The sequence below is a fragment of the Streptosporangium sp. H13245 genome, from assembly GCF_055690525.1.
The window spans coordinates 113910-170987 of sequence record NZ_JBSZKT010000012.1 but is presented as its reverse complement, the minus strand read 5'-3'; the positions used below and the strand labels follow the sequence as shown (position 1 = coordinate 170987).

Below are 57078 nucleotides of genomic sequence, written 5' to 3'. Positions count from 1 at the left end.
GTCGCGCCGCCCGGTTCCATGGCCGGGCTGGGCGACTCGATCACCCGCGGATTCAACGCCTGCGGCTGGTTCGCCGACTGCACCGCCCGGTCGTGGTCGACGGGATCGAGCACCTCGGTCGACAGCCACCGCAACCGGATCAGGGCGCAGAACCCCGATCTCGTCGCCCACAACGACGCCCGGTCGGGCGCCAAGATCATCGACCTCGCCGGGCAGGCGAGGACCGCGGCCTCCCAGGGCGTCGACTACGTGACGATCCTCATGGGCGCCAACGACGCGTGCGCCTCCTCGGAGTCGTCGATGACCTCGGTCGCCGACTTCGAGACCCGCTTCCGGGCGGCGATGGGGGAACTGGCGGCCGGGATCCCGCAGGCGTCGATCTTCGTCGCCAGCATCCCCGACCTCAAGCGCCTGTGGTTCGTCGGCAAGGACAGCTCCTCGGCCCGCGCGGCCTGGGCCGCCTTCAACATCTGCCAGTCGATGCTGGCCGCCCCCCGCTCGACCGCCTCCGGGGACGAGGCACGCCGTGACCGGGTCAGGCAGCGGGTCGCCGATTTCAACGGCGTGCTCGCCCGGGTCTGCGCGGAGTACACCACCTGCAGGTACGACGGTGACGCCGTGTTCGCCCACCCCTTCACGCTCGGGCAGCTCAGCACCTGGGACTACTTCCACCCCAACACCTCCGGGCAACAGGTCCTCGCCGAGGTCACCTACCAGGCCAGCCAGGCCGGTCTGCCCGCGATGTCCGACCTGTAGCCAACCTTCCCGACCCGTCAGAGAGGACACGACCCGCCCGTACGACGCAGGCGCCTTCGAGCGCCGGGCGGCACGAAAACCACCGGCCCCGGTTGACCGGCGGATGCTACCTTGATCGCATGAACGCGTCCGCTCGTCAGGCGATGATGTCCCGCTCACGGGGCCGCTGACGCTGCACGGATGATCTTTCCGAGGCCCTGTGACGGGGCCTCGGCGTGTGTCACCGGTCGGAGCCCCGCTTCTTCCGGAGGTTCCGATGACCGCACCGCACACCTACGTCACCACGACGATTCCCTACGTCAACGCCCGCCCCCACCTGGGATTCGCGATGGAGCTCGTCCACGCCGACGTGCTGGCCAGATTCCACCGGCGGCGGGGCGACCGGGTCCGGTTCCAGACCGGAACCGACGACAACTCACTGAAGAACGTGCTGGCCGCCGAGACCGCCGGTGTCGCCGTCCAGGAGTTCGTCGACCGCAACGCCGAGGCGTTCGTCGCGCTGCGCGAGCCGCTGGCGCTGTCGGCCGACGACGTCATCCGCACCAGCCGCGACCCCCGCCACCGCGTCGGGGTGGAGCGGTTCTGGCGGGCCTGCGCCGACGCCGGCGACCTCTACCGCAAACACTACGAAGGTCTCTACTGCGTCGGGTGCGAGCAGTTCCTCACACCGGCCGAACTCCCCGGCGGCCGCTGCCCCGACCACGGCACCGAGCCCCAGCGGGTCGCCGAGGAGAACTGGTTCTTCCGCCTTTCCCGCTACTCCGGCCGCCTGTACGAGCTCATCTCCAGCGGGCGCCTGCGCGTCGAACCCGTCGAACGCCGCAACGAGGTGCTCGGCTTCATCGCGGGCGGCCTGGAGGACTTCTCCATCTCCCGGTCGACCACCCGCGCCCGAGGCTGGGGCATCCCCGTCCCCGGGGATCCCGGCCAGGTCATCTACGTGTGGTGGGACGCGCTCGGCAACTACATCACCGCTCTGGACTACGGCACCGGCGGTGAGAACCACCGCCGGTGGTGGACCGGTGCCGAGCGCCGCGTCCACCTGGTCGGCAAGGGAGTACTGCGCTTTCACGCCGTCTACTGGCCGGCGATGCTGCTGTCGGCCGGAGAACCGCCGCCCACCGACATCGTGGTGCACGGCTACCTGACCGCCGACGGCCGCAAGATCAGTAAATCCGGCGGGACCACGGCCGACCCGGCCGTCCTGGCCGAGCGGTACGGCACCGACGCCGTCCGCTGGTGGCTGCTTCGCGACGTGCCCCGCGGCGGGGACACCGACTTCACCGTCGAGCGGCTCGTCACCCGGACCAACGACGAGCTCGCCAACGGCCTGGGCAATCTCGTCAACCGGGTCGTCGCCATGATCCACCGCTACCGCGGCGGGCACGTCCCCGGGACCGGCGGCGACGCGCCCGGGTCGGAAGGCCTGCGGACGGCCTGCCGCGAGGCACCCGGTCTTGTCGACGCGGCCCTGACCGATGTCGACTTCCGCCGGGCCACTGCGGCGGTCTGGGCCATCGTCGACGAGGCCAACCGCTACATCAACCACATCCGGCCCTGGGAACTGGCCAGGGCCGAACGCGACGGCGAGCCCACCGCCGCGTCCCGGCTCGACGCCGTTCTCTCCGTACTCGTCCAGGCGTGCGGGACACTGGGCGACCAACTGACGCCCTTCCTGCCCGGCACCGCCGCCCGTATCACCCGGCAGTGCACGGCGCGGGACGGCGAACTTCCCGAGCCCACCCCGCTCTTCCGCAGGATCACCGCCCCGGAGCCGCCGTCCGTGTCCCCGGCACGACACGACACCCCGGAAACCGGCGGACGGCTCGCCCGGTGAACATCCCCCGCGCCGTCACCGCCGCCGTCACCGCGGCCGTTCTCGTCCGGCCCGCGCGTCAGGCGGGCTTCGGCGCGGGGACGGTCGCACCGGGGTCCGGCTTCCCGGTCTCCGATTTCCCGGTGTCGGGTTTCCCGGTGTCCGGCTTCTCGGTCTCCGGCTCCTGGGGCGGGTCGCTGAGCTGTTCGCGGAGATAGTTCCATCCCACGGCGATCAGGGCGGCGACCGGTACGGCGAGCAGGCTGCCCACGATGCCCGCCAGGCTGCCGCCCAGCGTCACCGCCAGCAGGATCACCGCCGCGTGCAGGCCCAGGCCACGGCTCTGCACCATGGGCTGGAACACGTTTCCCTCAAGCTGCTGCACGGCGACGATGATGGCGAGCACGATCAACGCGTCCGTCGGGCCGTTCGACACCAGCGCGATGAGGACCGCGACGAAGCCCGCGAACAGGGCTCCGATGATGGGGATGAACGCCGAGACGAAGGTCAGGACGGCCAGCGGCAGAACCAGCGGCACGCCCACGATCCACAGGCCGAGTCCGATGAAGACGGCGTCGAGCAGGCCCACGAACGCCTGGGAGAGGACGAACGAGCCGAGCGTGTCCCAGCCGCGCCTGGCCACGGCCGGAACGTCCGTGGCCAGACGGCCGGGCAGCTGACGGGTCAGCCAGGGCAGGAACCGCGGGCCGTCCTTGAGGAAGAAGAACATGAGGAAGAGCGCCAGGACGGTGGTGATCAGGCCGTTGACCACGGTGCCCACCCCGCTGAGGGTGGCGGTGACGATGCTGCCGACGCTGTCCTGGATGCGGGTGACCGCGCTGTCGAACGCGGTACTGACCTGGTCGGCGCCGATGTTCAGCGGCGGCCCGGAGGCCCAGTCACGCAGGTGCTGGATCCCCTTGACCACACCGGCGGTCAGCTCGCCCGCCTGGGACGCCACCGGGACGGCGATCAGCACCACGATGCCGGCGCCGACCAGCAGGAAGAGCGCGGTCACGGCCGAGGCGGCCAGGGTGGGATGCCATCCGTGCCGGCGCAGGAAGCGGGTCACCGGCCAGGTCAGGGTGGTGAGGAGCAGGGCGATCACGAGTGGCCAGATGACGGACCACATCCGGCCCAGGATCCACAGGCTTACCGCGGCCATCAGCACGACGAGCAGCATCTCCAGGGAGATGCGCGCCGACGTGCGCAGCGCGGTTCGGGTCTTCGTAGCGTTCAGCGTGGCAGGCACGAGAACACCCTAGACATCTCCAATCAGGCCCGCATCAACCGGGCGTCACACCGGACGGACCGGGCGTAGGCGCGCATGGGAACGACGCTCGCGGCCCCGACGGCGCCACAGGTGACCGACCGGGCCGCCGGGAACGGGGACAGCCCGCCCAAGCGTCCACACGGAGCCGGGGACCGCGACAACGCGGGCCGCCGAAAGCGGGGACACCCCGTTCAGGAGCGGAGCCGGGGCCGGAGACCGCGACACGCGAACCGCCGGGAGCGAAGACAACCCGCTCAGACGTCCGCGCCGGGGCCGGAGCCGGGCCAGGGACCACGACACGCGGGCCACCGGGAACCGGGGACAGCCCGCTCAAGCGTCCACACGAGGCCGGAGCGGACCGCCACCGGGAGCGGAGACGACCCGTTCAGGCGTCCGCACGGGGCCGGGGACCGCCGCCGGGAACGGGGACTACCCGCTCAGGCGGCCGGATCGTCAGGGCGCGGGCGTGACACCCGGCGCCGTCGCCCTCACCCCTTGCCAATGCATCCCTTTCTATAGCTATCATCGCCCTATGGCGATTAAAGATGATGCGGGCCGGTGTGTGAACGCCGACATCGCCGCGGGTGTCTCCCCCGCGGCGGCGCTGTTTCACTCCCTGTCCGACGAGACGCGGCTGCGCATCGTGGCCCGGCTGGCCCGGGGCGAGGCGCGGGTGGTGGACCTGACCGGCGAGCTGGGACTGGCCCAGTCCACCGTCTCCAAACACCTGGCCTGCCTGCGCGGCTGCGGGCTGGTCGACTACCGGGCCGAAGGACGCCAGTCGTTCTACGCGCTGACCCGGCCGGAACTGATGGACCTGCTGGCCTCGGCCGAACAGCTCCTGTCCGCCACCGGCCACACGGTCAGCCTGTGCCCGACGCCCGGCCCCGCGGGGCAGGGGGTGCCATCATGACGGCACCGGGCACGCCCGGCCTCAGGCCCGCCGCCGACCGGCGCGAGACGCTGCGGCGCCGGATCCGGCTGCTGGTCACCGCGACGATCGCCTACAACGTGATCGAGGCCGCGGTGGCCATCACCGCGGGCGCCGCCGCCTCCTCCGTCGCCCTGATCGGCTTCGGCCTGGACTCGATCGTCGAGGTGGCCTCGGCCGCCGCGGTCGCCTGGCAGTTCTCCGGCGCCGACCACGAAACCCGCGAGAGGACCGCTCTGCGGATCATCGCGCTGTCGTTCTTCGCGCTGGCCGCCTACGTCACCTTCGACGCCGTACGCGCCCTGCTCGGCACCGGCGAGCCCGGCCACTCCACTCCCGGCCTGGTCCTGGCCGCGCTCAGCCTGGTGATCATGCCGTTCCTGTCGGCGGCCCAGCGGCGCGCGGGCCGCGAGCTCGGCTCGGCCTCGACGGTGGCCGACTCCAAGCAGACGCTGCTGTGCACCTACCTGTCGGCCGTACTGCTGACCGGCCTCGCGCTCAACAGCCTGTTCGGCTGGTCGTGGGCCGACCCGGTCGCCGCACTCGTGATCGCCACGGTGGCGGTCAAGGAGGGCCGCGAGGCCTGGCGCGGGAACGCCTGCTGCGCCCCGCACCCGCTCGCCGCCGACGTCTCGACCTCCACACCCGCCGCCGCACCGGCCCCGGCTTCGGGCGGATGCGCCGACGGCTGCTGCTCCACCGGCCACCGGGGCGCCCGATGACCGGCCTCCGGCTACCGGCCGGAGGGGGGAACGCGGGAGTCGCACGGCGGACCCTCCGGATACCGGGCGCCTCCCAGTGATCTTGGGATCGCCCCCGCGTACCGGCCCCGAGTCGCGACGGCCGTCACCCTCACGGAAGCGTCCCCCCGCACATCACTTGAGCGGGTCGTGCCCCCAGTTCATGAGCGAGTAGCGCCAGGGAGTCTCCTGGACGTCCCCGGACGGGCGCTGCGCCAGGTGGCGGTGGACGTACCCGACCACCTTGCGCATGTGGGCGTAGTCGTCCTGCCCCAGGCCGTCTTTCCGCTTCCGCAGGATCTCGGCGATCCGGTGGCCGGACCGGTGCCCCGTCGACTCCCCGCCGTCCGGCCGGTCCCCCACGCTCCTGGACTCCTCCGTCTTCAGCCAGCGCTCCAGCTCCGCGGCCGTCATGTTGACCGCCCGGTCGAAGTCCGCGGCGATCCGCTCGCCGTCGTCAGTCACGACGGTCCTTCCGGCGCAGCGCCGACGGCTTGTGCACGGCGGTCTTGCCGCTCTTGTCGCTGCGTACGACGTACCGAGGATCGTCAGCCGAGGCGTCCACGGTGTGTCCTCCCACCTCGGTTCGCTCCGTGATCTTCTTCTCGACCTTGCCGGAGGCCGACGAGCCGTGGCTCTTCCACGTGACGTCATCGCCCACGCCGAGGTCGTCCCGCTTGCGCTTGTCAGTCATGACCTGCAGATACCCCGTACCGCTTGAAAACTCGCCGCGGGGTGCCCCACCGGACCGGATCCCCCTCAACGATCGACGGGACGTCCCGGTTTCCGGGCCCGTGTTTGCCCGGCGGTTACCCGCCGCTTGCCGCTCCGGCGCTGCACGAGGACCGGCCGGGGGTGTCACCGGGGCTCCCCGCCGGGTTCACTCTCCTGATTCACGGTTCCCGACATCGGGCGGCCGAGCAGGCCGGTGGCGACGGTCGCGATGTGCGGGGCCAGGTCGGCGGCCCGCGCGTCGGCCAGGGCGGGGGTGCCCACGACCGAGCGCAGGATGCCGATGCCGACCATCCAGGCGCTGAGCAGCTCGGCCCGCAGCTCGGCGTCCTCGCCCTCGGCCAGGTCCCGCAGGGTGTTGACGTAGGTGCCGCAGACCTCCTCGCGGATGCGCAGGCGGGCGTCCTCGTGGGCCGAGGAGCGCAGCATGGCGACCAGGGGGTGTTCGCCGCCGTACTTCGTCCAGTCGTGGTCGACGACCGTGCGCACCATGCGGGCGACCAGCTCCTCCGGGGGGCCTTCGAGCAGGTCGGCGGGGAGGTCGTCGGCGGCGGTGGCCTCGTCGAAGAGCCGCTTCTTGGACCCGAAGTAACGGAAGATGAGGGTGGCGTCGACGCCGGAGTCCCTGGCGACGTCGCGGACGCTGGTGGCGTCGTAGCCCTCGCGAGCGAAGCGCAGCCTGGCGGCCTCCAGCAGTCGCGCCCGGGTGGCCTCCCTGTCCCTCTTCCGCACCGCGGACTCCCTCACTTAGTCATCGATCGTTGACATTCTACGCGGGGGTCGTGCTACCTTCCTTCAAGTCAGCGTTCGATGACTTATGAGGTGAAATATGGGGACATATGTCGTGGCGGGCGGAACACGCGGCATGGGCCGGGGGCTCGCCCTGCACTTCCTGCGCCGGGGCGACCGGGTGACGGTCGTGGGCAGCGACCCGGCCGGGGGGCGGCGCCTCCTCGACGAGGCCGCCGGGCTGGGCGCCGCGGAACGGGCCGCCTTCCTGCGGGCCGACCTGACCTCGGTGGCGGAGAACGCACGAGTGATCAGGGAGATCACGGCGCGGCACGACACGCTGGACGGCCTGATCTCCACCGCGATCCGTCACTTCCCGCGGCGGGTGGAGACTCCCGACGGCTACGAGGCCACCTTCGCCCTGTACTACGTCAGCCGCTTCCTGCTCGCCCACGGCCTGACCGGCCTGCTGGAGCGCGGCGAGAACCCGATGATCGTGAACGTCTGCGGCGTCGGCGTCACCAAGGGCCGCGTCCACTGGGACGACCTGTCACTCAGGCAGGGCTACGGCGGCATCAAGGCCATGCTGCAGGGCGGACGCGCCACCGACCTCCTGGGCGTCGCGTACGCCGCCAACCATCCCGACGCCCGCACCCGCTACCTGCTGCACCACCCCGGTTTCACCGACAGCGGCACCGACCACCTCGGGCAACCGACCAAGACCGTCATCAAACTACTGGCCAGGCTCGCCGCCCAGCCGGTCGAGAAGGCCATCGCGCCGATCATCGAGCTGATGGACGACCCGCCGGGCAGGGGCGGCCTGCTCGCCTACGACCGCCGCCGCCCGCTCGACCCCTCCCTGCCCTCCCTCGACCCGGCCGCCGCCCAGCGCCTGTACGACCTGACCGGCCACCTGCTGCGCCCTTGACCCGTTCGCCCGAGTGCCGATTTGTCCAAGACCGAGCGGACCGGCCACCCGGTAGCTTTCGAACAGGCGACACCCGGCCCCGCGCGAGGAGAGTTCCGTGACATGACCACCGCCGAGAACGACCACAACGAGCAGCACCGACGGCCGTCGGCCTGGGAGGCGGCATCGGAGATACTGGCACCCGCGACGGACCTGGTCACCCCGATGGCGGTGCGGGTCGCGGCCACGCTGGGGCTCACCGATCTGATGGCCGGTGACGCGGTGCCCGTCGAGGAGCTGGCACGCCGCTCCGGCGCCGACGCGGACGCGCTGGACCGGCTGCTGCGCCACCTGGCCTGCCACGGCATCTTCACCGAACGGGAGCCGGGCAGGTTCGCGGCCAACGAGCCCGCCGCGCTGCTCGCCTCCGGCCACCCCGCCGGGATGCGGGCGCGGCTCGACCTGGACGGCTTCGGCGGGCAGATGGACCTGGCGTTCACCGGCCTGCTCCACACGGCCCGCACCGGGCGACCGGCGTGGGAGACGGTCTTCGGCGCCCCGTTCTGGGACCATCTCGCCGCGAACCCGCGAATGAGCGCGTCGTTCGACGCGACGATGGCCTCCGGACCCGACTACGTCGCCGACGCGGCCGAGGGGTACGACTGGTCCGGCGTACGGCACGTGGTCGACGTCGGCGGCGGCACCGGCGCCCTGCTCGCCGAAGTGCTGCGCGCCAACCCGGACATCCGGGCCACGCTCGTGGACCTGCCGGGCACGGTGGAGCGGGGACGCCGCCACCTGGCCGAACGCGGGCTGGACACGCGGTGCGAGTTCGTCGGCCAGAGCTTCTTCGACCCGCTGCCCACCGGAGGCGACGCCTACGTGCTCAGACGCGTGGTGCACGACTGGGGCGACGACGACGCCCTGCTGATCCTGCGCCGGTGCGCCGACGCGGCCGGGCGGCACGGACGGGTCGTCATGATCGAGTCGAACGGCGGTCCCGGCGACGATCCGGCCATGTTCGCCGAGATGAACCTGCGCATGCTCGTCCTCAGCGGCGGTCGCGAGCGCACCGTCGAGGACTACGCCGCCATCGCCGCCGAAGCCGGGCTCGACCTCGTCGGCGTCCACGACACCGCGCTCGGACAGGTCATCCTCGACTGCGCCCCACCGGGCCGATGACGACGACGGGGACACCCACGCCGTGATCGCGGGCCGGTGACCGGATCATCCGGTGGTACTCCGCCGAACCCCCGCTCGGACACCCCGCCGAGGACACCTGGCCGCTCGGTACGGCTACGGCGACACGGCCGAGCCGGGAACGGCGCCGTGGAACCCGCCCGACCGTCGTCATCCTCGCGCGCGGAGACCTTCACGGACGTTCGGGCCTCCGCCGGGCCGGTGGGGTGATCTGGTACAGGCCGAGAACGGCGGGCGCCTCGGACAGTCCGGGACCACCCGCGCGCAGCCAGGAGGCGATGTCGTCGACGGCCTCGTCCTGGTTGACCAGCCCCAGCCAGACCGGCCGCCCACCGGCCACCCGCCCGGCGGGAGTGGGCTGGACGACGATGACGTTGGCCTGCTCGCACACGTCCAGGCAGTCGCTGAGGCGGACGTCGGCGATCCGGGAAAGGCGGCGAACCTGCTCGTCGTGGTCGAGGCCGGGGACCTTGCGGCTGCTGCCGCAACAGCAGCCGCGACAGACAGTGATCCTGCTCATGCGTGCTCGACGCCCTTTCCGGTACGGTCCAGCGGGCCGAGCCCCGGGGGCAGCGCCCGCACGTGCGGAATGCCGGTGTGGCTCCTTCGTTCCGCCGCATGCCCGTACGCGCTCTCCTGAGGGCGGGACGCGGGTGCCGTTCCCCGGCGACGGCCGGGAGGCGGGGTCACCGGACACGTCCAGGGCCGGGAGACCGGGGTCCAGGCATGACGAGCACCGTTCCTCTCCTGGGGAGATCCGCCCCAACTTCCGCGAGGTGGCGACCGCGTGAGTCTCCTGGCTCTCGGGTCAACGCTCCTCCCGGCCTTCCCACCCGTTGTCCCGGGCAGTGGCTTCGTCGGGATTCGCTCGCCGATCACAGTGGCGGGACCGCACCGGATTCACACCGGCTTCCTCGTTCCGCGCTCGCCTACGTCGACCATGCTCGCACACCACCCATCAACGACAAAGCGGACAGCCTCGGCCCTCGGCTCGGAACCGTGACGGGGTGACAGGCGCCCTTCCTCCGTCGGTGCGCTTTGTCCGTGGGCGGCGAGCCCCCCAAAAATGATCTTGAGGTCGACCAGACGCCTTTACAATGTAGATTCCTCAGATGAGGCGCGACCGAGCCGGATCCGGCCGCGCGTTCCTCATTCCGTACATGCGGTGATGGTGTGCTAAATGGGTCTTTTCTGGGAAAATCCTCGATCAAGCGGCGAAAGATGGACGGAGATCGCCGGGAACAGTAGCCTCGGCGTCAGCCGTTCGCCGGGGTCTCGGGACAAAGAGGAGTCGTCAGTGGTTCAGAAGACGGGCAGACCGGTATCGGCCCGACCCCAGCCCGGCGCCCGCCGGTCGAACCGGGTCGGCTACACCGTCGCCGTCCTCGCCGCCACCCTGATAGCGGGATCGCTCGGAGCCGTGATCGGCCACGCCGTGGGCAGCCCCGACGCCACCCAGGTCGCCATCGCCGACATGCGGGAGGCGGAGGCGAAACGGGACGTCCAGCAGATCCGCGAGCTGACCACCCTGGCGCGCACGAGTGCCGACGACCTGAACAAGGTCCTGTCCGCACTCGCCCAGGCACTCCCCCAGGACAGGACCGCCGACGCGCAGCCCGCGAAACCGGAGCAGGTCACCGACTGGCAGCGGGTCCTCCGCGAGACCGCGGAAAAGCACGCGCCCACCCCCTCGGGATCGACCGCGACCAACGTGGCGCGCGGCGGGCTCCGCGGCGCGGTGACCGCCCTGGCCACGGCGATCGACACGTACGCGGCCGGGCTGCGGCTTCCCGAGGACACCCGGCAGACCTTCCTCGACCTCGCCGCGCGCCAGCGCTCGACCGCCGTCGCGCTGTGGTCCGTCGCGGCCACCCAGCTCGACCAGCTCAACGTCGACGCGGGCAACGGCCACCAGCACGCCTACCTGACAAGCACCCCGGAGGAGGGCGCCATCTCCTCGGACGGCATCCCGGAGGGCGAGCACGGCTGAACGGCAGGATCGAGGTCCTACGGCCGAAGCGCGACCTGGGTTCACGCGAGCACCCGCTCCCCGACGATGCCACCGGCGCGCCCGTGGCATGACCGTGCGGATGTGGCCGCGACGGCGGGCGTACCGTCGCGGTGCTGAAACTTTCAGCTCCCGGGGTTTCCCCGCGAGCCGGGGAGGCGCCGCCGTGGACGGCTCCGGTCTCCGGGAAGGCGCAGGGAAGGCGTCGGGGAGGCGCAGGTGACGCGCGGGCCGGTCGCCGGGCGGCGATGACCGGGACGGGCGCGCGGGACGCCGGTCGTACGCCGGGGCCTCCGGGAACCGCGCACGCTTCTTGACGGTCGCGACGCCGGTGCCAACACTTGGCACACATCTGCCTTCGTACCTGTGAAGCGCCAGACATCCGGCGGAAATGTTAGCGCTAACGGCATCCGTCGCGCGTTCGTGGTCCCACCGTACGTAACGAGAGGCACTCCCCCCGTGAACAGACTCGCAAGCCCTCCCCCGCGACGCGCGCGCCGTCATACCGGCGCGGCTCTCGCGGCAGCCGTCGCGATGCTGCTCGCGCTGTGCCAGTCGCTGGTGGCCGCCGCCCCGGCCGCCGCCGCGACGATCGACACCGGCGCCTGGTATCTCCTGGTGAACCGGCACAGCGGCAAGGCCGTCGACGTCCTCGACCTCGCCACCGGCGACGGCGCCCCCATCGTCCAGTGGTCCCGCAACGACGGCGCCTGGCAGCAGTGGCGGTTCGTCGACTCCGGCGGCGGTTACTACCGGCTGCGCTCCCGCCACAGCGGCAAGGTCCTCGACATCGCCTCCGGCTCCACCGCCGACGGCGCCAACGTCGTGCAGTGGGGTGACACCAATGCCGCCAACCAGCAGTTCCGCGTCGTCGACAGCGACGCCGACCACATCCGCCTGATCAACCGCAACAGCGGCAAGGCCCTCGAAACCTGGGAGTGGTCCACCGCCGACGGTGGCCGTCTCTCCCAGTACACCGACCTCAACGGCGCCAACCAGCAGTGGCGGCTCGTAAGGGTCGGCGCCACCGACCCGGTCCCCGGCGACGCCAAGCAGATGGAGGACCTGGACCGCGGCCTGATCAGCGTGCGCTCCGGCAGCGGCAACCTGGTGTCCTGGCGCCTGCTGGGCACCGAGTCCCGCGACACCGCGTTCAACGTCTACCGGGGCGGCACCCGGATCGCCACCGTCACCACCTCCACCAACCACCTGGACCCCGGCGCCGCGGCCGACGCCTCGTACACGGTGCGCGCCGTGGTCGGCGGCGTCGAGCAGGGCGCCTCGGGGGCCTCGCTGCGCTTCGGCGGCGGCTACCTGGACGTGCCGATCAGCCCGCCCAGCGGCGACCACACCGCGAGCGACGCGAGCACGGGCGACCTGGACGGCGACGGCAGGCTGGACCTGGTGCTCAAATGGGAGCCCGGCGACGCCAAGGACAACTCCCAGTCCGGGACCACCGGCCCGGTCCACATCGACGGGATCAAGCTCGACGGCACCCGGCTGTGGCGGATCAACCTGGGCCGCAACATCCGCGCCGGAGCCCACTACACGCAGTTCCAGGTGTACGACTACGACGGCGACGGCCGGGCCGAGGTGGCGATGAAGACCGCCGACGGCACGGTCGACGGCCGGGGCGTCACCATCGGCGACGCGAGCGCCAATCACGTCAACTCCTCCGGCTACGTCCTGGCCGGGCCGGAGTACCTGACGATGTTCAACGGCCAGACCGGCGCCGCGATGTCGACCGTCGGCTACGAGCCGCCGCGCGGCACCGTCTCCTCCTGGGGGGACGGCTACGGCAACCGGGTGGACCGGTTCCTGGCCGGTACGGCGTACCTGGACGGACGGCGGCCGAGCCTGATCATGGCGCGCGGCTACTACACCCGGGCGGTCGTCGTCGCCTGGGACTTCCGCGACGGCTCGCTGACCCGGCGCTGGACGTTCGACTCCAACTCCTCGGGCAACGGCGGCTACGCCGGGCAGGGCAACCACCAGCTGTCCGTCGCCGACGTGGACGCCGACGGCAGGCAGGAGATCGTCTACGGCTCGGCCACGATCGACGACAACGGCACCGGCATGTACCGCACCGGCTTCGGGCACGGCGACGCGCTGCACGTGGGCGACCTGATCCCGGGCCGGTCCGGCCTGGAGGTGTTCACCATCCACGAGTCGGGCGACCAGCCCGCGGCCGACGTGCACGACGCCCGCACCGGGCAGGTCCTCTGGCAGCGTCCGGGCAACGGCGGCGCGGAGGGACCCGGCCGGGGCGTGGCCGCCGACGTCCACGCGGGAAGCCCCGGGGCGGAGTTCTGGGGCGCGGGCACCAACATGGGCAACCTGTACAACTCCTCCGGGGCCCCGGTCGGCCGTACCCCCTCCTCGGCCAACTTCCTGGCCTGGTGGGACGGTGACCCGGTCCGCGAGCTGGTGGACGGCACCCGCGTCGACAAGTACGGCACCGGCGGGGAGACCCGGTTGCTGACCGCCTCCGGGGTGCACTCCAACAACGGCACCAAGTCCACCCCGTCCCTGTCGGGCGACCTGCTCGGCGACTGGCGCGAGGAGATCGTCTGGCCCACCTCCGGCAACACCGCGCTGCGGATCTACAGCACGCCGAACGCGACCAACGTCAAGATCCACACGCTGCTGCACGACCCGCAGTACCGGGTCGCCCTGGCCTGGCAGAACACCGCCTACAACCAGCCGCCGCACCCGGGCTTCTTCATCGGCGACGGCATGGCCACCCCACCGCAGCCGAAGGTCTACCTGCCCTGACCCTCCTATTCGAACGGGGACGGGTCTCCGGTGCCCCGCCGGAGGATCTCGGGCTCGTCCTGGGAGAGGTCGACGACCGTGGTCGGGACGGCACCGCACTCACCGGCGTCGATGACGGCGTCCACCACGTGGTCGAGCCTCTCCTTGATCTCCCAGCCCTGCGTCAGGGGCTCGGCCTCGTCGGGCAGCAGCAGGGTGCTCGACACCAGCGGCTCGCCGAGCTCGGCCAGCAGCGCCTGCGTGACGACGTGGCCGGGGATCCGGACGCCGACCGTCTTCTTCTTGGGGTGCAGCAGCCGCCGCGGCACCTCCTTGGTCGCGGGCAGGATGAACGTGTAACCGCCGGGGGTCGCCGCCTTGATCGAACGGAACAGCGCATTGCTCACATGAACGAACTGCCCGAACTGGGCGAAGTCTCTGCAGACCAGGGTGAAGTGATGGTCACTGCCGAGGTCGCGGATCTCCCTGATCCGGTCGATGCCCTCCTTGTTGCCCATCCGGCACCCCAGCGCGTAGCCGGAGTCCGTGGGGTACGCGATCAGCCCGTCCGTACGCAGAAGCTCGACCACCTGGCCGATCAGCCGGGGTTGGGGACTGTCGGGATGCACATCGAAGTATTTCGCCACCCCCCGAGCTTAGGAGCACAGCACCCGGAACGACGAAAGCGGAGGGGGGCTCAGTAGCCGACGTACCCCGATCCGTCCTTGCTGCCCCGCACTCCGGGCACGTTGGACACCGACCCGTACCGCTCGATCGCGTACCGCACTCCGGCGATGATGTTGTCCACCGGGTGGTAGATGTCGCCGTGCCCAGGGAGCGCCCACCGGGAGAACGTCGGGTCGATCGTCTGCATGAGGCCCTTGGACGGATGCCCGGCCGACGCGTTGGAGTCCCAGAGGTTGATGGCGTGCGGGTCGCCGCCCGACTCGTGCCGGATGATCAGCCAGATGTCGTTGACGTTCATCTTGTCGGCGGGATAGCCCTGGGCCGTGAGGATCTCGATCGCCTGCCGGATCCAGTCGGCGACCTCGCCCTCGGGCGCCGGTCCACCGCCCGGCGGCGGGGCGCCGGTGGGCCCGTAGCCACCGAACCCGCCCTCGCCTCCGCCTCCGCCCCCGCCTGCGCCGCCGGGTGACGAGCCGCCGCCCCCGGTGTACGACGCCGGGGCGATCTGGCTCGCCGGTACCGGCACCCACGAGGTGGTGTGCCCCTGGCCTGGGACGAACTTCTCGTCGCCCGCCGCCGGTATCCCGGCGAAGCCGGGGACGGCCTCTTCGAGGTGCCTGCCGAGGTCGCCGGTGGCCGTGGCCAGCGCGGTCTCCGCCGTTTCGACGTGCTCCCGCGCGAGGGACACCGCGCTCTCGACCTGCCGGACGATAGCCGGCCTGAGCTGTTCCTCGGTGGCCTTCGGGTTCAGGCGCCGGTACTCCGCCACCCAGGCCAGCAGGTCGTCGCAGACCCGGCCGACGTTCGACTTCGCCGTCTCGACCGCGCCCGCGGCCGTGTCCAGCGAGTTGGCGCAGTTGGCGAACGCGTCGTGCAGCGTGTCGCCCACGCGGACGTAGCGCCGCATGTAGGCCACGAAGGCGTCGGCCGAGGCGCCGTTCCACGCCGCGTCCACGCCGGTGACGGCCGAGCCGAGGGCGCCGAGCGGTGTGACCGTCCCGGCGGCGGCCTCGCGCCAGCGGGTGCCGATCGCCCGGATCGCGGCCGGGTCCCCCTTGGCCTTTCCGGCGAGGGAGGCCAGTTCCCCTCCCCCGGGCAGCGCGGCCACGGCGTCCATGTCGGTCATCTACCAGCCATCTGTTCGGTCGTCTGGTCGGTCATCGTCGTGCGGACCTCGTACGGACGCTCACGTGAAGCGCCGGTAGGTGATGGGGTGCGCGCCGGCCACCGGCTGGATCTTGACGTGGTCGCCCGGCTTCGGGGCGGCGATCATCTGGCCGTCGCCCATGTAGACGGCGCAGTGGGTCGCCGGGTCGCCGAAGAAGATGATGTCGCCCGGCTGCGGCGGACCGCTGATCGGCTGGCCGCTCACCTGGTACCCGGCGGCGGTGTTGTCCCCGATCTTGATTCCCGCCTCGTTCAGCGAGACGTGCACCAGGCCGCTGCAGTCGAACGCGTCGGGCCCGTCGGCACCCCAGACGTAGGGCTTGCCGATGTGGCTCCTCGCGGCGGCCACGATGTCGGCTCCGGTGCCGTTGCCGGTGACCGTGTACGGGATCGCCCGGCCTCCCCCTCCCCCGCCACCCGCGCCGCCGCCGTCACCGCTGCCGCTACTCTGCCCGCCGCCACCGCCCTGTCCGCCACCGCCGTTACCTCCGCCGCCCTGCGGGCCGGGTTCCGTACCGGCGAGTGTGGTGGTGCGGTCCTCCTCGGGCACCGGCACCCACAGGGTGGTGTGCCCGGGGCCGGGGACGAAGCTCTGGTCGCCCGCCGCCGGGATGGCGGAGAACAGCAGGGCGTCGCCGAGATGCTTGTCGATCTCGCCCCGCGCGGTGGACAGCGCGGTCTCGGCCGAGTCGACGTACCCCTGCGCGCGGGACACCGCCACCTCGACCTGCGGGACGATGTTCGGCCTGAGCTGTTCCTCGGTGGCGTTCGGGTTCAGGCGCCGGTACTCCGCCACCCAGGCCAGCAGGTCGTCGCAGACCCGGCCGACGTTCGACTTCGCCGTCTCGACCGCGCCCGCGGCCGTGTCCAGCGAGTTCGCGCAGTCGCCCAGCGCGTCTCGCAGGGAACCGCCCGTGATGCCGTAGCGCCGCATGTACGCCACGAAGGCGTCGGCGGAGGCGCCCTTCCAGGCGGTGTCCACCCGGTTGACCGCCTTGTTCAGGAGCGCGAACGGCTCGGTGGACGACCCGGCCGCCGTACGCCACCGGGTGGCGACCGCCCGGATCGCGACGGGGTCACCGTCCGTCTTCTTCGCCAGCGCGGCCAGGGCCTGACCCCCGGGCAGCGCCGCCACGGCGTCCATGTCGGTCATATCGCGGGGAGCTGGTTCCCGGTGTCCCGATGGGCGGCGATCACGTTGTCCTCGATGGTGTCGAGGGCACGCTCGACACCGTCAAGGCGGCTCTTCACCGTGGCCAGCTCGCTGTCGGCGTGCTCCTCGACCCGGCCGATCGCGTCGGCCAGCTCCTGGGCGCCGGTCAGGGTCCCGAAGAGCGACGGACTCGCGCCGCCCTTGGCCGGGAAGCCGTCGCCGACACCGGCGAGCTTTCCCCCCTGGGTGTTCACCGCGACGCGCAGCTTGGCCAGCGCCTCACGATTCAGGTCGAGGTTTCCCACCGGAGCCGCTCCCTCCGCCGCCGCCGGGAGAACGCCCGCCCGGACGGCGATTTGGCTCGTTGACCGGTTGCTTGCCCACCGTCCGGTCATATCTACCTGGAAGCGATCTTATCCACCCGACGGCGATCATCGCAGTACAAAAATCGCATTCGCCCCGGCCGGTTCAGTCGATGACCGCGGTGGCCTCGCCCTCGACCGGGAGGCCGGGCTCGGCTCGACCGGGTCGACGCCCAGGAGGGGCATCTTGCCGGGGCTCCACGACGTGGACGGTCGGCTTCGCCACATCGTCGAAGACCCGCGGGTTCGACTTATAAGCAACACGTGTTGACTAACTTCGGATTAGTCAATTAATGTTGCTTATATGTCCGCCAATGACATCCCCGCCCTTCAGGACCCCGCCGACGCGCTGGCCGCCGCGGTGGCACTGCGGCGCCTGGCCGACCAGCTGGAGGACGCCGCCGTCGAGCAGGCGATGCGCGCGGACTGGAGCTGGCCACAGGTCGCCGAGGCGCTCGGCGTGACCCGTCAGGCGGTGCACAGGAAGCACGCCAAGCGGCTCATCGCCGCGGGCGTCAAGCTGAGGAGACGTTCATCGTGAACACGTTCGACAGATACCTCCATACGATCTTCATGGAGGGGATGACCGAGGCGCGGAGGAACGGATCGGCCACGGTCGAGGCACAGCACCTCCTGCTGGCCGTCGCGGCCCAGGAGGGCACCGCCCCACAGCGCGTCCTGGCCGCCGCGGGCCTCGACCACCCGGCGGTCCAGGCCGCCCTCGACCGGGAGTTCGACCACAGCCTGGGCGCGGCCGGGGTGTCGCGCGCCTCCTACGGCCTCCCCCGGCCGAGCACCGCGTGGCAGCGCACGCTCGCCATGGGCGCGACGGGCAAGCTCGCCCTTGAGCGCGGCTTCGCCTCGGCGTCCCGTAAGAAGGATCTGCGTCCGGCGCACGTGCTGATCGGAATCCTGCGGGCCGAGGTCGGCACGGTGCCGCGCGCCCTGGCCCTCGCGGGCGTCGACCGTGGCGACCTGCTGACCCGCGTCCAGGACACCATCGCGAACGACGACCTCGGGTAACGACCCGCACCGGCCCTTTCCACGCCCCGGAGCGCGCCCCCGGCCCCTCAACATCCTCCGCGTTTTCTACTTTTTCTGCGTACCCCGCGTCCCGCTTCCGCCGGGCACGCCCTTCGGCGGCGTGACGATCCGAGCGGATCGACCGGCGACGCCTCCCGCCACCTTCGGCGACCTTCCCCCCTCTTTTCGCCCTCAGCTCTTTCCGGCATGCCCAAGGAGAAAAACGCTGATGTTCCAGGTTCAGGCGGGCCTGCTCGCCGCCGCCCTGACCGTCATGATGACCGCCGCCTCCGCGACCGGCCGCGACCACGACCGAGACCGCGACCACGACCGGGACCACCCCGAGATCCGGCGGGTGCTCGACCGGGCCGTGGCCGACGGCGGCGGCCCCGGCATCGTCGCCGAGTTGAGGGACGCCCGCAGGCCACCGTGGTTCGGCACCGCGGGGGTGGCCGACATGACGACCGGTCTCGGGCGTCAGCCGGGTGAGCACTTCCGCATCGGAAGCCTCACCAAGGCGTTCACCGGCACGGTGGTCCTGCAACTGGCGGCCGAGGGCAGGCTCTCCCTGGACGACACGGTGGCGACGTGGCTGCCCGGTGTCGTGGAGGAGTATCTCGGCGCGGACGGCACCGGAATAACCGTCAGGCGGCTGCTCAACCACACCGGCGGACTCCCCGACGCCATCCTCGGCCAGGAGACACCGCGCCCGGAGGAGCCGGGTAAGCGCTTCATCTACTCCAAGATCAACTACACCCTCGCGGGAATGATCGTCGAGCGTGCGGCGGACACGACCCTCGCGGACGCGATCGAGCACCGCGTCGCCCGCCCGCTCCACCTGACGGGCACCTACCTGCCGGGCGCCGAGCAGACGATCCGCGGCCCGCACGCCCGCCACTACTCCAAGCTGGGCGAGACCGGCGCGGACATTCACGACGTGACCGAGATGGACGTGAGCTGGGCGGGGGCCGCCGGGGGCATGGTCTCGACGACCTCGGACCTGCACCGGTTCCTGGGCGCCCTGCTGGGCGGTCGCCTCCTGCCGCCCGCCCAGCAGAAGGAGATGTTCACCACCGTCTCGACGGAGGGCTCGGACTGGGTCCCGGACACCCGGTACGGCCTCGGCGTCTACTCCCAGAAGCTCCCGTGCGGGGTCACGGTCTGGGGCGGCGGCGGCTTCATCCAGGGCTCGATGTCGTACGCGATGGGCGACCGCCAGGGCGGCAGCACGCTGGTGAGCAACCTGAACGGCGACTGGAACGACTTCGTGGAGACCTTCACCACGCTCTTCGAGACGCGCTTCTGCCCGGCCACCTCCCGGAACCCGGCCTCCTGACCCCCGTACGGCCCGTCACCGGCGGCGGTTGACCTCAAGTCAACTAGAGGTAGCACCATCGTCGGCATGGAGACGACAGAGATCGACGAGCGGACACGCGCGGCCGAGATCAGGGCGATCGAGCAGGTGGTCACCACGGTCCAGCACGCCCAGCAGAACGAACTCGTCGAGGAGTTCGTCGGCCTGTTCCGGGCCGACGCGATCTGGACGACGGGCGGCGGCAGGCGGCTCTTCGGCCGGGACGAGATCTCGGCGTTCACCCGGCAGGTGCTCCCCGGCGCGATGAAGGGCCTCACCTGCACGATGGAGGTGGCGCACGTGCTGTTCATCCGGGCCGACGTCGCCGCCGTCAAGGTGCGTCAGCTGTACGCGAGCGGCGACGGGCAGCCGTCCGGGGACGACGGCGAGGGCACCCCCCTGTTCGTGATGGCGAAGGAGGACGGGCACTGGCGCCTGGTCGCCTGCCAGAACACGGGGGTTCTCGACTCCTGACCGTCACACCCGCCGGTCCCGGACACTACCCGGTACCGAGGTGGGGCGGTCGTCCGCCGTGGGGGCGCCCGCGCGCGCCCCCACGGCGGCGGTCAACGCACGGACCAGCGCTGCGCCCCGGAGCCGTTGCACTCCCACAGCTGTACGAGCGTCCCGTTCACGGTCCCGCTCGCCGCCACGTCGAGGCACTTGCCCGACCCGGCGCCCACGACGGTGCCGCCGGTGGTGAAGGTGAACCTCTGCGCCGTGCCGCCGTTGCACGTCCAGATCTGCACCTTCGTACCGTTGGCCGTGCCATTGGCGTTCACGTCGAGGCAGCGATCGCCGTAGACGCGCAGCTCACCGGCCGCGGTGCGGGTCCAGCGCTGGTTGACCCCGCCGTGGCAGTCCCAGATGTGGATCTGCGCGCCGGGGGTGGTGCTGACCCCGGAGACGTCCAGGCAGCGGTTCGACTGCGGGTTGGACAGCGAGACGGCGGTGCCGACCGGCGGCACGGACGGCGAGGTGAGGCTGCCGGGCACGGCCTGCAGCGCGGAGAACCAGCGCGCCGCCATCTTGTCGTAGCCGCCCGCGTTCGGGTGCAGGCCGTCGGCGAGGTCGGCGGTGGTGAACCCCGAGTGCATGTCGACCAGGTGGGTCATCGGCCCCTTCTGCGCGACGATGCCGGGCACGGCGGCGTTGAAGGCCTGGATCCGCGCCTCCACCGAGGGGTCGGCGGACGGTGTGATCCGCGCGACGAAGAGCTCGACCGTCGGCGCACCGGCCCGGATCTTGTCGATGAGCGCGGACAACCGGCCGGGCGCGCCCGCGACGTTGTAGTTCTGGGTCATGTCGTTGGTGCCGATGTGCAGCAGGATGGTGCGGGGGGCGTAGGTCCGCAGCCAGGCGGCGATGTTCGTGTCGATCTGGTCGATCCGCCACCCCGAGTGGCCCTCGTGGTCGTGGTCGCCGAGGCTGGCCGGTCCGTTGAACCCGGACCCGACGAAGTCGACCGTGTGCTGTCCCGCGACCATCCGCTGCCACAGGTTGACGCGGTAGCCGCCGGGCACGTTGAACCCGTCGGTGATGGAGTCACCGAGCGGCATGACCCGCACGCCGCCGTTCGACTCGGCCTGTGCCGACCCGGCCTGCGCGGGGGTGGCCTGTGCGGGGGTGGCCGTCGCCATCGCCGACCCGGCGGCGAGGACGAACCCGAGCACGGCGGCCCAGAACCTCCTGGAGCTGCGTCGCATAGCTGATCCTTTCGTCTGCACCGTCCCGGGGCAGGCCCCGGCGGGCCGTCATGGCCGGAAAGGGGTCCGCCGCGCGGGGACGGGTGCGTCGTACAGGGGGGTGGAAAGGTCCGCTGTCGGCCGGTGCCGCCGGTGCGGCCCCGGATCAGGGCCGGGTGCCGCCGGTCACGCGGTGTCCCGGACCGCCGGGACGTCTCCCGGATGCCACATGGACATCGGACAGACGTACTGCCGCCAGACCGGAAGACATCGGATGCTAAGCAAAGATTAAATTACCGACTTTTGTCAATGCTGTTATCTCAATTGTCAGAAACAGCGGATATCCCCCACGACGGTCCGCTCCCACCCGTACCGGTGAATGCGCGCGAGCGCGAGGACGAAGAACGCGAAGAGCCGGGCGCCCGCCCGGGAGAGGACGGGCGCCCGGCTCTTCGGGAGCGGGTCAGGGCTGCCGGGCGAGGCCCTTCTCGACCGCCTCGACGATCCGGGGCCGCAGCTCGGCGCAGCTGATGATCGCGTCCACCGAGCCGACGTCGACCGCCCGCTGGATGCTGTGCACCCGGTCGAACTCGGTGGCCACCTCGGTCAGCTTCTCGGACCGTACGGAGGCCCGCAGCTCGGCCAGCTCGGCGGCGAGCGCGGTCCGCGTGGCGGCCGGGGCCTCCGCGACCCGGGCGGCGAGCGCGAGCACGCGGGGGTCGTTGCCGGTCCGCTTGTCGACGTCGCGCGCGAAGACCACCGCGGCGGCCGGGGCACCACCGAGCACCGAGGCGAACGAGCCCTCGACCGCGAGCACGGTCATGTTCGGGTTGAGCGCCTTGGAGAACACCACGAACGCGCCGCCGTGGTAGCGCGAGATCACGCAGAACACGATGGGACCCCTGAAGTTCACCACCGCGCGGCCGATCTCCGCGCCGTACTCCAGCTGCAGCTTGCGCATCGACTCGGGCGAGCCGTCGAACCCCGACAGGTTGGCCAGCACGACCAGCGGGCGGTTCCCGCTGGCGGCGTTGATGGCACGGGCGGCCTTCTTGGACGACCTCGGGAACAGGGTGCCCGCGGTGTAGGTGTCCGGGCCGTCGGTGGGCGGGAACCCCCGGCGCGGCACGGACCGGGACTCGATGCCCAGCAGGCACACCGGACGGCCACCGAGGTGGACGTCCTGGACCGCGGCGGTGTCCGCGTCGGCCATGCCCGCCCACCGCTCCAGCACCGGGTGGTCCTGGTCGGACAGCGCGCGCATGACCGTGCGGATGTCGAACGGCTTCTTGCGGTCCGGGTTGGACTCGACGGAGAAGATCTGGCCCACCGTCGTGAAGTCGCTGTCGGGCACGGAGTGCGGGAACGTCGACACGTCGCGGTCCACCGGGTCGCTGGTGACCGCCCTGCGCGGCCCGCTCTCCCCCGGCGCGACGTAGCTGTGGTCGTAGTGCGACATCAGGACCTCCCGCGCGCCGCGGATGTCCGGCGCCCAGTACTGTGCCTGGCCGTTCGGGCCCATGATCCGGTCGTACCCGCCGATGCCGTGGTTGTCCTCGGCCGACACGCCGCCGGAGAAGTCGAGCGACTGCTTGCCCGTCAGCACCATCGCGGAGTCCGGCGTCATCACCAGGATGCCCTTGGTGTGCATGAGCATCGTGGCCTCGGCGTTCCAGTACGGCTGGGCGCCGACGTTGATGCCCGCGACCACGATGTTGATCTCACCGCCGTCCTGGGTGAAGTTCACGATCCGCTTCAGCGCGGCCGCCACCCAGTCCATGTTCTCGGTGCCGGACGACATCGAGATCCGGGCGCCCGCGGAGAGCGCGAACCACTCCAGCGGCACCCGCATCCGCTCGGCCAGGTCGAGCGCGGCGATCACCCGCGCGCACTCGGGCTCCGACAGCGCGCCGAGCGCCTTCGTCGGGTCGCCCAGCAGCACGACGCGGGTCATGCCCTCCGGGTGGCGCGGCGTGGGCGTGCTGACGACACCCGCGACGAGCGCGGCGGTGTTGCGCCCCTTGGGCCGGTTCACCGGGACCAGCTCCGAGTGCTCGTCCAGGTCGTACTCGGTGAACGAGCCGAACGGCCCGGCGAGCATGCCGGTCAGCTCGTACGGGTGGTGCGTGCCCCGGCTGTGCGCGCGCAGCACCTCCTGGCGGTAGTCGTCCAGCGGCTCGATGGGCTCGGTCGGCGGCGGTACGACGGACAGCCGCACGCCGGAGCCCACGTCGTAGCCGATCCGGACGGCGGTGTCGACGAGCTCGCCGGTGGCGCCGTCGCGGCGCCTGCCGAGGAACAGCACCTCCTCCAGGCCCGCGCCCGCCGTCGTCGGCAGCACGCGCTTCGCCACGGTGCTCAGGTCGTGCGGCGAGAGATCGTTCGGCGGCCACACGTAGATGACGATCCGGTTCGTGGCGGACGCCTTCGCGCCGGGCTTCCTGGCCCGGCGGATCGCGTCGAGGCAGGTGGCCAGGATGTTCTCGGCCGCGGGCAGCGCGACGAGCCTGCCCCCGTCGTCGCGCAGCGGGGTCAGGTCGCGGACCTGCCCCAGGGCGACGAGACGCTCGTCGGAGGGGTTCTGCCGTGCCGTGGCCCGGAAGAGGTAGACCTCCTCGTCGGGCGCGGGCAGCCGGGTGAGGTCGAAGTCGCGCAGCCGCTCCAGCTGCATGCGCTCGGCGATGCGCGGGTGCAGGCCGCGCAGCAGCCGTTCCTCCACGAAGCCGTCCGCGGACGGCCGGAAGGTGAAGTGGTGGTGCATCACGGCGCCGCTGTTGCCCGCGACGGTCGTGACGATGCGGCCGACCCGGTTCGACGGCCGCTGGTCGGCCATGACCTCGCGCAGGCTCGCGGCCATCTCCTCGGGGTCGCTCGGGCCGCCCGGCCAGGTCAGGTAGATGTCGGCCACCAGCTCGCCGTCACCGGCGAACTCGCCGACCGCCCTGACCGCCTCGGCCAGCGCCGGGAAGTCGACCGCGGTGGCCACGAGGCGGCCGTTGCCGGTCGCGGTGCGGTGGTCGGCGACGACGAACGTGCAGCCCGCCGCCTTGCTCACCCGGATGTCGCTGAGCGCGCGGTTGCCGTAGTAGCGGCGGCTCAGCACCTCGAGCAGCGGCACGGGGTCCACGTTCTCGCGGCCGATCCGCTGGCCGACCAGCCGGACGAGCGGCTCGGCGCTGGCGACCATGGCGGAGATCCGCTCGGCGCGGTCGGGCGCGTCCGGGTGCTGGTCGAGGTGGCGCAGGTGCTTGCGTACGGTCGTGTAGACCTTGGCGCGGGTGCGGCGCAGCAGCGGCTGGGCGAACCAGGCGAACACGACGCCGCGCGCCAGGTCCGCGACGGCCGGGAAGCGGACCTGGGTGGCGGCGACCAGGTGCTCCAGCGTCAGGCCGACGGTGACGCGGTCCGCCTCGGCGGGCGGGGCCTCCTCGGCCCACAGGCGCAGCAGGGTCGTCACCACGGCGACGTCGGTGGACGCGCGCCGCTGGGCCAGGAAGATCCGGAAGACCGCGTCCTCCAGCTCCGGCGTACGCTCCAGGCCCTCGACGCCGTAGCGGGACAGCACGTGCGTGAGCCGCTGCTGGAAGCTCTCCGACAGGCCGGACCGGTCCGGGTCCAGATACTGCAGGTAGGTGTGGAAGTACTCGCGGGGGCTGTGCACCGAGGAGTCGGACTTCGTCTCCTCGCCCGCGGGCCGGTTGCGGCTCAGCTCGCTCAGGTCGGCGAACAGGCGCAGCAGCTCGACCTCGCCGGACGGCTCGTGCTCGCCCTCCGCGACGAGCTCGGCGCGCGCGGCCAGGTAGCCGTCGAGCAGGCGCTTCTCGTCCTGCGAGTCGACGTCGAAGCCCAGCAGGAGGCCGCGCAGGTCCTGGAGGCCGCGCGCGGCCCGCTCGGCCGCGGGCACGTCCACCGGCTCGGACGGCAGGTCCAGCTCGGTCTCCCGCACCTCGGCCGCGGGACCGGCCGCCTCGTCGCCGTCACCCAGCGGCTCCAGGCGGAGCAGGCGGGCGCCCGCCTCCACCTGGCTGCCGACCGACACCGCGAGCTCCCGCACCCGGCCGCGGAACGGCGCGCGCAGCACGGTCTCCATCTTCATGCTCTCGACCACGAGCAGCGGAGCGCCCGCCTCGACCTCGTCGCCCGCCTGCAGCGGCGTGGCCACCACGAGCGCGGGCACGGGCGAGCGTACGATGCCGCCCTCGTCGCGGCTGATCCGGTGGGTGACGCCGTCGACCTCGACCAGGTGGATCGGGCCGTGGGTGCTCGTGACGACCTTGAAGCGGACGCCGTTCACGGTGAGCTGGCCGCTGTGCTCGTCGAAGCGCTCGATGCCGACGTCGGCCGCGTGCTGGGGGCCGCCCGCCGAGATGCCGACGCGGAACCGGTGGCCGCCGGTGCGGGCGACCTGGACGCGGTAGCCGACGTCGCGGAGCTTGAGCTCCAGCGCGCGCCCGCTCTCGTGCTGCGACTGCGGGCGGCCACCGTGCGCGGCGGCCAGGAAGCGCTGCCGCGTCACGGCCTCCTCGTCCTCGTAGGCCTCGACGGCGGCGGCGATCAGCGCGATCGCGGAGTGCCGGTGCGAGACCAGGGCGCCCTGGGCGCGCACCCGGTCGATCCAGCCGGTGTCGGCGGATCCGTCGATCACCGCGGGCTCGTCGAGCAGCGTGCGGACGAAGCCCTTGTTCGTCACCCCGCCCTCGATGATCACTATCGTCTGCGTCATCGCGCGGCGCAGGCGGGCCAGCGCCTCCGCGCGGTCACGGCCGTGCGCGATGATCTTGGCGATCATCGAGTCGAAGTCGGCGGGGATCGTGTCGCCCTCGCTGAACCCGGTGTCCACCCGGATGCCGGGGCCGCTGGGCAGCGCCAGCCGCGCGATCCGGCCGGGCGAGGGCGCGAAGTCGCGGTCGGGGTCCTCGGCGTTCAGGCGCGCCTCGACGGCGTGCCCCCACTCCCCGGGCGCGTCGCCTTCGAGCCTGCCGCCCGCCGCGACGTGCAGCTGGGCCTTCACCAGGTCGACACCGGTGGTGATCTCGGTGATCGGGTGCTCGACCTGCAGACGCGTGTTGACCTCAAGGAACGCGAACAGCCGCTCACCGGGGTGGTAGAGGAACTCGACGGTGCCCGCGCCCCGGTAGTCGACCGCGAGTACGAGCCGCTCGGCCGACGCCTTCAGCTCGGCGACCTGCGCGGCGTCGAGGACCGGGGAGGCGGACTCCTCGATGATCTTCTGGTTGCGCCGCTGCACGGAGCAGTCGCGCACGCCCAGCGCCCACGCGGTGCCCTGCCCGTCCGCGATGACCTGCACCTCGACGTGCCGGGCGCCCGTCAGCAGGCGCTCCAGGAACACGACGCCGCTGCCGAACGCGCGCTCGGCCTCCTGCCGCGTCAGCTCGTAGGCCCGGGTCAGCTCGTCGGCGTCGGAGACCTTCCGGATGCCCCGGCCGCCGCCGCCCGCAGTCGCCTTCAGCATCAGCGGGTAGCCGATCCGGTCCGCCGCCGCCTTCGCGTCCTCCAGCGTCTCCACCGGGCCTCGGCTCCACGGCGCGACGGGTACGCCGACCTCTTCGGCGATCAGCTTCGAGCCGATCTTGTCGCCCAGCCTGCGCATCGCCTCGGCCCCCGGGCCGACGAACGTCACGCCGATCTCGGCGCACAGCTCGGCGAACGCCGGGTCCTCCGCCACGAAGCCCCAGCCGACCCAGGCCGCGTCCGCGCCGGTCTCGACCAGGGCCTTCCTGAGGACCGCGTGGTCCAGGTAGGGGCGGTTCGCGGCGGGCCCCAGGTCGTAGGCGATGTCCGCCTCACGGACGAACGTGGCCGTCCGGTCGGAGTCCGTGTAGAGGGCGACGGTCTCGATCCGTGTCCCCATCTCCGCGGCTAGGTCCTGAACCGCGTAGATGAGCCGCATGGCGGCTTCACCGCGGTTGACGATGGCGACACGACTGAACACTGAGCGAACCTTTCGAAGGCGGTGCACACGGCGGCCGTCCCCGCCCCAACCGGATACATCCTCTCGGCCACCCCCGGCTACCGGAATGGCGGGGACTGAGCGTCTTTCGCGACCGGAGTTGTGAGGCTCGCACAAACGTACCCTTCGGGGCGATGTGGCATGCCACCGATCTGATCCCGGGCACGCGGCGACCCGCCGCCGCCGGGATCGGCTCCCGGCCACCGGTCCACGATCGCCGCCAGGCCGAGGGATCTCGGCCATCCCACCGGTCCGGAGGACCCGTTCGAGGACCTCGGAGACGCGGACCGACGCGGACCCTCCGGCGGAGACGCGGCGGTGGTCCTCCGGGGGCCTACCGGCCCGGTGCGCGCGAGCCGTACGCCGGGCCGAACACCACCAGCACCGCCAGGTCCTCGGTCACCTCGACGAACCGGTGCTCCTCGCCCGCCGGTACGAAGATCACCGAACCGGGGCCCACCTCGGCGCTGGCGTCCGGCGTCACGATCCTGGCCCGCCCCGCGGTGACCACGTAGAGCTCGTCCTCGGTGTGCGGGCTCTGGGGGTCGGTCCCGCCCGCCGGGACGCAGTACGTCTCCACCGACAGGTCCGGCACTCTCAGGTGCTCCACCGAGGACTTGGCCGCTCCGGCGGCGGGGGGCGTCCAGGCCCCCGCGCCTTCGATGATCTGCATGGCGGAAGCATAGCCAGCCCCGGCCCGCCCACGTCCCGGGATCTCACCCCGGGTACGGGACGCGGACCGGCACCCGTACCGTGGGGTGCGCGCCGATCACCCTCGCCGTACGGCGCCCTGCCTCCGTGCCGCGACGGCCCGGTTGTGACAGGATGCATCGTCCGTCACCACGCTGAACGCGGTGAAGACCAAGCACGCCTCGGCGGGAGTGATCCATGGTGCCGCGACCTGCCGGAAGGCACCCGTTCTCCGGGCACCGCACCGGCCCGCCCCACGGCCGGGCCCGATGAGCGCGCGCTTCGAGGAGATCGACTGGCGCGCGACGCCGCTGGGAGAGCTGAGCCTGCGGCGCCGCCGGGAGCCCTCGCTCGGCGTCGACGTCTACGAGATCAAGCTCGACGACGACTTCCTCATGTCGAGCCTGTTCACGGTGGCCGAGATCGCGCTCGCCCGGCTCGGGCTGGCGGCGCTGCCGGGCGCGGATCTCGACGTCGTCGTCGGCGGCCTGGGGCTCGGCTACACGGCGCATGCCGTGCTGGAGCATTCCCGCGTACGGTCGCTCGTCGTCGTGGAGGCGCTGCACGAGGTGATCGAGTGGCACGAGCGGGGGCTGTTGCCGCTCGGTGCCGGGCTGGCGGCGGATCCTCGCTGCCGCCTGGTCAACGGTGACTTCTTCGCGATGGCCGCCGCCTCGTCCGGTTTCGACCCCGAGGCGCCGGATACCCGTTTCGACGCCGTGCTCGTCGACATCGACCATTCGCCGCGCCACGTCCTGCATCCGAGCCACGCCGCGTTCTACACCGCCGAGGGCCTGCGCCGGGTGGCCGCTCATCTCCGTCCGGGCGGCGTCCTGGGCCTGTGGTCGAACGACCCCCCGGACGACGGCTTCACCGCGACGCTCTCCGAGGTCTTCGAGAGCTCGGAGGCGCACGTCGTCACCTTCCACAACTTCCTGCAGGGGCAGGAGGCCACCAACACTGTCTACGTGGCGAAATGAGCAGCAGCCAGCGGCCGACCGCCCCCTGACCGCCCGATCCCGGCCGCCCGCGACGAGGGCCCTCAGGGGACGGCGAGTTCCGCGGCGAGGGCGGCGGCCCGTCCGGCGGTGAGCCGTCCATCGGCGACCACGACGGTGATCGCGCGTTCCAGCCGGTCGGGGACGCTCAGCGGCGCGTCCCAGGCCAGGGCCGGTCCGACGCCCGGGTACTCGGCGACGCGGACGAACCACGGGTCGAGCCCGAGGGTCTGTACGAACAGCAGGCTCCAGTCGTCGGAGGTCAGCGCCAGCCAGGGCGAGAGGCTGCCGTGCGCGGCCCGCTCGCCGGAGGCGCCGTCGGCGAAGACGTCCAGCCCGGTGGAGTCGCCGGGCGCGCGCCAGAAGAACCCGCCGTAACCGGCGCCGGTCCGGCCCTTGCAGGCCGAGCTCTGGATCGACAGCGGCTCGCCGGTCCGGTTGTGCAGCGTGAAGGCGACGTCCAGTGCCCAGGCGCCGGGCAGGGCACGGGCGGTGAGGGTCCGCTCCTCGGCGGCCAGGACGGTGCCGTCCGGCCCGATCCAGTCGAGGCGCTCGGCGAAGCCGCCGTCCACGGGGCGCAGTGAGCGCCGCCGCTGCCGCCCGTGGTTGGGGAGGATCACCGGCCCGGTGCCGGGGACGTAGGTGGAGCCGCCCCAGAAGTTGGCCCCGTTGACATCGGAGATCGCCACGCTCGCCCCGAAGTGGTGCACGTGGTCGGCGGGCTGGGTCTCGGTCACGACCGTGCCGCGAAGGGTGCGGACCGGATGAAGATGGGGCCGGGGCGCGTCCGTCGGCTGCAGGTCGCCCCGCTGGACGTAGGTCGCGACCTCCCTCGGACCGACTCGCAACACCGTCTCCGGCCAGGCGGCCGGCGGGGCGCCCCCGGGTTCGTCGGCGTCGTCGGCGTCGGCGGGACGACGCGATTCCCACGCCCCCGGCACCGGCTTCGGTTCCGGTTCCGGCCGGGTGACCGGCCCGGAGCCGAGGTCGCCGGGGAAACCGAGTTCCGACAGGGTTCTCAGCTCCGCCGCCGCGCGTACGGCCAGGCCCTCGATGCCCGGCAGCACCAGCCGGGACGGTTCGGCGCGGAAGCCGTCGACGGGCAGCGGGCCGGGGGCGCGCCGGACCTCGTCGAGCAGCCGGGTGAAGCCGCCGGTCCGCTCCAACGGCACCAGCAGTTCCTCGCCCTCCCTGATGTGCGCCAGGAGGTTGCCGAGGAGGTCGGCCCGGTCGAAGCCGGTGCGTACGCCGTCCACCTCGATCTCGTCGAGGGTGTAGAAGAGCAGGGCCGAGCGGGTCTCGCCGTGCAGGTGCAGGTAGGGCTCGGTCCGGCGGCCCGCGCAGAGGCTCACGGTGATCGCGATGACGGTGCCGTCGGCGAGGCGGAGCCGGGCGCTGGAGGTGTCGTCGCAGGAGATCGCGTTGGCCCGGTACAGCTCCAGCTCGACCCCCTCGACCGAGGAGGCCGTGTCGGCTCCCGCGACGGCCAGCGCGGTGGCCGCCGCGTGCGCGAACGGGTTGGTCAGCGCGCCGTCCATGATGTCCACGCCGTCCAACCGGCGTTTCCCCGCCCAGGGGGCGCGCGCGTAGTAGGCGAACGGGCGCGTCCAGGCTCCGGCGACGCCGATGCCGCGGATCGGCTCCCCCAGCAGCCCGGCCGCCGAGGGGACGGCGGCCGAGCCGAGCGACTGGAAACCGACCTGGCAGGCCAGCCCCGTCGCGGCCACGGCGGCGGAGATCCGCTCGAACTCCTCCAGCGACGGCGTGGGGGGTTTCTCCAGCAGTACGTGCGCCCCGGCCCGCAGGGCCGCGACGGCGAGCGGCGCGTGGGTGTGGATCGGCGTCGCGATCACCGCGACCTCCGCGCCGGTCTCGGCGATCAGCGACGGCAGGTCCGCCGACCACGGCACGCCGAGGCCGGGCGCCGGGCGGGTGTCGCAGACCCCGGCGAGCTCGGCCCGGCCGGACGCGGCGAGCCGCCGGACGTTCGCCAGGTGGTTCCTCCCGTGGCCGTGGATCCCGGCGACCACCACGCGTACCGGCTTCACGGCGCCCACCTCGTCGGTGCCCCGGTCGCGCGCAGCTCCGGCCCGGTGATCTGCACCGGGAGGGGCGGGGCGAGCAGCCCGAGGTCGGCCAGCGCGGCGTCCTCCACCCGTTCCACCATCGCGGGATGGTGCAGCGCGAGGGCGAGCTGGCCCGACAGCTCGGTGAGCAGGTGCGGGTAGACCGGGACGCCGAAGGCGCGGGCGAGCTCGGCGATCCGCAGGAACGGCGTGATCCCGCCGACCCGTACCAGGTTCGGCTGGACGACGTCGCAGGCGCCCCCGGTCAGCAGGTCGCGGAACCCGTGGACGGTGGCGACGTTCTCGCCGACCGCGACCGGGGTGGCGACGCTCCGCCGCAGTTCCACCTGGGCGGCGAGGTCGTCGGCGGGCAGCGGTTCCTCGATCCAGAACAGGTCGTACCTCTCCAGGGCCCGCAGCGCGGTCCTGGCCCGGTGCAGGTCCCATCGCTGGTTGGCGTCGACCATCAGCAGCCGGTCGGGGCCAATCACCTCGCGGACGGCCGCCACCCGCTCGACGTCCTCGGCCAGCGAGGGGCGGCCGACCTTGATCTTGACCGCGGTGTATCCGGTGGCGACCCACCGTCCGGCCTGCGCCCGGAGTTCCTCCAGCGAGTAGTGGAGGTTGACCCCGCTGCCGTAGACGGGGACGCTCGCGCGCCGGGCGCCGAGGACCTCGACGAGCGGTCGCTCGCCGCAGCGCAGGTCCCAGAGCGCGAGGTCCACCCCGGCCAGGGCGATCGGGACGATCCCGGCCCGCCCCGCCTCGGCGAGGTGGGCCGACAGCCGGTCCCACACCAGCTCCGGATGCGGCGGCAGGCCGATCACCGCGTCGCGGATGTCGTGCTCCAGCAGGGCCTTGATCGCCTGGGCCCCGATCTGCGGCGTCCAGGCCATCCCGGTACCGTGCCGCCCGTCGTCCAGCGCGATCGTGACGAGCAGCGCGTGGTTGCGGGGCACGTCCGGTCCCCAGGGCCGGGCCAGGGGCACCGAGCGCGGCGTGACCGTCAGGTCCTTGATCATGACGCGACCAGGGCGAGTCCCGACTTGATCAGTGCCTCGAGCTCGGCCTCGTGCTCGGGCGCCACCGGGACCAGCGGCGGCCGGACCTGGCCGGCGTCCAGGCCGCGCAGCCGCACCCCGGCCTTGACCAGCGACACCGCGTAGCCCGGCACCTTGGAGCGCAGCCGTACCAGCGGCGCGTAGAACTCGGTGAGCAGCCGTTCGTCGCCGTTCAGGTAGGCGTTGGCGATCTCGGGGGCGAAGCAGAACACCGCGCTGGAGTACAGGCCGACGCCGAGCGCCCGGTAGGCGGGCTGGGTCAGCTCGGCGGTCGGCAGCCCGTTGAAGAACAGGAAGTCCTGGCGGGCCTCCCGGACGGCCAGCACGATCCGCTGCATCCGGTCGATGTCGCCGAGGCCGTCCTTCAGCCCGATGACGCCGGGGATCGCGGCCAGCTCGACCGCGGCCTCCGGTTCGAGCGCGATCGGCCCGCGCTGGTAGATGACCACCGGGAGCTCGGCGGCGATCGCCCGTACGTAGGCGGGGTAGCCGGGTCCCTGGGCGAGGTAGGGCGGCATGAGCAGCAGCCCGTCGGCGCCCGCCTCGCGGGCGGCCCGCGCCTGGGCGAGTGCCGCGCCGATCGGCCCGCCCGCCCCGGCGAACACCGGGACGGCCCCGGCGGTCGTCTTCACGGCCACCCGTACGGCCTCGGCGTGCTCGGCCTGCGACAGCGCGGTGAACTCGCCGGTCCCGCAGGCGGCGAACACGCCGCCCGGCCGGTGCTCAAGTCCCTGCCGGACGTGGTCGGCCAGCACGCCGGGCGCGAGTTCGCCGTCCGGGCCGAAGGGGGTGACGGGGAAGAAAAGGACACCATCGAGGTTCATGGTCGGGTCTCTTTCAGGAGAGTTCGGTGCGCCAGCTGCGCTTGGCGGTCCAGCCGAGCAGCCGCTCGGCCTTGGCGGAGGAGAAAGCGGGGGCGGTGCCGGTCAGGTGGGCGGCGAACGCCTTCGTCTCCGGCATGACGGCCGGCAGCAGCTCGGCCAGCGGCTCGCGCGCCAGGGCGTCGGCCGCGCCCGCGAAGAAGACCTCGCCGTTCGTCTCCAGCAGGGGGAGCCTGGTGAGCAGGGTGTCGACGAAGTCCCCGGCGTCGCGGGCGTCGAGGTAGTTGAACAGGGAGACCCCGCCTATCTCGGGCCGGTTCAGCCGTTCGGTGATCGTGTGCCCGGACTGGGTGGGGGCGCCCTCCCACTCCTCGGGCGCGACAACGAAGCAGGGGCGGACCGCGGCCATCCGGGTGGTCTCGGTGGTCCGGGCGAACGTCCGCATGGTCTGCTCGGCCACGATCTTCGACAGGTTGTAGGCGTTCCAGGGTTCCGTCGGGTGGTCCTCGTCCAGCGGCAGGTAGGCGGGGGTCCAGCCGCCCGGCGCGCCGTATCCGATCACCGTGGGGCTGCTGGCCACGATGAGCTTCTCCACGCCGAGGGCGACCGAGGCCGCGCAGACGTTGAAGGCGAGCTGGGTGTTGACGCGGAACGTGGTGGGCTCGGGGCGGCTGAACGGCACCGCGACGGCCGCCAGATGCACTACCGCCTCCGGCCGGAACTGCGCGATCACCGAGTGAGCCTCGCCCAGGTCGGTGAGATCCGCGGGAAGGGCCGAGGCGGCCTCGCGCGGGGTTCCCGGCGCGCTGTCCACGCCGATCACCTCGTGTCCGGCCGCCGCGAGCGAGGTGACCACGCTGCGTCCGAGCCGACCCGCGCTGCCGGTGACGAGCACTCTGCTCACCGTGTGGACTCCTTTGGAAGACTGCAATCAGTTGCAGTAAACAATCGCGTCCGGCGGGACAATACGTCAAGTGAGCGGGCTCAATCACCAGCAACCGGTCTCAGGATGGTTTACCTATCTGCAAACGATTGCGTTAGGGTGTGCGGCATGTCAGTGACCATTCGGGATGTCGCCAACGCCTCGGGCGTCCACGTGTCGACGGTCTCCCGAACCTTCTCGGCGCCCCATCTGGTGAACGCCGAGACCCGGACCCGGGTGCTGGCCGCGGCCGAGCAGCTCGACTACCGGCCCAACCGGGCGGCCCGCTCGCTCAAGACGGGCCGGACCAACAACATCGGGCTGATCGTGGCCGATCTGGCCAACCCGTTCTTCCCCCCGCTGATCAAGGCAGCGCAGGCCGCGGCCCGCCGCCAGGACTACCACCTGTTCGTGGCCGACACCGGCGAGGACCCCGCCGAGGAGGAGAACCTCGTACTGGCCTTCTCCAAGCAGGTCGACGGCATCGTGCTGTGCAGCCCGCGCCTGTCCAACAAGGCCCTGGAGAAGCTCTCGGAACGCGTCTCGTTCGTGCTGGTCAACCGGCGCATCCGCGGGCTGACCACGGTCGTGATGGACGTCGCCAACGGCGCCCGCGCCGCCATGGAGCACCTCGTGGAGCTCGGCCACCGGCGCGTCGCCGTGGTGACGGGCCCGGCCGGGTCGTGGACCAGCGGCGAGATCCGCAAGGCCGTCACGGAGATGCCCGGTCTCGACACGGTCGTCATCGGCCCCAACTCCCCCACCGAGGAGGGCGGCATCGCCGCCGCGGCCAAGGTCGCCGAGGCCGGGGTGACCGGCGTGCTCGCCTACAACGACCTCGTCGCCATCGGCCTCATCGGGGGGCTGGAGACCCTCGGTGTCGACGTGCCGGGCGACGTCAGCGTGATCGGTTTCGACGACAGCATCACCGGGCGGCTGCACCGCCCCAAGCTCACCACGGTCGCGATGCCCGCGAGCGACGCCGGCCGGATGGCGGTCGACCTCCTCATCCAGTCGATGAGCGCCGCGACCGTCCTGGAGACCCATCTGGTGGTCCGCGACTCCACCGCGCCTCCCCGGAACACGCCGTGAGGTTCACCGGCTGAGGCGGCCCCCCGCCCAGAAAATGATGATATTTCGCCCGGCGACCACGATGTCCGGCTTTTTGTCTTAGAGGGCGCCCCCAGGGATGGAACCGCTCCCACCAAGGCCGCCCACCGGGTGTTCCCCGCTCCCCGCAGCGACGGAAAACCCCACCTCACAGCTGCAATCGGTTGTACTAACTCGCGATCGAGCGAGATTTTTCCACCGGGCTCCTGACAGGGCATATCTCACCTGAGCTGGGATAACACCAAAACCGAACGTCACGATTCGTGATCCAGCTCACTGCAAAGGGTTGACGTCTTAGTTCGTGAAGCTATAGGAAAAGCGCATCCCATTCACCAACTCCCCGAAGGGCCAGTGATGACGCTGAGTCCCGCACCGGCGGGGACGGCCGAGGTGCCGGTCGCGCCCCCGGAAAAGGCGGGCGCCCCCCACCCCGGGCGTCTCAAGAGCCCCCGCGGCCGATCGCAGGCACTGGCGGCCTACCTGTTCCTGGCCCCTTGGTTCGTCGGCCTGTTCGCGATCACGCTCGGCCCGATGATCGCCTCGCTCTACCTGTCGTTCACCGACTACAGCCTGCTGAGCGAGGCCCACTGGGTGGGCTTCGACAACTACGAGAAGATGTTCGTCGAGGACGACCGGTTCATGGCCTCGCTGCGGGTGACGACCACGTACGTGGTGGTGTCCGTCCCGCTGCAGCTGGCCTTCGCCCTGGCGCTGGCGCTCGTGCTGGACAGGGGGCTGCGCGGCCTGCCGTTCTACCGTTCGATCTTCTACCTGCCCTCACTGCTCGGGGGCAGCGTGGCGATCTCGATCCTCTGGCGGAAGATCTTCGGGACCGACGGCATCGTCAACTCGTTCCTCGGCCTGTTCGGCTACGAGGGCCAGGGCTGGGTGACCAGCCCCGACACCGCGCTGTGGACGCTGATCATCCTGCACGTCTGGACGTTCGGCGCCCCGATGGTCATCTTCCTGGCCGGGCTCCGCCAGATCCCGCGGAGCCTGTACGAGGCGGCCTCGGTCGACGGCGCCGGCAGATGGCGGAAGTTCCGCTCGATCACCCTGCCGCTGCTCACCCCGATCATCTTCTTCAACCTGGTGCTGGAGGTGATCAAGTCGTTCCAGTCCTTCACCCAGTCGTTCATCGTCAGCGGCGGCAACGGCGGACCGGTCGACTCGACCCTGTTCTACACGCTCTACCTCTACATCAAGGGCTTCAAGAACTACGAGATGGGTTACGCGGCCGGCATGGCCTGGGTGCTGCTGCTCATCATCGCCGCGCTGACCGCCGTCAACTTCCTCATGTCTCGATTCTGGGTCTTCTATGGCGACGACAAGTAAGCGCGTGCCGGCCCTGTTCCGGCCCGCCCCGCGCCTGGTCAGGCACCTGCTGCTCATCGCCGCCGGGCTGTTCATGCTCTACCCGCTGCTCTGGATGATCTCCAGCTCACTCAAGCCCGAGGAGCTGATCTTCCGGGAGCCGGGGCTGGTGCCGACCTCGGTGACGGCCGGGAACTACACCGAGGGCTGGGGCGCGCTCAAGCACTCCTTCGGCTACTACCTGTGGAACTCGGCGGTCGTCACCGCCCTCGCGGTGGTCGGCAACCTGGTCGCCTGCTCGCTCGCGGCCTACGCCTTCGCCCGGCTGGAGTTCCCGCTGAAGAGGATGTGGTTCGCGATCATGCTCGGCTCGATCATGCTGCCGCACCACGTCACGGTCGTCCCGCAGTACATCGTGTTCGCCAAGATCGACTGGATCAACACCATCTGGCCGATCGTCGCGCCGAAGTTCCTCGCGACCGACGCGTTCTTCATCTTCCTGATGGTGCAGTTCATCCGCACGCTTCCCCGGGAGCTGGACGAGGCGGCGGCGATCGACGGCGCGGGCTACTGGCGCACGTTCGTCCGGGTGATCCTGCCGCTGTGCGTCCCGGCGCTGGCGACCACCGCGATCTTCACCTTCATCTGGACCTGGAACGACTTCTTCACCCAGAACCTCTACCTGACCAACTCCGACAACCTCACCGTTCCCGTCGCGCTCCGGCAGTTCATGGACTCCAGCGGCGAGTCCTCCTGGGGTCCGCTGTTCGCGATGTCGATCATCTCGCTCGGCCCGATCTTCGGCTTCTTCCTCGCGGGCCAGAAGTATCTCATCCGCGGCATGGCGACCACCGGCCTCAAATAACCCCTCCCATCCCCCATTCCCGGAGGTATCTCGATGAAGCGCATCCTGGCGGCCACCACCCTCACCCTGCTCGCCGTGTCGGCCACCGCGTGCGGCGGCGACGACAGCGGTGACTCCGGCGGGAAGACGAAGGTCGTCTTCTCGTACTGGGGCAGCGACGCCCGGCAGAAACTGACGGAGTCGGCCATCGCCGCGTTCGAGAAGAAGAACCCGACGATCGACATCGAAGGCGACTTCTCCGACTGGGACAGCTACTACGAGAAGCTGGCCACCAAGACCGCGGCCGGTGACGCCCCGGACGTCATGTCCATCGAGATCCGCGGTCTCGCCGAGTACGCCGGCCGCGCCACCCTCGCCGACCTCACCGGCAAGGTCAACACCGCCGACCTCGACCAGGAGGTGCTCAAGGCCGGTCAGGTCGACGGCAAGCAGTACGCCATCCCCACCGGCGTCAACACCTTCCCGATGATCGTCAACAGGGCGACGGTGGAGAAGGCGGGCCAGCAGGTCCCCGACGACACGACCTGGACCTGGGACGAGTACATCTCGCTCTCCCAGAAGGTGACCGAGAAGGGCGACGGCAAGATCTGGGGCACCGAGTACAACGAGAACCCCGCTTTCCTGCAGCTGTTCGCCGCCCAGCGCGGGGAGAACTTCTACCAGGACGGGAAGATCGGCCTGTCGGAGCAGACCGTCAAGGACTGGTGGGTCCTCCTGCAGAAGATCATCTCCACCAAGGCCGGTCCGGGCGCCGCCCAGATGCTGGAGACCGGCACCAAGGTCGATCAGGCCCTGCTCGCCACGAACGCCAGCGCGTTCGGCAGCTGGTGGAGCAACCAGCTCACCGCGCTGAGCAAGGGCTCCGGCCAGGAGCTCGACCTGCTGCGGATGCCCAAGGCCGAGGGCGCGGCCACCGCGGGCATGTTCCTGCAGCCCGCGATGTACTACACGATCTCGTCCAAGACCGAGAAGGCCGACGCCGCCCAGAAGTTCGTCGGCTTCCTCGTCAACGACCCCGAGGCCGGGGCGATCCTGCTCAGCGACCGCGGCCTGCCGACCAACCCCAAGGTCGTCGCCGCCATCAAGGACAAGCTGACCCCGGCCGACCAGAAGGTGCTGGCCTTCATCGACTCGATCAGGAGCGAGCTGAGCCCCATCTCGATCCCGCCGAAGGGCGCCATGGAGATGGAGGACATCCTCAAGCGCGCCACCGACTCGGTGCTGTTCGGCAAGGCCTCCGCGGACGACGCGGCGAAGTCCTTCCTCACCGAGGCCAACACCGCCATCACCAAGTGAGCCAAGTGGACCAGGTGGACCAGGTGGACCAGGCGAACCAGGTGACCGGCGCCCGCTGACGTGCCGTACGGCTCGCGCCGAGCCGTACGGCACCCCCTTCCTCCCCTTCTCTCGATGGAGTTCTCGATGCGATACGCCTTCGTCGGGCTCGGCCACCGCGCGCAGCTGTACGTCGACGCGCTGCTCGGCGAGTGGGGCGACACCGGCGAGATCGTCGCCCTCTGCGACGTCAACCGGACCCGGCTCGGCTACTACCGCGACCGGATCGGCCGCGACGTCCCCTGCTTCGCGCCGTCCGAGTACGGCGCGATGCTGCGGCTCGCGGACGCCGTCGTGGTCGCCACCGTCGACGCCACCCACGCCCGGTACGTCGTCGCCGCCCTGGAGGCGGGCAAGGACGTCATCGTGGAGAAGCCGCTGTGCACCACCGCCGAGGACTGCGCGGCCATCGCCGAGGCCGCCGAACGGAGCGGCGGGCGGCTCGTCGTCACCTTCAACTACCGCTACTCGCCGCGCAACAGCGCCGTCCGGCGGCTGGTCGCCGACGGGGCGATCGGCGACGTCACCTCCGTGCACTTCGAGTGGGTGCTGGACACCATCCACGGGGCCGACTACTTCCGCCGCTGGCACCGCGACAAGGCCGGTTCCGGCGGCCTGCTGGTGCACAAGTCCACCCACCACTTCGACCTGGTCAACTGGTGGCTCGCCGACACCGCCCGCTCCGTCTACGCCCGCTCGGCGCTGCGGTTCTACGGGGCCGGAAACGCCCGCGCCCGCGGCCTGCGCGACCGGCCGGAACGCGCCCACGGCGCGCCGGGCCTCGGCACCGACCCCTACCTCCTCGACCTCTCCGCCGACCCCCGGCTCAGGCGCCTCTACCTGGACGCCGAACACGAGGACGGCTACCTGCGCGACCGGGACGTGTTCGGCGAGGGCGTGACCATCGAGGACAACATGGCCGTCCTCGCCGGATACTCCCGGGGGGCGACGCTCACCTACTCCCTCAACGCCCACGGCCCCTTCGAGGGCTACCGGGTGGCGCTCAACGGCACCGGGGGGCGGCTGGAGCTGGAGGTCGTCGAGCGCGCCTGGACCCCGCCGCGAGCCGCGGTCGACCCGACCGCCGCCGACAAGGCCCACGCCCCCGGCGCCTCCGAGCGGCTCGTCGTGCACCGGCACTGGAGCGAGCCCGAGGAGGTGGACGTCTCCTCCGGCGCGGGCGGCCACGGCGGCGGCGACGTCCTCATGCTGAACGACGTCTTCCGCGGCGCGGGCGAGGATCCCCTGGGCCGCCAGGCGGGATACCGCGCGGGCGTCGCCAGCGTGATGGTCGGGATCTCGGCCAACCTGTCGGCCGCGACCGGCGCGCCCGTCCTCCTCGACGAGGACGGCACCCGGCCCGCGAGCTGATCCGCGAAACCCCGCTATTCGGACGCGCAGCCCTGCTATTCGGACGTGAAGTCGCCGAGGTGTGGCTGTGAGGCCGCCGACGGATCCACCCTTTAGTCAGCAATCCAGCATCACCACGACAAGGGGGATCCATGCGTTTTTCCCGGAAGATCGCCGGCGCCGTCGCGGGGGCGGCGCTGGTCGCCGTGACCACCGTCTCACCGGCCGCCGCCGACGTCGGCCCGCCCCCGGGCTGCCCGCTCGGACACTTCTGCGTCTCCGGCGGGCCCACCAGCCCGACCACCTTCTCCAGGGCGGGAAACTGGTCCGGCAGGATGGGCACCACCTACATCTTCAACCACGGCCGCCCTCTTCCCGGGGCGGATCACCTGCTGGTCACCTGGTACCGGGGCCTGGACGGCTCCGGCCCGTACAGCAAGTGCGTGCACTACTACCCCGGCCCCGGCGATTACTACATCTGGACCGTCAACGAGCCGATGGAGATCGTCAGCGTCCGCTGGCGCGGGGAGTGCTGACCGGCTCCCGAAAGTACAGGCCACCCGGGTCCTCACGCTCCCTTCCCACGGGAAACGGCGCCGAGGACCCTCGCGAGCGGCGGGCGGGGGACGCGGGCCCGCCGTAGGGGGCGGGGCGGGGAAGCGGGTACGGGCGAAACCGGGCCTCCCGCTTCCCCGCCGACCGCCCCGGCACCCCTCCGCGACCCAGCGGGCGGCGGGCCCGGCGGCTCGAAGACGAGCGGGCGAGCGGGCGAGCGGGCGAGCGGGCGAGCGGGCGAGCGGGCGAGCGGGGCGATGGCACCACCGTCAGCGCCCGCCCCGCGGCCTGCGCCAGGTCATGATCTCCGTCGCCGGGAGACGCTCCGCGAAGCGGTCGCCGGGCGACGCCTCCCGCAGCACCGCGCGCAGGTCCCGCTCGAAGTCCGCCAGCCTGTCGCCGAACAGGTGCGGGGCGGAGTCGGACCGGGAGAACACCCACGCCACGACGTCGTCCGCGACGCGCCCGACCACCTCCCCCGCCGGTACGACATGCCGTTCGAAGTCCCCGAACCCGGCTCGTTCCAGGACGAGGTCCTCCCGGCCGGGCGTGCCGTTGACGAGCGTCCCCCGCCCCGCGCGGCGCACCGGGCCCAGGTAGCGGCGCACCAGGTCGCCGATCCGCTCGTACGGAGGGGCGGGCAGCGGCGGGGCCGGTTCGGGGGGCGGGTCCTTGAGGTCGCTCATGTGGACGAACGCGCCCCCCGGTTCCAGCATCTCCAGCACGGTCGCGGCGACCCGGTCCCGGTCCGTCCAGTGGAAGGACTGGGCGAACACCACGACCCGGAACTCCCCCAGCCCGGCCGGCAGGTCCTCGGCGCGGGCGGCGACCCAGCGCGCGTTGGTCACCCCGTGGCGCCCGGCCCGCAGCCCGGCCTCGGCCAGCATGTCCTCGTCCGGGTCGACGCCGACCGCCTCGGCGAAGAACGGGGCCAGGGGGAGCGTCACGATGCCCGGCCCGCAGCCGACGTCGAGGAGCCGGCCCCGGCCGTCCAGCCCGAGCGCCGTGGCCAGCGTCCCGGCGAAGCCCGGGGCGTACGGCAGCCGTCCGCGCTCGTAGTGGGCCGCGCTTCCCCGGAAGAGGGTCTCGTCCCACTGCCATCCCTCGGGCATGCCGATCTCCCTCCGCGAGCCTACGGTGTCGCGACCATCCTGCCGCGCCCGGTGTCAGCCGACGTGGACCAGGGGGCGGCGGGCGGTGTCGGCCTCCGCCTGGCGCAGCACCTCGCGGGTGAGGGGCGGGATGTCGCCGCCGCCGAAGACGAGGTAGCGCAGCAGCGCGCCGATGGGGTTGCCCTCCGCGGCCCAGTGGAAGTAGACGTGCGGGGTCTTGCCGGTCTGGTCGCGCAGATAGAGCAGCAGGGCGGCGATGGCGTTGGCGATGGTGGGGCTCTCCATCCGCAGGATGCGGAAGCCGTGGCGTTCCTCGCCGACGACGCGCAGCTCCCCGGCGAACTCCGAGGCGTCCGGGACGCTCACCTCCAGGAACAGCAGGCCCTCGCCGGTACGCAGCCGGTGCAGTTCCCACGCCTCGCGCGCCTTGTCGACGTACTCCTTGCAGTCGCGCTCGTGCGGCTCGTTGGCGATCAGCCGGATCTCCCCGGACTCGCTGATGTAGCGGCGTGCCAGGTCGTCCAGGGTGACCTTGGTGACACGCAGCTCGGTGGAGCGGGTCGCCCGGGAGATCAGCGAGGTGATCACGATGGCCAGCACGAACAGCAGGGCGATCACCAGGCCGTCGGGGCGTTCGATGATGTTGGCGACGGTGGCGTAGCCGAAGATCAGCGTGATGATCCCGAACGGGATCGCGACCCGGACGCGGCCGGCGGTCCAGGCGGACAGGGTGACCGCGACGGCGGCCGAGAGGATCAGCGCGAGCACGCCGGTGGCGTAGGCGCCGCCCTGGGACTCCACGTCGGCGCCGAAGAACAGCGTGATGAGAAAGGAGATGGCGGTGAAGACCAGCACCATCGGCCGGGCGGCGCGCGACCAGTCGGGGGCCATGCCGTACCGGGGAAGATAGCGCGGCACGATGTTGAGCAGCCCGGCCAGCGCCGAGGCCCCGGCGAACCACAGGATCGCGATCGTGGACAGGTCGTAGACGGTGCCGAACCCGTCACCGAGGTAGGTGTGGGCCAGATAAGCCAGGGCGCGCCCGTTGGCCGCCCCGCCCTCGGCGAACTCGGCGGCCGGGATGAGCACGGTGGTGGCGAAGCTGGAGGCGATCAGGAAGACGCTCATGATGATCGCCGCGGTGGTGAGCAGTTTTCTCGCGCCGCCGATCCGCTGGGCGAGGTCCCCCTTGACCAGGGGCATCACGGCCACACCGGTCTCGAAGCCGGACAGGCCGAGGGCGAGCTTGGGCATGACGTACAGCGAGACGGCGATCATCGCGATCGGGCTCGACTCCCGGCTGGTCAGCGCCGCCTGCCAGTCGGTGACCAGCCCGGGATGGGCGAGTACGTGCTGCAGGGCCGTCACCAGGACGACCACGTTCAGGGTGAGGTAGACGACCACCAGGATGACGGCGATCGAGATGGCCTCGCTGAACCCGACCAGGAACACCCCGCCGAGCGCGGCGATCAGCGCGAGCGTGACCGGCACCTGCCAGCCGGAGAGGAAGTGCGGGACGAACGGGTTGTGCAGGATGTGGGCGGTGGCGTCGGCCGCCGACAGGGTGATGGTCACGATGAACGCGGTGGCGACGAACCCGAGCAGGAACAGCACCAGCAGCTTGCCGCGCCAGCCGGGCAGCAGGCGCTCCAGCATCGACAGCGAGCCCAGGCCGTTGGGGCTCTGCTCGGCCACCGCCCGGTAGGTCGGCAGCGCGCCGAACAGGGTGAGCGCAACCAGCAGCACGGTGGCGACCGGGCTGAGCGCCCCGGCAGCCAGCGCGGCGATGCCCGGCTGGTAGCCCAGGGTGGAGAAGTAGTCCACGCCCGTCAGGCACATCACCTGCCACCAGGAGTGCCGGTGTTCCGGCGGCTCCTCGTGGTCCGGGACGCCGGTCCTGGGGTCGGCGCGCTGCAGGCCCTTCAACAACCATCCCCGCAGCCCCGCGCCCGCCCGCGCCGACGCCGGTGTACCTGCCACTGTCTCTCCCCGTGCTACACACATCGTTGCCTGGTTCCCAAGGGGCGTTGACGGCGCGCTGCCGCGCTACCGGCCCCCCACCGGGTGCCGGTGCCGGGCTTCGCCGCCGGTCACGCCCTACAGCCGCAGGATCGGAGCGGACGATCCGGGGAGCCGCGGCGAGGGGACGCCGTGACGCGCCGAAGCCCACCGGTCACCGTCCGGCGAGGAGACGACGGGTCGTCCCGGACGGCGAGGCGCGGCCGGGAGGTATCGCTGGGGAGAAAGACGAGACACGCCATATTCCCTACCGGTCCGGTCACCGGACGCCTAGGAAATCATGCGGATCCATACGCGTTCTTGACGCCGGTTCGCTGTGGTTCACCCCGCTTCACCGTGACGGCACCTGTCTTGCTATGGTTCCCGCGCCGCTCCCGGCTCCCGGGCCGCACCTGGCCCCCCGGACCGCTCCCGGCCTGCCGGGTCACTTCTGGACCCCCGGATCCTGGAACCCTGAAACGCCCCGCCGCCCCGGACCCCTGCCTGGAACCCCGGACCGCTCTTGAGACCCTGTTTCGAACCCTGAACGGCTCCCGGGGCCCCGGCTTTCGGCTTTTCAGCTTTTCGGCTTTCGGCTTTCGGTGACAGGAGCCGGTCTAGGCCTCCGCGCCGAAGTGGGTGGCGTGCTCGGCGGCCCAGGCCGCGAACGTACGCGGCTCGCGGCCGGTGATCTCACGTACCGCGGGCGAGATGGCGGTCGCCTCGGGGGGCGGGTTGCCCTGCCAGGAGGCGAGCAGTTCGACGAGTTCCTCGGCGTGTCCCGCCTCCCGCCAGCGCCGTCGCGCCTGCTCCTCGGTGAGCTCGACGAGGTGGAGCGGACGGCCCGTCGCCTCCGCGATCGCGGCCAGGCGCTGGCGCTGGCTGAGCGTCTGGGGCCCCGTGAGCACGTACGTCCTGCCCGCGTGGCCGCCACGCGTGAGCACCGCCGCCGACACGGCGCCGACGTCGGCCTCGTCCACGACCCCGCCGGGAACGTCGGCGAACGGCTCGCGCACCTCGCCCTCCGCCCTGATGGCCGGTGCCCAGGCCAGCGTGTTGCTCATGAAGTCGACCGGCCGCAGCCCGGTCCACTCGAGGCCGCTCGCCGCGAAGGCCTCCTCCACCGGGCCCACCTGGCCGTTCCACAGCAGCGCGACCCGCCGTACCCCCGCCTTCTCCGCCAGGCCGACCAGCTCGGGCCCGGTCCGCAGCGTGGCGTAGTCGTCGCCGCCCATGGTCAGCAGATGCACGCCCTCGACACCGTCGAAGGCGGGTCCCAGCGTTCCGGGATCGGTGAGATCGCCCCGCACCACCTCCACGGACTCCGGCAGGCGGGCTCGGGCCGGGTCCCTGGTCAGCGCGCGTACGCTCCGACCCTCGCGGAGCAGATGGTCGACCACGTACCGGCCGACCCGGCCTGTCGCTCCGGTCACCAGAAACGTCATGGGCAAGCCTCTCTCTGGACGGGGACACCGACGCTATGTCCCGTCCCGCGTCCGCCGCATCGGACCATGGGCCTAGGACCTCCGGAACACGCCCCGCTCAGGTGATCCCTCCGCGCGGTGCCCGCCACCCGGCGACGTCGCGGGGGTACGGGGTCCCTCCGCCTGCCTGGTGACACCCAGTGACGCCCGGCGTCAGCGGCGACCGCTCACAGGTCCGGGACGGCAGTCTGAGAACGATGCCGTCCGGGAATGACGCCGTCCGGGGTCTCGGTGACCCCGACAGCGACCGAAAACATGAAATATGCGCCTTTAATTGGATCACCCGCCGGGGTGTCGGCCGCAAATGCCGAGCTTGATCCAAGTTCGTGACAAAAACTCATAAGATCCAAAACCGCTGGGACTCACCGAACATCTCCCATCCCAATCACCACCCGCAGGTAACTGTGGCCGGAATCTGCCACTCCACCTGCATCCGAGGTCTTGCGCCCCTCCTGTCATCAATGATTAGGTCGCTTACATGACGGGCGTGCCAACGTATGTGGCGGGTAAAGTTCCAGTCGAATTAATCGCGATTCGTTCACAACGGGTTTCCTTAAGATCCTGATTGTCGGTGACACCGTCGCCGGACTGCTTCACAGCGCTTGAACAGGACGTGAACAGGGGCAGCGAGACCCGCTCGCACCGTCTCCCACCACCAACAGTCGACATTCCCTCCCATCCTGGACCGTTCCACCCTGCGAGAACGGCCCGGCGACGGCACGAATTCCGCCTCGTGTCCCCGGATACCGGTGACCTCTTTCTCGCCGACGCATAACCGTAGATCACGCATTTACTCGCGAAAACTTTCATGTGATCGCCCGAAAGTTCACCTCACCATGCCCGAATTCTTTTCAGGCGCGATCACATGGCGTTCTCGACGCCGGATCATTTGGAGCCTCCTCCATGACGAGTTCGCTTTCCGATGTCCAGAGTTCCTTTCCAGAGCCGGTGACCGGCGAAGGCTCACGGTCACCCACGCCGGACCTCGCCGCCGCCTTCGACCCCGAGCGTTTCCACGACGGCGCCGTAAACATCGTCAGCCGCCTGACGACGTATATGGGCGACCTGTCGGTCCGGGGGCTCGACCTCCTCGATCCGGCGGTGCTGCTGAAGACCGCACGGGGACTGATGACCCAGGAACGGCAGCGCATCGCCGACTTCGACGCCGACCGGGTGAACCAGATCGTCGACCTCTACACCGAGACCGGCATCCCGGTGTACTCACCCGGCTACATGGGACGGCAGTTCTCCGGCGTGGTGCCGCTGGCCAGCCTGATCGACCTGGTCGGCTCGGTGGTCAACCAGCCCTCCTCCTTCTACGAGGCCGGGCAGCTCCCCAACGTCGCCGAGCGGCTCATGGCCGAGGAGCTCAACCGGTTCATCGGCTGGGACCACGACCGGTTCACCATGGTGACGACCTCGGGGGGCTCCCTGGCCAACCTGACCGCGCTGCTGGCCGCCCGCAACCGCGCGTTCCCGCAGATCTGGACGCGCGGCACCGGCGGCGTGACGGGCCTCCCGGCCATCGCGGTCAGCGAGGAGGCCCACTACAGCGTGACCCGGGCGGCCGGGGTGCTCGGCATCGGCGAACGCCAGATCGTCCGGCTCCCGGTCGACGCGGCCGGGCGGATCCGCCCCGACCTGGCCGGCCCGGTGCTGGACGAGGCCAACCGGCGCGGCCTGCGGCTGTTCTGCCTGGTGGCCTCGGCCGGGACCACCTCGATGGGCGCCTTCGACCCGCTGGACGAGCTCGCGGCCGTGGCACGCCGGTACGGGCTGTGGCTCCATGTGGACGGGGCGCACGGCGCGAGCCTGCTGCTGTCGGACCGGCACCGCGACCGGCTACGCGGCATCGAGCAGGCCGACTCGCTGACCTGGGACGCCCACAAGATGCTGTTCATGCCGGCGCCGTGCACGATGCTCTTCTACCGCGACGGCGCGGCGGCGCGCGGCGCGTTCCGGCAGCGCGCCAGCTACGTCTTCGACGAGGAGCCGGACCTCTACAGCGCCTACGACAGCGCGGACAAGAACCTGGAGTGCACGAAACGCCCGATGATCATGCCGCTCTGGGCGGTCTGGTCGGTCTACGGCCCGGCGCTGTTCGCGCAGAAGATCGACCGGCTGTGCGCGGTGACCCGGCAGGCGTACGCGATGCTCGCCGCCGAGCCGGACTTCGCCGTGGCGCACGAGCCGGAGTCCAACATCCTGTGCTTCCGGTACGTGCCGGACGGCCTGGAGCCGACGACCGTGCACCGGTTGCAGCTGGAGATCCGCAACCGGATCCGGGGAGACGGGCGCTTCTTCATCTCCAAGGTCGACATCGAAGGGGTGGCGGCGCTGCGCGTGGTGGTGATGAACCACCTGATCGACGCCGACCACCTGACCATGCTCATCGCCGAGATCAGGGACATCGGGCAACGGGTGCTGCGCGCGAGCGCCGCGGCCCGGCGCGACCAGCGGAACGGGAGTCATTCATGACCATGACGGATTTGGACGTCGCCGCCTCGGCGGAGCTGGCGACACGGCTGATCCCCGAGGAGGAGTTGCGGCCCCGCTCGGTGGACGACGTCACCCGGCTGCCCTCGTTCGCGGGGAAGCTGGAGGAGTGCGGGCGCCTCACCGGGGTCCCGTACTGCGAGTCGCCGCTCGACCTGCAGAACGCGCTGGTGTTCCGACGGCTTCAGCAGCTCGTCGGCATCGCCCTGCTCAACCCGCTGTGGCGCGAGCGGCTGCACTACTTCGGGGTCCGCGACGCCCCCGCCGACATGTCCGAGTGGGAGCGCATCCCCCTCTCGGACAAGACCGTGCAGCGGGACATGTTCATGGGCGCGCGGGCCGGGATGGTCGTGCCGCTCGACCGCGGCGGGTTCGAGGTGGTGGCCAGCGGCGGCACCGGCGACGGCATGCCCCTGGAGATCGTGTACTCCCTGCGGGAGCTGCGCGACACCTACCGCATCTCCGGGGCGTTCATGGGCGCCTACCAGCTCGGCAACTACCTGCGCGGCCCCGCGCCGCGCTGGCTGTTCACCACCCTGGCCGACTACCAGATGTGGAGCAGCGGGACCATGGTCGGCGGTGTCCTGTCCCACGTCCCGGGCGTCAACTACATCGGCGCGGGGCCGGTGAGCGCGCCGGTGCTGGAGCACATGTTCTCCTACCCCGGCCCCAAGGCGCTGATGGGCATCACCGCCGGCATCGCGCTCCTGCCCGAGCTGGGCGCGGGCCTGCACCCGCAGGCCAGGGCGAGCTTCCGGGTCGCCATGTACGGCAGCGGCTCCCTGCCGCAGCGCAAGCGCGACGAGCTGCAGGCGTTCTTCCCCAACGTGTCGATCCTCAGTTACTTCGCCGCGACCCAGGCCGAGTGCGTCGGGCTCCAGCTCGACCACACCTCGCCGGCGCTCTCCGCCGTGCCGGGGCTGCACCTGGTGGAGATCGTGGACGAGCACGGCCGTGCCGTCGCCGAGGGCGAGGAGGGCGAGCTGGTCGTCACCCGGCTGCACGCCGACGAGACGCCGCTGCTCCGGCTCAAGCTCGGCGACCGGATGATCCGCCGCCCCGCGCTGAACGGGCCGGGGCCGCGCACCGAGCGGTTCGAGTTCGCCGGGCGCACCGCCGACGTACTGCACCTCAACGACAGCCAGTATTCGGCGACGCTGGCCTACGCGGCCCTGCGCGGGCGGCTGCGCTCGACGACCGCCCTCGACCTGGACCTGATCGCGCACGAGGTGCAGTTCCACAACCACCGCGAGGAGCGGACCCTCACCCTGCTGGTGGCGGTGGACGACGCCGAGGGCACGACCGCGGCCGTCGAACACGCCCTCGGCCCGAGCGGGACGCGGCAGCTGTTCACCCAGTCGCTGCCGAACTCCCTGTCGCTCTTCAACGACCGGGAGGCCAACGCCGCGGCCATCGAACAGACCGGATACGGGTTCCGGCTGACGTTCGTGCCGCGCTCCTCGCCGCAGATCGAGCGGACCACCGTCGGCAAAACGCCGCTGGTCAGGGACCGGGGCTGAGCACACGGTGGCCCGCACGCCCAGAGGACATCCGAAAAGGGAGGATCGATGAAAGACAGGATCAGCATCGTCGTGATGGTCGACGCCGTTGGGGCGTTGTCCGACAGGACGCTGCACAACGGCAACATCTCGCTGGTCGACGACAGCTCGGCGGGGAGCAAGCACCAGGGGACCCCTGACCTCGTCACGGTGGTGACGCCGGGGCAGATCGTCCAGTGGACGCCCATCCACGTGGACGTGCAGACCCCGGTCGAGATCCAGGCCATCGAGTTCCTGTCCGGTGCGGCCGTGCCGCCCCCGGCCGGCCAGACCGCACCCCCGCACCCGGCGGAGCCCTCCACCGCTCCGGCGTCCGGGACCGGGGTCGACGCCACCGGGTCCAACGGGTTCGAGAACCACGACCTGCTGGTGTGGGAGGGCGTCGTGCCCTACGACATGACGCCCGGTGTCCCGTACCGGTACCGGCTCTCCGTCAGGCTCCACGAAGGACCCAACAGCGTGATGCACATCGACTCGCCCGCGCTGCTGCGCGTGTGAGCCACGTTCTGCGAAAGGCGGTTTCATGGCCCAGCAACACGGAATCATCGTGCTCTTCGACGTCGAGAACGCGCTCCAGACGCGATCGCTCGACGGCAACACGTACTGGTTCGACAACATGAAGTTGTTCGGCTCCGTCGGGGTGGGCACCGAGCAGCTGGTGACGATCGTGCCCGGCACCTACTTCCTCGACGGCTCCCAGGCGACCGAGCAGGTGCTGAACTGGTTGCCCGCGGCGCTGGGGTCGATCCCCCCGACGGTGCCGCGCAACTACCTGGCCGAGCAGGAGCGCGCCGACGACCGGCGCACGCTGAGGGAGCTGGCCTCGCTCAGCGACGAGGGCGGTGTGAGCGGCACCGACCTCAAGCGGCTGCAGCGGCGGGTCGGCAAGCACGTCCGCAAGTCGGACAGCGGGCGCGGCCTCACCGACGCCAAGCTGCTGGACGTCACCGGCAAGACCACGAGCAGCTCCAGCGCGTACAACTACCCGGCTCCGGTGATCACCGACATCACCGGCGAGGCCGTCACCGAGAAGATCATGTACCCGGCCCAGTACGGGTCGCCCGACATGATCTACGACGGCTGGTACTGGGCCGCGACCGTGGACACGAGCCGGCCCGGCGTCTACTCGTACACCATGCACATCCAGCTGCACGAGCTGGTCGAGCGGAACGACGAGATGGTCTGGGAGTCCGTCGACCTGACCTGTAAGTCCAGCCTCAAAATCATCAGGGATCCGAAGCGCAACGGGTTCACCGGTGCCGGACTGGGTGTGCTCCCCTTTCCGCCCGTCCCGGCCGTCGGCTGACCCTGTCCGAGCCGGAGCACCTTCGAGCGGAGGAACCGCATGCCCCCGAGGAACAAACAGCCCGAACCCCAGCCCACCCGGCCCACCCGGCCCGTGACGATCACCGCGGTGGTCGATCCCGTGGCGGCGCTGGCGTCGGAGAACCTGGACGAGAACATCTACTTCTACGACACCAACAGGTCCGCAGGGTCCACCGGTTTCGGCACCCCCGAGTTGCACAGCCGGGTGCGCAAGGGCGACACCCTGCTGTGGAACGTGATCCCGCTGGAGTGCGAGACCTACGTGTCCCTCGCCGACATCGAGATCGACCCGAAGGTCGCCGAGCCCACCCGGAAGGTGTACCCCGGCACCGACATCGTGTTCTGGACCGCCGAGGTCAAGCAGGACCTCACCGAGCCGGTCCCGTACCGCCTCTCGTTCCTGCTCGGCACCGTCAGCACGCCGTTCACCCCCACCGCCCGGCCGGCCCTGGCCGGTCCCGTCACCGAGGGAAGGGAAGGCCGATGACCCAGGCGTACGCGGCCACGGACTTCGCCGATCGCGGCCAGCTCAACTCCGTCCAGCTGAACGTGGTGACCCTCGTCGACATGGAGAAGGCCGCCGCGACGAAGTCCCTGGACGGCTGCCTCTACATGATGGACAACAGCGTCGGCGGGGTCGGGCAGGGCAGCGACCATCTGGAGACCATCTGCAAGCAGGGGCAGGTGATCAACTGGATCATCCGCCCGATCGACATGCACCGCCGTCAGGACGGCAGCTGGCCTCCGATGCCGAAGATCAACAACATCGTCTTCCTCGACATCGAGAAGGGCGACGAGGACGATGTCGCCGAGCGCCGGATCATGACCGAGCTCAAGGTCTACGGCGCTCCCGACCGGATGCGCGACCAGTACACCGCCGTCTACTACTACTGGGCCGGGGCGGTGATGAGCGAGGCCAAGGCGGGGCTCTATCGCTACCGGTTCGTCCTGGAGCTGGAGAAGGAGCACGGCACCGACAAGCTGTATCTGAACTCCCCCCGCTATCCCGCTCTGCGGGTGCTGCCCGTCTGACGGGCTCCGGGGCCGCGAGCGCGGTGTGGTGGAGGTGGAGGTGAAGGTCATGGCCGCCGGGTGGCGGCCATGACCGGCCGGTGCGCGCGGCCCGATCCCGGGGCCGCGCGCACCGGCTGATCGTCATTGGTACGGCCGGAGCCGGGATCACCGCCGATCACGGGACCGCGAGGTTCCGGGACGTGCGGGGTCCCAGCGGCTTTCCGGTCGGGAAGGCCGGGGTGGCGGGCGGTGTGATCGATCGGCGGGTCGTCCCGCCTCCCGTGTCCTGTTTGGCTAGCGTGATCGGGACGTAACCCGACCGCGCAGCGAACGGATCCGCCCATGACGACCACCATCACCGTGATCGGCGGCCCGACGGCCCTGCTGGAACTCGGCGGGCTGCGCATCCTCACCGATCCGACCTTCGATCCGCCCGGAGATCACCCCGCCGGGCCGATCACGCTCACCAAGACCATCGGCCCGGCCCTCTCCCCCGCCGACATCGGCCGGGTGGACCTGGTGCTGCTCAGCCACGACCAGCATCCCGACAACCTCGACCGGCTGGGCCGCCAGAAGATGGCCGCCGTGCCGCTCACCCTGAGCACGCCCGAGGCCGCCGCCCGTACCGGGGTCACCCCGATGCACCCCTGGCAGCACCGCGACGTCGGCCAGGTTCGTGTCACCGCCGTTCCCGCCCTGCACGGCCCGCCGGGATGCGAGCCCGTCGTCGGCCAGGTCACCGGCTTCGTGCTCACCGGCCACGGGCTGCCCACCGTCTACGTCAGCGGGGACAACGCCTCGCTGGAGTGCGTGGAGCTGGTCGCCGGGCGGTTCCCGGCCGTCGACGTCGCGCTGCTGTTCGGCGGCGCCGCCCGCGCGCCCATGATCGACGAGCCGCTCACCCTGAACGCCGCCGAGATGGTGATCGCCGCGCGCCTGCTGAAGGCCCGGTGCGTCGTGCCGCTCCACGTCGAGGGCTGGGCCCACTTCACCGAGAGCCGGGCGGACGTGCTCGCCGCCTTCTCCGAGGCCGGTCTCGACCACCTGCTCGTCTCCTCCCCTCCGGGGCAGCCGGTCTCCCTGACGTCTGTCGGGTGAACGACCGTTCGGGGTACGGCGAGGTGAGCCGCTCGGCGGCGGCCCGGGACGGACGGCGCCGTCTCACGGGCGTCCTCCCGGTGCCCGTCGTGCTCTGGCCGCCGGGCGGCCTAGCCGTCCTCGCGTACGAAGACCTGCCGGGCGGTGGCGACGGAGAGTGCCGCCCAGGCGGCCGACACGAGCAGTCCGGCGGCCGGGCCGAGCGCGGTGGCGGGGTCGGCGGGCATGCCGAGGAGGCTGAGGGCCGCCTCGTGCGGGAGAAACCTCACCACGTGGGGAAGGGGGGCCTGGAGCACCGGTGAGACGAGAACGGGCGCGATGACGAGCGCGGCGAGCGGGGTGACGACCGTCCTCGCGACGACGGCGAGCCCGAACCCGACGAGGCCGAGCAGGAGGTAGGCGGCCAGGAGCGCCGTGAAGCCGATGACGACGTCACCCGCCCCCAGTTCCCCGGCGCGGACCGCCTCGGCGTGCCGCAGGACATGGCCCGGCAGGATGACGGGAACCGACGTGATCAGGCCGAAGGCCGCGCTCCCGGCGAGTTTGGCGGCGAACAGCCGGTCGCGGCCGGGGACGGCGGCGAGGCTGACGCGCAGCTGGCCGCCGCGATACTCGGTGCCGGCCGCGAAGACCGCGATCGCGGCGAACACGTAGGCCGGTGAGAGGGTGAGGACGCCGAACCGGGCGATCGGGAGCTGGCCGTCCTGACCGGCGATCCGGACGGCGTCCGTGGCCTCGACGATCCCGAGCAGGGTGTTGGCGCCGAACGCGAGGGCGAGGGCGATCCAGGTCGCGGGGAGGGTGGTGATCTTGATTCGCTCGGCGGCCAGGATGTCGCCGAATCCGGCGGCCCGCCCGGCGCTCACCGCGCGTCCCTCCTGGCGAGCGTGACCCCCGCGGCGACGGCGGTCGCGGCGGCCCATCCGGCGAGGACGAGCAGGCCGTGCCCCCGGCCGGCCGTGAGGTCGTTGACGCCGGGAGCGAGCATGAGGTTCCTGGCCGCGCTGAGCGGGAACAGCGCGTCCAGCTCCGGTGCGACCCCGGCCAGGACCTGGGTCATCGTGACGGTGATCAGCGCCATGGTGACGACGACGCCGGTCAGGGTGTTGCGCGCGACGATGGTGACGGCGAACGCGGTGAGGCAGAACAGGACCGCGAAGGCGAGGAACCGGCCGTGGCCGAGGAGTGCCTCCCCGGTGAGAAGCAGGCCGGGGTTCCAGTCCCTGATGGCGGCGTACGTGAAGGCGGTGCTGACAGCCGCGATGAGAATCGCGACGACGAGCACGTACAGTGCCGTGGCGAGGAGCTTCGCGGCCAGCATGCGAGCCGTGCGCGGCACGGCGAGCACGGTCAGGCCGAGCTGCCGCGAGCGGAACTCCTGCCCCGCGATCACGGAGGCGAGCACGGGCAGGAACAGGCCCATCTGCAGTGACGATCCGGCCAGGAGGTCGAGGATCGCCTTGGTGGCCGGCTCGGGCCGACCGGTGAAGATCTCGATGACGCCCTCGGGGGTGATGTTCGCCACGGCGTCGGCGAAGAGCTTGGCCGGGGGGATCTGGACCAGTACGTGAAGGGCGAGGATGACGCCGGTGGCGATCCACGCGCCGGGCAGGGTGAGGATCTTCGTCAGTTCCGCCCGGGTCGCCGCGCTCACCATCGGGCTCACCACCGGGGTCCGGTCCGGTCGCCGGTGAGGGCGAAGAACGCCGCCTCCAGCGAGGCGTGACCGGCCGTCACCTCGGCCAGCGACCCCTGGACGACGACGCGGCCGTGGTCGATGATCACCACGTCGTCGGCGGTACCGGCCGTCTCCGTCATGAAGTGGCTCGACAGCAGCACGGTGTGGCCGGAGGCCGCGTGGTCGCGGAGGAGGTCGCGGACCCAGCGGATGCCGTCCGGGTCCAGGTCGTTCACGGGTTCGTCGAGGACGAGGACCTCCGGCTCGCCGAGCAGCGCCGCCGCGATCCCCAGCCGCTGCCTCATTCCCAGCGAGTATCTCCTCACCCGGTGTTTCGCCGCGTCCGCCAGGCCGACGAGGTCGAGGACCTCCCGCACCCGCGTCCGGGGGATCCGGTTCGACTGGGCGATCCACGACAGGTGGTCGATCGCGCGGCGCTCGGGCAGCGGCCCCGCGCCGTCCAGCAGGGCGCCGACCGTCCGCAGCGGGTACCGCAGGTCCCGGTAGCGCCTCCCGCCGATCAGCGCCCGTCCGCCGGTGGCCGCGTCCACGCCGAGCAGGACGCGCAGCGTGCTGGACTTTCCCGCCCCGTTCGGGCCGAGGAACCCCGTGACACGGCCGGGCCTCGCCGTGAACGTGACATCGTCGACCGCCTTCCTGCCCCGGTAGTGCTTGCTGAGCCCGATGATCTCGATCACTGCACACCTTGTCCGTCGCGCTGGATGATGTCCTCCAGCCTGCGGCGCCGGGGTGCCGGGCCGCGTCCCCCGGAAGGGGACACCTCAGCGGGGTTCGTGCAGCAGGCCCGCCTCGTAGGCGAGCACGGCCAGGCGGGTGCGGTCGTTCACGCCGAGCTTGGCGAACATGCGCTTGAGATAGGTGCGTACCGTCTCCGTGCTCAGGAAGAGCTCGCCGGCGATCTCCTGGTTCGAGTATCCGCGCGCGACCAGCCGGATCACCTGCACCTCCCTCTCGGAGAGCAGCTCGTCCGCGAACGCGTGCCGCGAACGCGGTGGCGCGAACTGGCGCACCAGCCTCGCGGTGACCTCCGGTGCGAGCGTGGCGTGGCCCGCGTGGACCGTGCGGACCGCGTGGAGCACCTCCGGCGGCGACGCGTTCTTCAGCAGGAAACCCGACGCGCCCAGGGTGAGGGCCTCGTGGACGTACTCGTCGAGGTCGAACGTGGTCAGCATGATCACCCGGGTGCCTCCCGCCTCGGCGAGGACACGGCGGGCCGCCTCCAGCCCGCCGCCGCCCGGCATCTGCACGTCGAGCAGGGCCACGTCCGGGGCCAGCGCGAGGATCAGCCGGAGCGCCTCCACGCCGTCGGCCGCCTCCCCGGCGACGCGGAACCCCTCGGTGCGGTCGAACAGCTTGCGGTACACGCTACGGAAACGGCCGTCGTCGTCCGCGAGGAACACGCTGACCGGCCTCGTCACCCGGCCTCCCGGCCGTCTCGGCCGCCCAGTGGCAGCCGGGCCTCGACCTCGAAGCCCCGGTCCGGCAGGTTCCGCCACGTCACGGTGCCACCGGCCAGGCGCGCCCGCTCTCGCATCCCCCGCAGGCCGAATCCTGTCACGCCCTCCTCCTTCCCCCCTGGGCCGTCGTCGCGGACCCGCGCGACGAGCGCGTCGCCGTCCGGGTGGAGTTCCACGACGCAGGCGGCGCCCGGTGCGTGCCGTACCACGTTGCTCAGCGCCTCCTGGACGATCCGGAACGCGGCCGCCGCGACGACCCCGTCGATCCCGCCGACCCGCTCGGGGGGCGCGATCCGCGCGTCGACGCGTACTCCCGCGGCGCGTGTGGCCGTGACGAGTGAATGTACCTCCGGGAGGCCGGGGACGGGGGCGGTGGAGTCGTCCGGGCCCGCCCGGAGCGAGCGGACGAGTGACTGGATGTCCTCCAGCGCCGCCCTCGCGTGGTCCTCGATGTCGGCGAGCGCGTCACGGAGCTCCCGCTCGCCCGCGTCCGGAAGGGCCCTGGTCACCCCGGCTTCGGCGCTGATCAGCCCGAGGGCGTGCCCCACCACGTCGTGCACGTCGCGGGCGACGTCGAGCCGCGCGCGGGCGGCCCGCTCCATCACCCGGGCGCGTTCGGCCTCCCGGACGGACTCGATCCGCCGCCCGACGGCGACCCCCAGCAGCCACGACACGCTCAGGGCCGCGGCGGCGATCACCAGCCGCTGCCCCGATCCGTCCGGGCCTTCCCGGGGTACGCCCGTCACGGCGGCCAGGACCGCGACGGCACCGACGGCGCCGAGCACGAACGGGCGAACCCGTGCCGCGCGCGTCAGGGCCCGCGGGTACAGGCACCAGGCCGTGGCGAGCATCGGATCCTGGCACACGCCCAGGAGGCTCGCCACCACCGTCGCGGCACCGGCCACCGTCACCGCGGGCACCGGCCACCGCCAGCGCAGCGGCATCGCCGCCGCCGCGACCGAGGCCAGCGCCACCCCGGCGGCCGAACGCCAGGTGCCGGCCGCGCCGACGATCGGGGGGAGCCAGAACATCCCGACGACCACGAGGGCCGCCGCCGCGTCCACGAGGAGCCTCGGCGGGCCCGGCGCGGTGTGCCGTACGGCGTCGTCCTCGCCGGAGCGGTGTCTCACCGGCGCCCCCCTCCCGGGCGGCGGGCACGCGGGCCCGCTCGCGTGACGGCCGGTCGGGCCCGCTCGCGTGATGGCCGGTCAGTCGGTGCCGAACTCCATCGCGGCGCGGTCGAGCATCTCGTCGTCGTCGGAGACCGTACCGCGTGAGGCGATGGCCTCCGCGCCGCCCCTCGGCATCGCGCCGATCAGCCCGGTCGAGGCCGCCTGGGCGGCGCCGATGAGCGCGGGGTGGGTGGTGCCGACCATGCCGAGGTTGGCGTACTGCTCAAGCTTGGCGCGCGAGTCGGCGATGTCGAGGTTGCGCATGGTGAGCTGGCCGATCCGGTCCACCGGGCCGAACGCCGAGTCCTCGGTGCGCTCCATCGACAGC

General features: G+C 71.5%; 51 protein-coding genes and 1 riboswitch (2 of these 52 running past the window's edge). Of the genes, 26 read left to right on the top strand and 25 right to left on the bottom strand.

Translation table 11 applies throughout. The features are described from left to right. Both ACW9TB_RS20490 and metG read left to right on the top strand, forming a co-directional pair. Nucleotides 1-756: the 3' portion of an SGNH/GDSL hydrolase family protein gene (locus ACW9TB_RS20490; protein ID WP_472749625.1), read on the top strand. 93 nt of this gene lie to the left of the window's left edge; 756 of the gene's 849 nt are visible here — the last part of the coding sequence; the start codon falls outside the window, past its left edge; it ends in the stop codon at nt 754-756. Nucleotides 757-1012: 256 nt separating this feature from the next. Beyond that, nucleotides 1013-2593: a methionine--tRNA ligase gene (gene metG / locus ACW9TB_RS20485; protein ID WP_472749624.1), complete on the top strand. Its 1581-nt coding sequence runs from the start codon at nt 1013-1015 to the stop codon at nt 2591-2593. A 58-nt stretch (nt 2594-2651) separates the two neighbouring features. Here the strand turns inward: metG and ACW9TB_RS20480 are convergent, their stop codons facing one another. Further along, entirely contained in the window at nt 2652-3824 is a 1173-nt protein-coding gene (locus tag ACW9TB_RS20480; RefSeq protein WP_472749623.1) for an AI-2E family transporter, read from the bottom strand. Nucleotides 3825-4377: 553 nt separating this feature from the next. Here ACW9TB_RS20480 and ACW9TB_RS20475 point away from each other — a divergent pair. Next, nucleotides 4378-4758 carry an ArsR/SmtB family transcription factor gene (locus ACW9TB_RS20475; RefSeq protein ID WP_472749622.1) on the top strand — a complete coding sequence of 127 codons (381 nt, stop codon included), beginning with the start codon at nt 4378-4380 and terminating at the stop codon, nt 4756-4758. Beyond that, the gene (locus ACW9TB_RS20470) at nt 4755-5498 is read left to right on the top strand and encodes a cation efflux transmembrane domain-containing protein (protein ID WP_472749621.1); all 744 of its coding nucleotides are present in this window, start codon (nt 4755-4757) and stop codon (nt 5496-5498) included. The genes ACW9TB_RS20475 and ACW9TB_RS20470 overlap by 4 nt, the downstream gene beginning before the upstream one ends. Nucleotides 5499-5651: 153 nt before the next feature. On the opposite strand, the gene ACW9TB_RS20465 is transcribed toward ACW9TB_RS20470, so the two are convergent. The 3 genes from ACW9TB_RS20465 to ACW9TB_RS20455 form a co-directional block, all read right to left on the bottom strand. Further along, the gene (locus ACW9TB_RS20465) at nt 5652-5981 is read right to left on the bottom strand and encodes a DUF3140 domain-containing protein (RefSeq protein WP_472749620.1); all 330 of its coding nucleotides are present in this window, start codon (nt 5979-5981) and stop codon (nt 5652-5654) included. Then, nucleotides 5974-6210, bottom strand: coding sequence for a hypervirulence associated TUDOR domain-containing protein (locus ACW9TB_RS20460; protein ID WP_472749619.1), 237 nt, complete (start codon nt 6208-6210; stop codon nt 5974-5976). The genes ACW9TB_RS20465 and ACW9TB_RS20460 overlap by 8 nt, the downstream gene beginning before the upstream one ends. 164 nt (nt 6211-6374) lie before the next feature. Further along, the gene (locus ACW9TB_RS20455; RefSeq protein ID WP_472749618.1) at nt 6375-6980 is read right to left on the bottom strand and encodes a TetR/AcrR family transcriptional regulator; all 606 of its coding nucleotides are present in this window, start codon (nt 6978-6980) and stop codon (nt 6375-6377) included. Between the two features lie 97 nt (nt 6981-7077). Here ACW9TB_RS20455 and ACW9TB_RS20450 point away from each other — a divergent pair, with 97 nt between their 5' ends. Both ACW9TB_RS20450 and ACW9TB_RS20445 read left to right on the top strand, forming a co-directional pair. Further along, a complete protein-coding gene (locus ACW9TB_RS20450) occupies nt 7078-7905 on the top strand; it encodes an SDR family NAD(P)-dependent oxidoreductase (RefSeq protein WP_472749617.1) in 828 nt (275 codons plus the stop codon). Between the two features lie 102 nt (nt 7906-8007). Continuing rightward, on the top strand, nt 8008-9066 hold the full coding sequence (locus tag ACW9TB_RS20445) for a methyltransferase (RefSeq protein ID WP_472749616.1): 1059 nt from the start codon (nt 8008-8010) through the stop codon (nt 9064-9066). Between the two features lie 190 nt (nt 9067-9256). Here ACW9TB_RS20445 and ACW9TB_RS20440 read toward each other — a convergent pair whose 3' ends face one another. Next, complete coding sequence (locus tag ACW9TB_RS20440) at nt 9257-9604, bottom strand: hypothetical protein (RefSeq protein WP_472749615.1); 348 nt, start codon at nt 9602-9604, stop codon at nt 9257-9259. A 253-nt stretch (nt 9605-9857) separates the two neighbouring features. Then, nucleotides 9858-10053: riboswitch (cobalamin riboswitch) on the bottom strand. Between the two features lie 328 nt (nt 10054-10381). On the opposite strand from ACW9TB_RS20440, the gene ACW9TB_RS20435 reads away from it, so the two are divergent. Both ACW9TB_RS20435 and ACW9TB_RS20430 read left to right on the top strand, forming a co-directional pair. Then, complete coding sequence (locus ACW9TB_RS20435; protein ID WP_472749614.1) at nt 10382-11074, top strand: hypothetical protein; 693 nt, start codon at nt 10382-10384, stop codon at nt 11072-11074. Nucleotides 11075-11551: 477 nt separating this feature from the next. Further along, nucleotides 11552-13867 (top strand): rhamnogalacturonan lyase family protein, encoded by a 2316-nt coding sequence (locus ACW9TB_RS20430; RefSeq protein ID WP_472749613.1) that lies wholly within the window; start codon nt 11552-11554, stop codon nt 13865-13867. A 5-nt stretch (nt 13868-13872) separates the two neighbouring features. Here ACW9TB_RS20430 and ACW9TB_RS20425 read toward each other — a convergent pair whose 3' ends face one another. Genes ACW9TB_RS20425 through ACW9TB_RS20410 form a run of 4 tightly spaced genes read right to left on the bottom strand, consistent with a single transcriptional unit; the run spans nt 13873 to nt 17158 of the window. Continuing rightward, the gene (locus ACW9TB_RS20425) at nt 13873-14493 is read right to left on the bottom strand and encodes an L-threonylcarbamoyladenylate synthase (RefSeq protein ID WP_472749612.1); all 621 of its coding nucleotides are present in this window, start codon (nt 14491-14493) and stop codon (nt 13873-13875) included. Between the two features lie 50 nt (nt 14494-14543). After that, a complete protein-coding gene (locus ACW9TB_RS20420; protein WP_472749611.1) occupies nt 14544-15659 on the bottom strand; it encodes a transglycosylase SLT domain-containing protein in 1116 nt (371 codons plus the stop codon). Between the two features lie 60 nt (nt 15660-15719). Further along, complete coding sequence (locus tag ACW9TB_RS20415) at nt 15720-16853, bottom strand: bifunctional WXG100 family type VII secretion target/C40 family peptidase (RefSeq protein WP_472749610.1); 1134 nt, start codon at nt 16851-16853, stop codon at nt 15720-15722. Then, the gene (locus tag ACW9TB_RS20410; protein WP_472749609.1) at nt 16850-17158 is read right to left on the bottom strand and encodes a hypothetical protein; all 309 of its coding nucleotides are present in this window, start codon (nt 17156-17158) and stop codon (nt 16850-16852) included. The genes ACW9TB_RS20415 and ACW9TB_RS20410 overlap by 4 nt, the downstream gene beginning before the upstream one ends. Before the next feature lie 361 nt (nt 17159-17519). Here ACW9TB_RS20410 and ACW9TB_RS20405 point away from each other — a divergent pair, with 361 nt between their 5' ends. From ACW9TB_RS20405 to ACW9TB_RS20390, 4 genes are all read left to right on the top strand, one after another. After that, on the top strand, nt 17520-17756 hold the full coding sequence (locus ACW9TB_RS20405; RefSeq protein ID WP_472749608.1) for a hypothetical protein: 237 nt from the start codon (nt 17520-17522) through the stop codon (nt 17754-17756). Then, complete coding sequence (locus ACW9TB_RS20400; RefSeq protein WP_472749607.1) at nt 17753-18238, top strand: Clp protease N-terminal domain-containing protein; 486 nt, start codon at nt 17753-17755, stop codon at nt 18236-18238. The genes ACW9TB_RS20405 and ACW9TB_RS20400 overlap by 4 nt, the downstream gene beginning before the upstream one ends. Before the next feature lie 229 nt (nt 18239-18467). After that, nucleotides 18468-19574: a serine hydrolase domain-containing protein gene (locus ACW9TB_RS20395; RefSeq protein ID WP_472749606.1), complete on the top strand. Its 1107-nt coding sequence runs from the start codon at nt 18468-18470 to the stop codon at nt 19572-19574. 66 nt (nt 19575-19640) lie between these two features. Continuing rightward, entirely contained in the window at nt 19641-20066 is a 426-nt protein-coding gene (locus ACW9TB_RS20390; protein WP_472749605.1) for an SgcJ/EcaC family oxidoreductase, read from the top strand. Nucleotides 20067-20158: 92 nt separating this feature from the next. Here the strand turns inward: ACW9TB_RS20390 and ACW9TB_RS20385 are convergent, their stop codons facing one another. The 3 genes from ACW9TB_RS20385 to ACW9TB_RS20375 all read right to left on the bottom strand — a co-directional run bounded on the left by ACW9TB_RS20385 (nt 20159) and on the right by ACW9TB_RS20375 (nt 27921). Beyond that, nucleotides 20159-21298: a ricin-type beta-trefoil lectin domain protein gene (locus tag ACW9TB_RS20385; RefSeq protein ID WP_472749604.1), complete on the bottom strand. Its 1140-nt coding sequence runs from the start codon at nt 21296-21298 to the stop codon at nt 20159-20161. A 442-nt stretch (nt 21299-21740) separates the two neighbouring features. Then, nucleotides 21741-27230 (bottom strand): ATP-binding protein, encoded by a 5490-nt coding sequence (locus ACW9TB_RS20380; RefSeq protein ID WP_472749603.1) that lies wholly within the window; start codon nt 27228-27230, stop codon nt 21741-21743. 352 nt (nt 27231-27582) lie between these two features. Beyond that, nucleotides 27583-27921, bottom strand: coding sequence for a cupin domain-containing protein (locus tag ACW9TB_RS20375; protein ID WP_472749602.1), 339 nt, complete (start codon nt 27919-27921; stop codon nt 27583-27585). Nucleotides 27922-28207: 286 nt separating this feature from the next. Between ACW9TB_RS20375 and ACW9TB_RS20370 the strand changes: the two genes are divergently transcribed. After that, the gene (locus ACW9TB_RS20370) at nt 28208-28918 is read left to right on the top strand and encodes a spermidine synthase (protein ID WP_472749644.1); all 711 of its coding nucleotides are present in this window, start codon (nt 28208-28210) and stop codon (nt 28916-28918) included. A 62-nt stretch (nt 28919-28980) separates the two neighbouring features. Here ACW9TB_RS20370 and ACW9TB_RS20365 read toward each other — a convergent pair whose 3' ends face one another. From ACW9TB_RS20365 to ACW9TB_RS20350, 4 genes are read right to left on the bottom strand one after another with little or no spacing between them, the layout of a single operon-like run. After that, nucleotides 28981-30984 carry a DUF6807 family protein gene (locus ACW9TB_RS20365; protein ID WP_472749601.1) on the bottom strand — a complete coding sequence of 668 codons (2004 nt, stop codon included), beginning with the start codon at nt 30982-30984 and terminating at the stop codon, nt 28981-28983. Continuing rightward, nucleotides 30981-32024 carry a mandelate racemase/muconate lactonizing enzyme family protein gene (locus ACW9TB_RS20360; protein WP_472749600.1) on the bottom strand — a complete coding sequence of 348 codons (1044 nt, stop codon included), beginning with the start codon at nt 32022-32024 and terminating at the stop codon, nt 30981-30983. Before ACW9TB_RS20360 ends, ACW9TB_RS20365 begins: the two co-directional genes overlap by 4 nt. After that, on the bottom strand, nt 32021-32887 hold the full coding sequence (locus ACW9TB_RS20355) for a 5-dehydro-4-deoxyglucarate dehydratase (protein ID WP_472749599.1): 867 nt from the start codon (nt 32885-32887) through the stop codon (nt 32021-32023). Before ACW9TB_RS20355 ends, ACW9TB_RS20360 begins: the two co-directional genes overlap by 4 nt. 13 nt (nt 32888-32900) lie before the next feature. After that, nucleotides 32901-33788, bottom strand: coding sequence for an NAD-dependent epimerase/dehydratase family protein (locus ACW9TB_RS20350; RefSeq protein WP_472749598.1), 888 nt, complete (start codon nt 33786-33788; stop codon nt 32901-32903). 147 nt (nt 33789-33935) lie between these two features. On the opposite strand from ACW9TB_RS20350, the gene ACW9TB_RS20345 reads away from it, so the two are divergent. The 6 genes from ACW9TB_RS20345 to ACW9TB_RS20320 all read left to right on the top strand — a co-directional run bounded on the left by ACW9TB_RS20345 (nt 33936) and on the right by ACW9TB_RS20320 (nt 40316). Further along, a complete protein-coding gene (locus tag ACW9TB_RS20345) occupies nt 33936-34898 on the top strand; it encodes a LacI family DNA-binding transcriptional regulator (RefSeq protein WP_472749597.1) in 963 nt (320 codons plus the stop codon). A gap of 372 nt (nt 34899-35270) precedes the next feature. Further along, nucleotides 35271-36251 carry a carbohydrate ABC transporter permease gene (locus ACW9TB_RS20340; protein ID WP_472749596.1) on the top strand — a complete coding sequence of 327 codons (981 nt, stop codon included), beginning with the start codon at nt 35271-35273 and terminating at the stop codon, nt 36249-36251. Further along, entirely contained in the window at nt 36235-37095 is an 861-nt protein-coding gene (locus ACW9TB_RS20335; protein WP_472749595.1) for a carbohydrate ABC transporter permease, read from the top strand. Before ACW9TB_RS20340 ends, ACW9TB_RS20335 begins: the two co-directional genes overlap by 17 nt. Nucleotides 37096-37128: 33 nt before the next feature. Next, nucleotides 37129-38391 (top strand): ABC transporter substrate-binding protein, encoded by a 1263-nt coding sequence (locus ACW9TB_RS20330; protein ID WP_472749594.1) that lies wholly within the window; start codon nt 37129-37131, stop codon nt 38389-38391. A 126-nt stretch (nt 38392-38517) separates the two neighbouring features. Next, nucleotides 38518-39801: a Gfo/Idh/MocA family oxidoreductase gene (locus ACW9TB_RS20325; protein ID WP_472749593.1), complete on the top strand. Its 1284-nt coding sequence runs from the start codon at nt 38518-38520 to the stop codon at nt 39799-39801. 131 nt (nt 39802-39932) lie between these two features. After that, entirely contained in the window at nt 39933-40316 is a 384-nt protein-coding gene (locus ACW9TB_RS20320) for a hypothetical protein (protein ID WP_472749592.1), read from the top strand. Nucleotides 40317-40604: 288 nt separating this feature from the next. Here the strand turns inward: ACW9TB_RS20320 and ACW9TB_RS20315 are convergent, their stop codons facing one another. The 3 genes from ACW9TB_RS20315 to ACW9TB_RS20305 all read right to left on the bottom strand — a co-directional run bounded on the left by ACW9TB_RS20315 (nt 40605) and on the right by ACW9TB_RS20305 (nt 44890). Continuing rightward, a complete protein-coding gene (locus ACW9TB_RS20315; RefSeq protein WP_472749591.1) occupies nt 40605-41447 on the bottom strand; it encodes a class I SAM-dependent methyltransferase in 843 nt (280 codons plus the stop codon). A gap of 54 nt (nt 41448-41501) precedes the next feature. After that, complete coding sequence (locus ACW9TB_RS20310; RefSeq protein ID WP_472749590.1) at nt 41502-43427, bottom strand: APC family permease; 1926 nt, start codon at nt 43425-43427, stop codon at nt 41502-41504. A gap of 635 nt (nt 43428-44062) precedes the next feature. Next, complete coding sequence (locus ACW9TB_RS20305) at nt 44063-44890, bottom strand: NmrA family NAD(P)-binding protein (RefSeq protein ID WP_472749589.1); 828 nt, start codon at nt 44888-44890, stop codon at nt 44063-44065. 987 nt (nt 44891-45877) lie between these two features. On the opposite strand from ACW9TB_RS20305, the gene ACW9TB_RS20300 reads away from it, so the two are divergent. The 7 genes from ACW9TB_RS20300 to ACW9TB_RS20270 all read left to right on the top strand — a co-directional run bounded on the left by ACW9TB_RS20300 (nt 45878) and on the right by ACW9TB_RS20270 (nt 52422). Next, entirely contained in the window at nt 45878-47407 is a 1530-nt protein-coding gene (locus tag ACW9TB_RS20300) for a pyridoxal phosphate-dependent decarboxylase family protein (protein ID WP_472749588.1), read from the top strand. Next, on the top strand, nt 47404-48945 hold the full coding sequence (locus tag ACW9TB_RS20295; protein ID WP_472749587.1) for a phenylacetate--CoA ligase family protein: 1542 nt from the start codon (nt 47404-47406) through the stop codon (nt 48943-48945). Before ACW9TB_RS20300 ends, ACW9TB_RS20295 begins: the two co-directional genes overlap by 4 nt. 48 nt (nt 48946-48993) lie before the next feature. Further along, nucleotides 48994-49482: a hypothetical protein gene (locus ACW9TB_RS20290; RefSeq protein ID WP_472749586.1), complete on the top strand. Its 489-nt coding sequence runs from the start codon at nt 48994-48996 to the stop codon at nt 49480-49482. Between the two features lie 25 nt (nt 49483-49507). Further along, entirely contained in the window at nt 49508-50290 is a 783-nt protein-coding gene (locus ACW9TB_RS20285) for a hypothetical protein (protein WP_472749585.1), read from the top strand. Between the two features lie 39 nt (nt 50291-50329). After that, a complete protein-coding gene (locus ACW9TB_RS20280; protein ID WP_472749584.1) occupies nt 50330-50797 on the top strand; it encodes a hypothetical protein in 468 nt (155 codons plus the stop codon). After that, nucleotides 50794-51342, top strand: a complete 549-nt coding sequence (locus ACW9TB_RS20275; RefSeq protein WP_472749583.1) for a hypothetical protein — start codon at nt 50794-50796, stop codon at nt 51340-51342. The genes ACW9TB_RS20280 and ACW9TB_RS20275 overlap by 4 nt, the downstream gene beginning before the upstream one ends. 324 nt (nt 51343-51666) lie before the next feature. Next, nucleotides 51667-52422, top strand: a complete 756-nt coding sequence (locus ACW9TB_RS20270) for an MBL fold metallo-hydrolase (protein WP_472749582.1) — start codon at nt 51667-51669, stop codon at nt 52420-52422. Nucleotides 52423-52532: 110 nt separating this feature from the next. On the opposite strand, the gene ACW9TB_RS20265 is transcribed toward ACW9TB_RS20270, so the two are convergent. From ACW9TB_RS20265 to argG, 6 genes are all read right to left on the bottom strand, one after another. Beyond that, complete coding sequence (locus tag ACW9TB_RS20265; RefSeq protein WP_472749581.1) at nt 52533-53288, bottom strand: hypothetical protein; 756 nt, start codon at nt 53286-53288, stop codon at nt 52533-52535. Further along, nucleotides 53285-54088 carry an ABC transporter permease gene (locus ACW9TB_RS20260; protein WP_472749580.1) on the bottom strand — a complete coding sequence of 268 codons (804 nt, stop codon included), beginning with the start codon at nt 54086-54088 and terminating at the stop codon, nt 53285-53287. Before ACW9TB_RS20260 ends, ACW9TB_RS20265 begins: the two co-directional genes overlap by 4 nt. Continuing rightward, nucleotides 54085-54798, bottom strand: coding sequence for an ABC transporter ATP-binding protein (locus ACW9TB_RS20255; RefSeq protein ID WP_472749579.1), 714 nt, complete (start codon nt 54796-54798; stop codon nt 54085-54087). Before ACW9TB_RS20255 ends, ACW9TB_RS20260 begins: the two co-directional genes overlap by 4 nt. Nucleotides 54799-54882: 84 nt before the next feature. Then, nucleotides 54883-55539 carry a response regulator gene (locus tag ACW9TB_RS20250; RefSeq protein ID WP_472749578.1) on the bottom strand — a complete coding sequence of 219 codons (657 nt, stop codon included), beginning with the start codon at nt 55537-55539 and terminating at the stop codon, nt 54883-54885. Continuing rightward, on the bottom strand, nt 55536-56708 hold the full coding sequence (locus tag ACW9TB_RS20245) for a sensor histidine kinase (RefSeq protein ID WP_472749577.1): 1173 nt from the start codon (nt 56706-56708) through the stop codon (nt 55536-55538). Before ACW9TB_RS20245 ends, ACW9TB_RS20250 begins: the two co-directional genes overlap by 4 nt. Before the next feature lie 78 nt (nt 56709-56786). After that, nucleotides 56787-57078: the end of an argininosuccinate synthase gene (argG, locus tag ACW9TB_RS20240; protein ID WP_472749576.1), read on the bottom strand. 1157 nt of this gene lie beyond the right edge of the window; only the last 292 of its 1449 coding nucleotides appear in the window; the start codon falls outside the window, past its right edge — the gene reads right to left on this strand; it ends in the stop codon at nt 56787-56789.

Coding starts and splice junctions, on each gene's coding strand:
- ACW9TB_RS20275 (WP_472749583.1), top strand. CDS start 50,794: ATGACCCAGGCGTACGCGGCCACGGACTTCGCCGATCGCGGCCAGCTC.
- ACW9TB_RS20280 (WP_472749584.1), top strand. CDS start 50,330: ATGCCCCCGAGGAACAAACAGCCCGAACCCCAGCCCACCCGGCCCACC.
- ACW9TB_RS20285 (WP_472749585.1), top strand. CDS start 49,508: ATGGCCCAGCAACACGGAATCATCGTGCTCTTCGACGTCGAGAACGCG.
- ACW9TB_RS20395 (WP_472749606.1), top strand. CDS start 18,468: ATGTTCCAGGTTCAGGCGGGCCTGCTCGCCGCCGCCCTGACCGTCATG.
- ACW9TB_RS20290 (WP_472749586.1), top strand. CDS start 48,994: ATGAAAGACAGGATCAGCATCGTCGTGATGGTCGACGCCGTTGGGGCG.
- ACW9TB_RS20375 (WP_472749602.1), bottom strand. CDS start 27,921: ATGCAGATCATCGAAGGCGCGGGGGCCTGGACGCCCCCCGCCGCCGGA.
- ACW9TB_RS20295 (WP_472749587.1), top strand. CDS start 47,404: ATGACCATGACGGATTTGGACGTCGCCGCCTCGGCGGAGCTGGCGACA.
- ACW9TB_RS20460 (WP_472749619.1), bottom strand. CDS start 6,210: ATGACTGACAAGCGCAAGCGGGACGACCTCGGCGTGGGCGATGACGTC.
- ACW9TB_RS20420 (WP_472749611.1), bottom strand. CDS start 15,659: ATGACCGACATGGACGCCGTGGCCGCGCTGCCCGGGGGAGGGGAACTG.
- ACW9TB_RS20405 (WP_472749608.1), top strand. CDS start 17,520: ATGTCCGCCAATGACATCCCCGCCCTTCAGGACCCCGCCGACGCGCTG.
- ACW9TB_RS20370 (WP_472749644.1), top strand. CDS start 28,208: ATGAGCGCGCGCTTCGAGGAGATCGACTGGCGCGCGACGCCGCTGGGA.
- metG (WP_472749624.1), top strand. CDS start 1,013: ATGACCGCACCGCACACCTACGTCACCACGACGATTCCCTACGTCAAC.
- ACW9TB_RS20320 (WP_472749592.1), top strand. CDS start 39,933: ATGCGTTTTTCCCGGAAGATCGCCGGCGCCGTCGCGGGGGCGGCGCTG.
- ACW9TB_RS20340 (WP_472749596.1), top strand. CDS start 35,271: ATGACGCTGAGTCCCGCACCGGCGGGGACGGCCGAGGTGCCGGTCGCG.
- ACW9TB_RS20440 (WP_472749615.1), bottom strand. CDS start 9,604: ATGAGCAGGATCACTGTCTGTCGCGGCTGCTGTTGCGGCAGCAGCCGC.
- ACW9TB_RS20390 (WP_472749605.1), top strand. CDS start 19,641: ATGGAGACGACAGAGATCGACGAGCGGACACGCGCGGCCGAGATCAGG.
- ACW9TB_RS20475 (WP_472749622.1), top strand. CDS start 4,378: ATGGCGATTAAAGATGATGCGGGCCGGTGTGTGAACGCCGACATCGCC.
- ACW9TB_RS20450 (WP_472749617.1), top strand. CDS start 7,078: ATGGGGACATATGTCGTGGCGGGCGGAACACGCGGCATGGGCCGGGGG.
- ACW9TB_RS20385 (WP_472749604.1), bottom strand. CDS start 21,298: ATGCGACGCAGCTCCAGGAGGTTCTGGGCCGCCGTGCTCGGGTTCGTC.
- ACW9TB_RS20335 (WP_472749595.1), top strand. CDS start 36,235: ATGGCGACGACAAGTAAGCGCGTGCCGGCCCTGTTCCGGCCCGCCCCG.
- ACW9TB_RS20415 (WP_472749610.1), bottom strand. CDS start 16,853: ATGACCGACATGGACGCCGTGGCGGCGCTGCCCGGGGGTCAGGCCCTG.
- ACW9TB_RS20325 (WP_472749593.1), top strand. CDS start 38,518: ATGCGATACGCCTTCGTCGGGCTCGGCCACCGCGCGCAGCTGTACGTC.
- ACW9TB_RS20315 (WP_472749591.1), bottom strand. CDS start 41,447: ATGCCCGAGGGATGGCAGTGGGACGAGACCCTCTTCCGGGGAAGCGCG.
- ACW9TB_RS20470 (WP_472749621.1), top strand. CDS start 4,755: ATGACGGCACCGGGCACGCCCGGCCTCAGGCCCGCCGCCGACCGGCGC.
- ACW9TB_RS20445 (WP_472749616.1), top strand. CDS start 8,008: ATGACCACCGCCGAGAACGACCACAACGAGCAGCACCGACGGCCGTCG.
- ACW9TB_RS20330 (WP_472749594.1), top strand. CDS start 37,129: ATGAAGCGCATCCTGGCGGCCACCACCCTCACCCTGCTCGCCGTGTCG.
- ACW9TB_RS20270 (WP_472749582.1), top strand. CDS start 51,667: ATGACGACCACCATCACCGTGATCGGCGGCCCGACGGCCCTGCTGGAA.
- ACW9TB_RS20345 (WP_472749597.1), top strand. CDS start 33,936: ATGTCAGTGACCATTCGGGATGTCGCCAACGCCTCGGGCGTCCACGTG.
- ACW9TB_RS20355 (WP_472749599.1), bottom strand. CDS start 32,887: ATGAACCTCGATGGTGTCCTTTTCTTCCCCGTCACCCCCTTCGGCCCG.
- ACW9TB_RS20305 (WP_472749589.1), bottom strand. CDS start 44,890: ATGACGTTTCTGGTGACCGGAGCGACAGGCCGGGTCGGCCGGTACGTG.
- ACW9TB_RS20360 (WP_472749600.1), bottom strand. CDS start 32,024: ATGATCAAGGACCTGACGGTCACGCCGCGCTCGGTGCCCCTGGCCCGG.